We start from the raw sequence: 57,671 nt of genomic DNA, 5'->3' as shown, positions 1-57,671 counted from the left end.
TGTTGAAGATGGCATGGATGTAATCAATCTCTCGTTGGGTAACGCCGCCAACGATCCGAGTTATATTACTTCGGTTGCCCTGAACAATGCGATGTTGTCTGGTGTGACAGCAGTTGTAGCAAGTGGTAACAGTGGACCCAACCGTTATACACTCGGTTCTCCGGGTGCGTCTGCAATGGCTATTACGGTAGGTAACTCTACAGGACCTAGTCAGCTTATTACAGCTGATACTCATTTCTGGATCGGTGAGGAAGGCGAAGAGACCCTGCCTGAACAACAACCTGTGCCAGAGGTTGAAGAATCTCCTGAACTGGGGACAGCACCTGGAACAGATACACCTGAAATTTCAGAACAAGACGTACCCGCAACTGCTATTGAAGAAAGTGCAGCAGCTGTGGAAGATGCGGTTTCTGACGAAGCTGGAGTTCCGAATGTAGAAGAAGCTGCAACGGAAGAAAATACTCCATCTGTATCACCTTCTGCACCGGTTGAAGCTTCTCCTGAAGCTGCTCCTGTGGAAGAAGAGTCTGTAATTGCTCCGACTGAAGCTCCACTGGCTATTACAGAGTCGGTTTACCGTCTGGATCTGATGGGATGGAGCCTGTCAGCAGACCCTGAAACTGTTTTGACAGGAAAATATGAGCTTGAATTTGCAGCACTGGGTAAGCCAACTGATTTTGAAAGCAAGGATTTTACAGGTAAAGTGGCATTGATACAGCGTGGTGAACTTGCATTTGTAGAGAAAATCGCCAATGCAAAAGCGGCCGGAGCCGTGGCTGTTATTGTATATAACAACATTCCGGGCCCAATCGGTGTAAGTCTGGGCGATAACTTTGAACTCATTCCAACACTGAGCATGTCCAAGGAAGATGGAGATGTGATCAAGGCTGAACTGGACGCAGGCCAAGCCGTTGAAGTGAGCTTTAGTGACTTTGAACGTTCCCAAACTCCGGGCGATGAAATGAATTCATCGAGTTCACGTGGACCTGCAAAAGTAACACTGGATATCAAACCGGATATTGTTGCACCGGGTACAAGCATTCTGTCTACGATTCCTGCCTACGGCAAGGATGAGCCAGACGCAGATTACGCACAAGCTTATGATCGTAAATCAGGTACAAGTATGGCTACACCTCATGTGGCAGGTTTGATTGCGCTGTTGATTGAGAAACATCCGGACTGGACGCCATTTGATATCAAAGTTGCGCTCATGAACAATAGTAAAGTGCTGGATACAACCAAGTATGATGTATTTGATCAAGGTGCTGGCCGCATTCAGGCTGTAAACACCATCGACCCCGCTGCTCTTGTCAAAGTGCTTGATGTAACTCAATACACAGAAAGTGGCTCTGTTGTTGAAAAGGAAAATATTACTGGAAGCATCAACTATGGTAATTTCCTGAGCACAGATGAAAAGACGATTACCAAAACAATCAAAGTTGAAGCGCTGAATGGTAGTGGCGGGGATTACACCGTAAATGTGAATCCAACTCGTAATGTTGCTGGTGTATCGGTTGCGGTAGACAAAAGTTCCTTCACACTGGATGGTGAGGAAGAACTTGCAGTAACCATTACCGTCCCACGAGGGGTTACTGCCACTACAGAAGCACAAGGATACATTGAGTTCTCGAACGGAACCAATACTTTTACTGTGCCATATGTTGCTCATTTCAACGTTACGTTGAGTGGAGTTAAATATATTGAAACCGTAAAAGGCACTGAAAAAAACCCATTCCACTATCCATTGAAGGCTGATGGTACGTTGGATACCCTTAATGTAGCGATGGAATTCTATAATCCGATGACATTTGCCCTGATTGAGATTTATGATGGTCTTAATCCGGAAGGTGGATATTATCAAGATGGTTATATCGGCTCCATTTTCGGTAACTATTTTAACTTCAACGCCAATGCAAGATACAACCTTGCTTGGGACGGCTCATATGCAGATTACACAACCGATGAAGTGACTGAGATTCCGGATGGTTTATATACGGTAGACATCACTACTATTGGTACGGACGGCAAAACCTATAAGGAAGACACTTCGCCATTTTTGGTGAAAAAGACAGCTCCGGCTGTAACTGCACCAGAAGCGTTGGAGTTCAAAGAAGATGAGTCTGCTGTCCTTAATGGTAGCGTGGAAGACATGTACTTCCGTGTTGCTCCTGCGCTTGCCAGCGGATGGGACATCGCGTTTGATCCGGCAGCTTCCCTGGAAGCAACGTATGTTGTGAAAAAAGAGGATGGATCGGTTTATAAAGAAGGAGTCTTTGAAGTACAAGCTGATGGTACCTTCAGCCTTCCTTTGGAGGAAATTGAAGCAGGCGATTATGCTGTTGAACTTACAGTGAAAGACCAGCAGGGGCTTTCGGGCACAGCCAATACGGCACTGAAATTGGAAGCCGTGGAGACCGAACCTGAAACTCCGGCAACCAAGGCCCCAGGTACGCCTGTATTGTCTCACAATAACTGGGTAGGCAACGGCCTACCAGAGGGCTCATATATCGTTACAATGAACCTGTGGTGGGGCGAGAACGGAACTAGCTACAAGTTATATGAGGACGGGGTTTTGGTTGATACGCAGAAGTTGACTTACAACGCGCCTTGGGCGCAGTTTGCCCAGACGAAGATCACGGGCAAAGCCAACGGCACATATACGTACGTGGCTGAGCTGACAAACGACAAGGGAACAACGCGCAGTCAGACGATGACTGTTCAGATTACCAACGCAACGCCAGGCAAAGCGGTTCTCTCTCATGATAACTGGGATGGCGATGGCAATTATAAGGTGACTATGAACCTGTGGTGGGGAACTAACGCTACAGAGTATCGTCTCTATGAAAATGATAAGTTGATCGACACGCAAGAACTCCGTGCCGTAACACCTCTTGCACAAAGTGCTGTGACTACACTGTCCGGGAAAGCATCGGGCACGTATACGTATCGGGCAGAGTTAATTAACGCAGCTGGAGTTACCAAAACAGACACGATTAAGGTAAAAGTGAAGTAAGTTCTTCCTTATTGAAATTGATTAAATTAATGGAGGAATTGTTCTATGCATAAACGGCCTCCATCCTGATTTGCAGGATGGAGGCCGTTTTGTATTTTTAAAATTGAGTTGTATGACTAACCGATCATTCTATTTTTGCTGGCCTGAATCCCTGCGATGAGCAAAGCGATGGCCAGAGTGACCTGTATTAGCAACGGAAGCGTCCATCCTTTTGTCCAGTCATGAAGCATACCGAACAGTAGAGGTCCCACTGCCGCGAGCATATATCCGAAGGACTGGGCCATACCGGACAGGCTGGCAGCTTGTCTGGCATCTTTTGTGCGAAGGACAAAGAACATCGTTACCATTCCAAATGAAGCTCCAGCACCTATTCCTGCCAATGTGACGCCGATGGTAACGAGCGAAGCGATGCCACTTAACAATAAAGTATACCCCACAATTAAAGAAGAGCACGTTATCGCGGTTAGTACACGCTGATCTCGCGTTCGGCCGGCGAGGATTGGAACGATAAAGGTAGCCGGAACACTAACCATCTGCATCAGGGAGAGCATCCACCCTGCTGAGGTGGGGCTGAATCCTTGACCGGCGAGAATCTCAGGAAGCCAGGTAATCGTCGTATAGAATATTAGAGATTGCAGACCCATAAATAAAGTAATGAACCAAGCTAGTGCAGAGGTTCTTAGACGCACAGGTACCCCTTCGCTATGGGAGGTAACATATAACATCCGCTGACGTCCTGCGGCGATCTGGGGGAGCCACAAGAGAAGCGCCAGTATGGACAACAGGACCCACATGCCTAACGAAGCGCGCCAACCCATAGACGTGGCTCCGGCTACGGGCACACTAACACCTGAGGCGATGGCGCCAAATATGTTCATGGATACAGAGTATAATCCGGTTACGATACCTACCCGCAATGGAAAATCACGTTTGATCAAGCTTGGCAAAAGCACGTTGCTTAATGCAATGCCGCATCCCAATATTGCGGTTCCTGTATATAAGGTAAGAACGGAAGGCAACAAGCGTAAGGCCACCCCGATGGTGACGATGATAACAGCCAATAGCAGAGCAGATTCCAGTCCTGACCGTTTGGCAAGACGTGGTGCAAAAGGAGAAACTGCTGCAAATGCAAGCAAAGGTAGTGAGGTCAGAAGCCCGGCCATCGTATGACCGATACCCGTGTCGAAGCGGATCATCTCCACGACGGGACCCGTTGCCGTGATGGGTGACCTCATAGTAGCGGCGATGACGATAATGCCTGCTAATAACAGGCCAAATCTTTTGGAAGTCGAAGAATGTTCTTCCTCGGCATGAATAGACGAGTGCTGCTGTATTGAAGATGACATTGATAAAATCTCCTGTTTCCTAAGAAGTTAATATGTATGGATTGTTACAATATCCACTCCGCAAGCATAACATTCTATGTCAATATTGAGCAATGAAATGAAAAAACACCCAATGGACCTTGGGTGCCTTAACTAGCTTGTAAGCTCTAACGAATCCACGAGGTCTTATAATGGGGAAAACCGCTATTTTTAGATTCTAACAAACCTCAGCAACGTTAATCAGGCTATGAGTTGCAATTAACTGAGTTTAATACCCCGGAATGTTGAAATAAGATCTCTAAGATTCGTTAGAATTCCATAATGCTGAATTTAGGGCCAATAAAGTGTCCTATGTTCGTTAGAACATCAATACTGCCACGTGTTGCTTATAGATTGAGCAAATGCGGACGCTCCAATGCAGCGCATAGGCACGTAACGGAGCGAATGCTCCGACGAACCGATGGGGTTCTCATCCCCAGAACGCAAAAAAAAAAAACTTCCCGAAGGAAGTTTTCTTTTAATACGTCCCAGGAGGGATACTCTCCTTCCAGTCGAGACTGCGAAGTAGTGCTAACGAAGTGAATGCTCCGACGAACCGATGGGGTTCTCATCCCCTGAACGCAAAAAAAGCTTCCCGAAGGAAGCTTCTTTTTAATACGTCCCAGGAGGGATACTCTCCTTGCAGTCGAGACTGCGAAATAGTGCTAACGGAGCGAATGCTCCGACGAACCGTTGGGGTTCTCATCCCCAGAACGCAAAAAAACTTCCCGAAGGAAGTTTTCTTTTAATACGTCCCAGGAGGGATTCGAACCCCCGACCGACGCCTTAGAAGGGCGTTGCTCTATCCAGCTGAGCTACTGAGACATGAATTTTTTCAAGCAAAATTGATTTTATCATATGCATATAGGAATATCAAGCATTTTATTTTAAACTGTTTTTCGTATATGATATTTGGCGGCAGTAACGTTTTTTTCATTATATTTAAGGTTATGTTAGAATATCAGGAGAACTCAAAAATAGATCAACAATCGTTTTAATATATACATCTATTTAGGTTGATTCAAACTGGAGATTCAGGATATAGAGGAGGTGCTCCCATTAAGGAATCCACGACCCCGGAAACCGAGCATAACAACAATATTGTGCTGTTTCCTAAGACGCTGGACTATTACCAGATTCAATTGACAGTTATGCTTGAAAATGAACGGTATGGTGAAGCGATGAACTTGCTTCACTTTTTGCTGCAATGTCAGGGACAGGAAGAGCGCCACTATGATGAGTGGCGGGCCCTGCTTGAATGGCTTCAGGCTGCGTTCCCTCAATATGAAGAAACCTCGCCTGTCGTTCTTGAAGAACAAGAAGAAGAGATTAGTGAGGAAGACATGGCACGGCAGCATGCCCGAATGAAGCTTGAACAGGATGATGGCTATGCAGATAAGATGCTTCGCACAGTAATGGAAGAGCCGCTGTCTGAACAGACGATGCTGGCTTTGGAGCAGCTGGCCTATCTTGATCTACCGAAGATTGACGAGGCACTTACGAGTTGGTTAAAAGATAAGTCGCTTCACCCTCTGCTTCAATTCCGGGTGTTGCAAACCTTGCGTCGCCGAGGTGTTCAAGGTATGATCCTGTTTACGAGAGGCGAAGAGCAGGTTGAAGTCGAAATTGACACCGTGCCTCTTAGACCAGAGGAATTCCCGCTCCAAATCGTTCAGATTCTGGAACGAGTGGCAGATCAGACGGAGGTTCATGAACCTACACTCTTTTACTTTGCCCAGGAACTGTGGATACAATATGTCATGGCGGTGTATGGAACCCGTGATTATGTTTCGATGCTGGAAGAAAATGATTCCATGACAGATATATGGGCAGCAGCTCTACATATGACCGTTGCAGACAGTCTGGGTGGTTCGCATGATGAGGAAAATACCCGCTCAATGTATGCTGTGACAGGCGCGATGCGCTTTCGACTGGAGCAAGCTTATCGTTCTATGAAACAGTTTGTATCTGCCGGTTTGGATGGTTAATCGAGGCCGGAAACGTTTTCCTTAAACTGTATCAAGGGATTCCCCTTGAAAAAGAATCTAATCTTGTTTATACTAAAATGGTTATTTTGTACGTGATTGCCTACGTGAACATGTGAATTTTGGAGGGGAAAGTATACAATGAAAGCAACTTGGGAAAAGATAGAGAAGAACCTTGGGGTTCTTGAGGTTGAAGTGGATGCAGATCGTGTAACTGCAGCACTCGACAAAGCTTTTAATAAAGTGGTTAAACAAGCAAACGTACCTGGATTCCGTAAAGGTAAAGTACCACGTTCCATCTTCGAAGCACGTTTTGGTGTAGAGAGCCTTTATCAAGAAGCAATCGACATTTTGCTTCCTGAAGCTTATACAGAAGCAATCGACCAAACGGATATTTTCCCGGTTGATCGTCCTGACGTAGACGTTGAACAATTTGCTAAAGGACAAACATTCAAGTTCAAAGCGAAAGTAACTGTGAAACCTGAAGTTACTCTTGGTGAGTACAAAGGAATCGAAGTTGCTGTAGCAAAAGGTGAAGTAACTGACGCAGAAGTGACTGAAGAACTTGAGCGTCTTCAACAACGTCACGCTGAACTCGTTGTAATCGACGAAGGTTCCGCTGCTAACGGCGACGTTGCAGTAATCGACTTCGACGGTTCCGTTGATGGTGTACCTTTCGAAGGTGGACAAGCTGAGCGTTATTCCCTGGAACTGGGTTCCAACACATTCATTCCTGGATTTGAAGAACAAGTTGTGGGTCTGTCCACAGGTGACTTCAAAGACGTAGAAGTGACTTTCCCAGACAGCTACCATGCAGCAGAACTTGCTGGCAAACAAGCGGTATTCAAAGTGAAAATTCACGAAATCAAACGCAAACAGCTTCCTGCATTGGATGATGAGTTTGCTAAAGATGTTAGCGAATTCGACACACTTGAAGAGTACAAAGCTGACCTGAAAACACAATTGGAATCCCGTAAAGCTGACGAAGCCAAAGCTGCACAAGAAAATGCAGTTGTAGAAAAAGTGGCTGAGAACGCTGAAGTGGACATTCCTGCTGCAATGGTTGAGAGCGAAGTACAAAACATGATGCGTGATTTCGACAACCGTCTGCGTAACCAAGGTATGAACCTTGAAATGTTCCTGAGCTTCTCTGGCCAGACTCAAGCTGACCTGAGAGGACAAATGCAAGAAGATGCTTCCAAACGTGTTCGCAACAACCTGGTGCTTGAAGCTGTAGGTAAAGCGGAAAACATTGAAGTATCTGACGAAGAAGTGAATCAAGAACTCGAGAAAATGGCTGAATCTTATAAGCGTCCTGCTGATGAGATCCGTGGCATTCTCGAAGGTAATGGTTCCCTGGACAGCCTTCGCGATGAAGTGAAACTGCGTAAAACGATTGATGTTCTCGTTGAGAACAGCACAGTTGTTGAACCAGTTGAAGCTCCAGCTGAAGAAGTTGTTGCAGAAGCTGACGAAAAATAAGACAAGCTGTTATCAACTTGTCAGTTGAATAAACGATAAGGCACGTGAAATATTGCGTGCCTTATTTTTAAATTATGACATCCATTTTATAGAAAATGAAGTGATTATATGGATGAACACTAATTTTATTGATCCGCGTACACTTTTTACATACCTATGTACTTCATGCAAATAAAAAACGGCAAGACGGCATAGGATGGCTTCAATTTGCACATACATAGAAAACATGGTTAAATATGATCAGGCTAAAAAAGTAAACAAACAGATGTCTAACCCCTCTTGTGAAAAATGACATTGTCACAGGAAAGTGGTAGAATGAATTTGGGTTTGCTTTATAGGTGGCCTATGTCTAATTACATGTAGAAAAGAGGTTGGTCTCATGAGTCTGGTGCCAATGGTTATAGAACAAACCAATCGAGGCGAGCGGTCTTACGATATATATTCACGTTTGCTGAAAGATCGCATTATCTTTCTAACCAGTGCGATTGATGACGATGTAGCCAATCTTGTCATAGCACAGCTTTTGTTTTTGGCAGCCGACGATCCTGAGAAGGATATCAGCTTGTACATTAACTCACCTGGTGGTTCTGTCACCGCAGGGATGGGTATATACGATACGATGCAATTTATCAAGCCGGATGTGTCTACCATTTGCGTAGGGATGGCAGCAAGCATGGGCTCGTTATTGCTGACAGCCGGTGCACCTGGCAAGAGATATGCGCTGACAAACAGCGAAGTAATGATTCATCAGCCGCTTGGCGGCATTCAAGGACAGGCTGCGGATATTAAGATACACGCAGAATGGATTATTAAAACACGTCAGAAACTGAATCAAATATACGTCGATCGTACGGGTCAGCCTCTTGAGAAAATTGAGCGGGATACAGACCGTGACTTCTTCATGGGCGCTGAAGAAGCTAAGACGTACGGCATTATTGACCAGGTGCTCAGTAGACCGATCAATTCCTAAAGGGGTGGTTTCATGTTTAAATTTAACGATGAGAAAGGGCAACTGAAATGCTCTTTTTGCGGTAAATCTCAGGAGCAGGTACGCAAGCTGGTCGCTGGACCAGGCGTGTACATTTGTGATGAATGTATCGAACTTTGCACCGAAATCGTTGAGGAAGAACTCGGTCATGATGAAGAAGTAGACCTGAAAGATATTCCGAAACCAAAAGAAATTCGTAATATTCTGGATCAATATGTTATTGGACAGGAACAAGCGAAAAAATCATTGTCTGTTGCGGTGTATAATCACTACAAACGGATCAATACACAAAGTAAGATTGAAGACGTTGAATTGTCAAAGAGTAACATTTTACTGTTAGGACCAACAGGTTCTGGTAAAACGTTGCTTGCGCAAACGATGGCAAAAATCCTGAATGTTCCTTTTGCTATTGCGGATGCTACGTCATTAACAGAAGCCGGTTATGTGGGTGAGGATGTAGAGAACATCTTGCTCAAACTGATTCAAGCTGCTGACTATGATGTGGAAAAAGCAGAGCGTGGCATTATTTATATCGATGAGATTGATAAAGTAGCGCGTAAATCCGAAAACCCATCCATTACTCGTGATGTATCGGGCGAAGGTGTGCAACAGGCTCTCTTGAAAATTCTTGAAGGAACTGTGGCTTCTGTACCACCACAAGGTGGTCGTAAACATCCTCATCAAGAATTCATTCAGATCGATACAACGAACATCCTGTTCATTTGCGGCGGTGCCTTTGATGGTCTGGAGCAAATGATCAAACGCCGGATCGGTAAAAAAGTCATTGGCTTTAATACCGTTTCTGAGCAAAAAGATCTGAAACCAGGTGAATACCTGGGTATGGTATTGCCGGAAGATTTGCTGAAATTTGGTCTGATTCCGGAATTTGTAGGCCGTCTGCCAGTCATCTCCACTTTGGAGCCGCTGGATGAAGATACGCTGGTACGGATTCTTTCCGAACCAAAAAATGCGCTTACCAAACAGTACCAAAAACTGCTTGAGCTGGACAATGTGAATCTGGTCTTTGAACCAGCTGCATTGCTCGCGATTGCAAAAGAAGCAATTAAACGTAACACAGGTGCACGTGGATTACGTGCCATCATTGAAGGTATCATGCTTGAAATCATGTATGAAGTGCCTTCACGTGAAGATGTTACGAACTGTGTCATTACCGAAGAAGTTGTTGAGAAAAGAGTCGTGCCTGAACTAAGCCAATCAAAGGACGATAAGCAGGAAGAGAGCGCCTAATAAAGGCCTGAATCCCGTTGAACTCTGAAATATAGACTTGTCAGTTCTCCACTTTGGCAGAAGGCGAATTCATGTCTCTGTCAGGGTGGAGCTTTGACGTTGTGGGGAGAGAAATCACTCATGTATTTAAGACAGGATACACGTCCCGTGAAAGTGGGAAACGTAACGATCGGTGGCAGTAACGAAGTCATTATCCAAAGTATGTGTACAACCAAAACTGCAGACGTTGAGGCAACGGTTGCAGAGATTCTGCGACTGGAAGAAGCCGGCTGTCAAGTGGTACGTGTAACGGTGAATAATGAGGAAGCTGCCGCAGCCATCAAGGAAATCAAGAAACGCATTAATATACCGCTCGTAGCGGACATTCATTTCAACTATAAGCTGGCTTTACTTGCGATTGAGAACGGCATTGATAAAGTACGGATTAATCCAGGTAACATCGGTAAACGTGCGAAAGTGGAAGAAGTGGTTAAGGCTTGTAAAGACCGCGGTATTCCGATTCGAATCGGAGTAAATGCAGGGTCTTTGGAAAACCATCTCCTTGAGAAGTATGGGTATCCTACGGCAGATGCTATGGTAGAAAGTGCATTGTATCACATTGGTATTTTGGAAGAACTTGATTTCCATGATATCATCGTGTCCCTCAAAGCATCGGATGTGCCGATGGCGATTGAGGCGTATACCAAAGCAGCTCAAATCATTCCGTATCCGTTGCATCTCGGGATTACCGAAGCGGGTACACTGTTCTCGGGTACAATCAAAAGCTCCGCAGGTATGGGAGCCTTATTGTCCATGGGTATTGGTTCTACGATGCGGATCTCACTGAGTGCGGACCCGGTAGAAGAAATCAAGGTCGCTCGTGATCTGCTCAAAACATTTGGACTCATCACAAATGCAGCCACATTGATCTCCTGCCCAACGTGTGGACGTTTGGATATCGACCTGTTCTCCATTGCCAACGAAGTGGAAGAGTATATCTCCAAACTTAAGGTGCCGATTAAAGTATCGGTGTTGGGTTGTGCGGTTAATGGTCCAGGTGAGGCCAAAGAAGCGGATATCGGGATTGCCGGTGCTCGTGGAGAAGGTCTCTTGTTCCGTCACGGTAAGATGATCCGTAAAGTGCCTGAAGAAATCATGGTTGAGGAATTAAAAAAAGAGATCGACAAAATCGTCGAAGCCTACGAAGAGACAGGTGTTATTCCTGGTCGTTCGCACTGATTGATTCATATCTTGTTACAGCAAAAGCTCGCCAGTGATGGCGGGCTTTTTATTTTCTCGCATACAAATTCCGCATCGCCCGTTTACGTCGCGTTGAAAAGGCTATACTACCAAGTATTAGCATGATCTCATATGAGAATAGCGACAAAATAGGAGGATGTGAAGACATGGAATTTGGTATGGTCATCATGTTGATTCAGTTATTTTTTGGAGTGGTGATTGGTTTGTATTTCTGGAACCTGCTGCGTGGTCAGAAAACAAACCGCAGTGCCGTTGAGCGTGAATCTCGCAAGGAACTGGAGAAGCTGCGCAAGCTGCGTTCGATCTCACTCACCAAGCCGCTGTCGGAGAAGACGCGTCCAGCTACCATTAACGATATTGTTGGGCAAAAAGACGGGCTACGTGCCCTTAAAGCTGCATTATGCAGTGCGAATCCACAACATGTTATCATTTATGGCCCTCCCGGAGTCGGGAAGACAGCTGCCGCAAGGGTTGTGTTGGAAGAAGCCAAGAAGAATCCATCTTCTCCTTTCAAGCCAGACGCCAAATTCACGGAGCTGGATGCAACAACAGCCCGTTTTGATGAACGTGGTATTGCGGACCCCTTAATTGGTTCGGTTCATGATCCGATATATCAGGGAGCAGGAGCTATGGGCGTTGCTGGTATTCCCCAACCAAAACCGGGCGCTGTGACGAAAGCGCATGGAGGAATGCTTTTTATTGATGAAATTGGTGAATTACATTCGATTCAGATGAATAAGCTGTTGAAAGTGTTGGAGGATCGCAAGGTGTTTTTGGAGAGTGCGTACTATAACTCTGAAGACACGCATACTCCTGCTTATATCCACGATATTTTTCAAAATGGCCTGCCGGCCGATTTCCGCCTTGTTGGAGCAACGACACGTTCGCCTCATGAATTGCCACCAGCTTTGCGTTCCCGCTGCATGGAAGTTTATTTCCGTCCTTTGTTGCCTGAGGAGATTGGGCGAATTGCAGAGGATGCTGTTCAGAAAATAGGGTTCAGTCCATGTCCGGATGCCGTTGATGTGGTCAAGCGATATGCGACCAATGGACGTGAAGCGGTCAATATCATCCAGCTGGCTGCTGGACTTGCACTGACAGAGAAGCGTGAGACTCTTCAGGCGTCTGATGTGGAGTGGGTGGCGGGTAGCAGTCAGATTCAGCCACGCCCTGATCGGAAGGTCCCTACACAGCCGCAGGTGGGGTTTGTTAACGGCTTGGCGGTATACGGACCGAATATGGGAACCATTTTGGAGATCGAAGTGTCTGCTGTTCCGGCTCTTAAAGATCAAGGCCGGATCAACATTACTGGAGTTGTGGATGAAGAAGAGATTGGAGGCGGTTCGCGTACACTCCGGCGAAAAAGTATGGCCAAAGGCTCGGTTGAAAATGTGTTAACCGTATTAAAAGCCATGGGTATTCGTCCGAATGATTACGATTTACACGTGAATTTCCCAGGTGGGACGCCTATTGATGGTCCATCCGCTGGGATTGCGATGGCGACTGCCATTACATCAGCCATTCAGAGGCGTCCTGTGGATCATGAGACAGCGATGACTGGTGAGATTAGTATTCATGGTCGGGTTAAGCCTATTGGTGGCGTGCTGGCCAAGGTGGAGGCTGCCTTTCAGGCAGGAGCGAAGACCGTTATTATTCCTGCGGAGAACTGGCAGTCCATTTTTGAGAATCTGGATGGCTTGCGTGTTATCCCGGTAGATACGGTACAGGACGTATTCCGTGAAGTGTTCGCCTGGGTCCCGGAATCACAACAGATGGAACAAACGAAGCTTGCAGAGGAGACAGTTGCACCTGCACCGGAGATTTTTCCGCCGGCATCCGCTTCCTATTTGCGTGCGGACGTGCCTCGTCCAGGACAGGTTACAGATTCGGGAAGCTGCTAAGCGCTTCCCTTCATTGGTTTTTTATGTGAACATTTGATAGAATAATGAATGACTACAACCTGAGAGCCATTGGAGGTGCGAAAGCGATGGGACCGAGCAAAGCGAAAGGTCGTCGTTTTCCTTTACTGCCTTTAAGAGGACTTCTCGTCTACCCGAGTATGGTACTGCATCTCGATGTGGGCCGGGAGAAATCGGTCAAGGCTTTAGAAAAAGCGATGGTAGAAGAACATCTGATTCTCCTATGTTCCCAAGCCGAAGTAAATATTGAAGAACCAACACAAGAAGACATTTTCAGAATCGGAACCGTGGCCAAGGTCAGACAGATGCTGAAGCTTCCGAACGGTACGATTCGTGTACTCGTGGAAGGCTTGGAACGGGCTGAAATTATTGAATATACGGACAACGAGGAATATTATGAAGTACTGGCAAAAGAACTGCCTGAAGAGGAGAATATCCATCCGGAGACGGATGCCTTGATGCGTACCGTTCTGAACCAGTTCGAGAATTATATTAATCTGTCCAAAAAAGTGACACCAGAGACACTCGCAGCGGTGTCGGACATCGAAGAACCAGGGAGGCTGGCCGATGTCATCACGAGTCACCTATCCTTGAAGATCAAGGATAAACAGGAAATTCTGGAGACCATCGACGTTCGGGAACGTCTGGAGAAATTGCTGGATATCCTGAACAATGAGCGCGAAGTGCTGGAGCTTGAACGCAAGATCAGCCAACGTGTGAAGAAACAGATGGAGAAAACGCAGAAGGAATATTATTTGCGCGAGCAGATGAAAGCGATCCAGAAAGAACTGGGTGAAAAAGAAGGCCGTGCGGGTGAGGTCGAGGAACTTCGCACTCAGATGGAAGAACTCGGCTTGCCGGACAAGGTGAAAGAAAAGGTCGAGAAAGAAATTGATCGACTGGAGAAAATGCCTGCAAGTTCAGCCGAGGGCGGAGTCATTCGCAACTACGTGGATTGGCTGCTTGGCCTTCCTTGGAGTCAGATGACAGCGGATGATCTGGATATCCAAAAAGCCGAAGATGTGCTCAATGCAGATCATTACGGATTGGAAAAACCCAAAGAGCGTGTGCTTGAATATCTGGCTGTCCAGAAGCTCGTCAAGAAGCTCAAAGGACCAATTCTCTGTCTGGTTGGACCTCCAGGGGTCGGTAAAACATCACTTGCCCGTTCGATCGCCAGATCGCTAGGTCGGGAGTTTGTAAGAATCTCTCTTGGCGGCGTGCGGGATGAAGCCGAGATTCGTGGACACAGGCGCACCTATGTAGGCGCGATGCCTGGGCGTATCATCCAGGGGATGAAAACGGCAGGTTCACTTAATCCGGTATTCCTGCTGGACGAGATTGATAAGATGGCTTCAGACTTCCGCGGAGATCCTTCCGCAGCGTTACTTGAGGTGCTTGATCCGGAACAGAATAATACGTTTAGTGATCACTTTGTAGAATTGCCGTTTGACTTATCCAACGTTATGTTTATAACAACTGCCAACACGGTACACAATATTCCGCGTCCATTGCTGGATCGGATGGAAATGCTCAACATCCCTGGTTACACGGAGCTGGAGAAGCTGCAAATTGCGAAAAACTATTTGTTGCCCAAACAGAAGCAGGACCATGGTCTGGAAGAAGAGCAATTGGAAATCCCGGATGACGCGTTGTTGCGTGTAATTCGTGAATATACACGGGAGTCAGGTGTGCGGAATCTGGAACAGCAGATGGCTTCGTTGTGCCGGAAAGCTGCCAAGAATATCGTATCTGGTGTAGAAGGTCAGATTAACATCACATCAGATGAGATCAAAGACTACCTGGGACCTGGCAAGTTCCGTTATGGTATGGCCGAACTGGAAGATCAGATTGGTACCGTAACGGGTCTGGCGTGGACTGAAGTGGGTGGAGATACCCTTATCATTGAAGTGACTGTTGTGCCTGGAACAGGTAAATTGACTCTCACAGGTAAACTGGGGGATGTCATGAAGGAATCGGCACAAGCCGCATTCAGTTACACCCGTTCCAAAGCTACACAGCTTGGGATTGCGCCTGACTTCCATGAGAAGAACGATATTCATATCCACGTTCCGGAAGGAGCGATTCCGAAGGATGGTCCATCTGCCGGGATTACGATGGCAACAGCGTTAATCTCAGCTTTGACGAACAAACATGTGTCCAAGGATATCGCGATGACGGGTGAAATAACACTGCGCGGACGTGTGTTGCCAATTGGTGGTTTGAAAGAAAAATCACTGGCAGCCCATCGTGCCGGCTATAAAAAAATATTATTGCCTAAGGATAACGAACGGGACTTGCGTGACATTCCAGACAGCATCAAGGAAGATGTGGAGTTTGTCCCTGTCGCCCATATGGATCAGGTATTGCAGCATGCGCTTGTTGAGCAGGCAGGAATTCACCTGTAATCCACGTATCCGAAAGGTTCGTATGAAGAGTAGACCGTTCTGCGGAGGCTTCGGCGTCCGCTGGAACGGTTTTTTTGGTATGATAGAACAATCCATGGCATAATACCTTCAACAGGTGATGCATAGCAAAGGCGTTCAAGAGAGGAAAGATACAATATGAAAGTAAATCAATCTGAATTTATTATCAGTGCCGTTCGGCCTGAACAATACCCCGAGGACGGTCTGCCAGAGATTGCTTTGGCGGGACGCTCCAATGTGGGGAAATCTTCCTTGATCAACCGTTTGATCAATCGTAAAAATTTGGCTCGGACGAGCTCAACACCGGGTAAGACACAGCAACTCAACTATTATAAAATTAATCAGGATCTCTACTTCGTCGATTTCCCGGGATATGGCTACGCTAAAGTTTCCAAAGAGCAACGCTTTGCCTGGGGTAAAATGATGGAGAAATACTTGTTGGGACGCGAAGAATTGAAACTGGTTATGCAGATGGTGGATATGAGACATGAGCCATCCAAGGATGACAAGATGATGAATGAATGGCTTCGTCATAACGGATTGCCTTTGGTTGTCGTAGCAACCAAGATGGACAAGATTCCAAAAACACGCAGAGCCAAACATATCAAAGTCATCAAGGAATCATTGGGTCTTCGCTCAGGGGATTTGTTTGTACCGTTCTCATCCGAAGAGGGATTGGGGAAAGAAGAATTATGGGATATCATTACCCGCCATGCCCGCATCGATAAGTATGCACCAGTGCTGGATGCAGAGGGTGCTTCTGATGAGGAAGAAACCAACGGAATTAACGGATAACCGAGATAGTGTACCGTTTTAGTGCAGGAAAGTGAGCATGCTAAGTGAATCTTTGATCAGATCCAGATTAATCCGGTTTTTTATGGGATTTCGTGAGAATTCATCATCTGGGTCTGGAGAAAAATAACGTTAGGGTAGTGTATAATGAGCATAGGTGCATATTGCCAACAGTACTAAAATTACCGGCCATGCCGGCCTGAAGAATTTTGAGATGACTGCTACATGTGCAGGAAGACAAAACAATCGGGAAAGAATTGAGGGATTTGTATGGCTCAGCGGTTAGCCACAGAGTATGTGAAGGCCACTATGAAATTGTCAGAACCCCAGATGCATCAGTTTTTGCGCATGACAGAAGACGGCAGGCTTCATCATCGAGTTAAGGTGTTGGACAATGGTTGTCAGCAGGTTGTGCTGGGGGATGTAAGTGGAGAAGAAGTGCATTTCCCTTTTGACCGCATAGAAGGGTTTTATATCTGTGAGTTATCTTGCCGCCTGGTGAATCTGCATCTGACAAATGTTGTCCGGAAGCTCTTTGTGACTTTTAAGGGTGACGGGGTCGTTCATCGGATCTATAAAGGGTTCACCATGACGTATGTTTATGCTCAAGGCACTGTCCGTAAAATTGTGGAGAAAACCGGGGAGAACACCCGAGTGATCTATGAATACAAAAATACGTTGCTTGAATTGCAACATCTGTTCCAGGCCAGAGATGTAGAACGCGAAATCAACCGTGTGTATGCCGAGATCGATTCACTGCTGGACACTAGAAAAGATGCGACTGCTGATCAGCTCCATCAGATTGATGAGGCCCTTGCTCGTCGTCAAAAACGGTTGTTTGAGCTTGAAGCTTATTAACCTGAAAGTGTATGTTTATACACGTATATGAATGTTATGAATTCCCTTGTATCTTCCGGGCAGTGGCACTCGCCAATGTGGAGGTTTCAGGGGAATTTTTTGATGTGAGATCGAATTTCCGAATTGAAAATATTTATTTTACAATCTTCTGGAAAAGGGTTGATTTCACTCTAATTCAATGTTATTTTTAATCTCGTTGAAAACAATATAGGAACCAGGATTCACTCAGGACATTATATGTTGCGAGAGATTTTTCCCTCGGGAAGTGAATGACGTAGGTCCTAGCGGATGAAATTTTTCAAACATTTTATTCCTAGGAAGGGGGAACCGAAGGATGGAATATTCAACTTTCGGAAGACACGTTGCTGTTGATACTTGGGGTGTCGACTTTAATCTACTGAACAATGCAGAGTATCTGGAAGCCCAAATGATTGAAGCAGCGGAGGCATGCGGCGCGACAGTGATGTCCGTACAGTCCAAGCAGTTTGATCCACAGGGAGCGACCGTACTTGTACTATTGTCTGAGAGCCATCTCTCCATTCATACGTATCCTGAGAGAGGTTTTGCAGCGATTGATTGTTACACTTGTGGGGAGACCGTTGACCCACAGCTCGCCATTGACTACCTGGTATCCGTATTAAAGCCTGAAAAAACGTATGCAAAGAAGTTGGTACGTGGTTTGGGCGAATTACAAGTTGAAACACCAGAGATGAACAACCAGATTGAACGGGTTTAAATAAAAAGTATATTGCATACACAATGTTCACATATCGGGATGGACACATAACCTCCCAAACTCTAATAGTCATGGAATAATTCCATGGCTATTTGTTTTAATATCCATATCGTTATGAATATTCATAATCGGCACTTTTTAACGCATAACGGTGAACTTTGGTGAGACACTACAATAAATAACAGTGCATATGATGATGAACATGGTGATTTCATAAACATTTCATAAAAATGACCCGGTCAAGGCTATGATGTGTGATATAATTAACCATGTCAATCATAAATGGATAGACATATGCAGTAAGCACTTTGATTGGAAATTTATTAGGCAGGTGAACTTGCAATGCACATCGTTGTCGTTGGTTTGAATTATCGCACGGCGCCTGTAGAGGTTAGGGAACGATTCACATTTGCAGAAAAGGACTTATCTGAAGCGCTGCAGCAGCTCAAGCTGACCAAGAGTGTATTGGAAGGTGTAATCGTAGCCACATGTAACCGTACCGAGTTGTATGTTGTGGTGGACCGTCTTCACATGTGTGGTTATTTTATTCGAACATTCATGGAACAATGGTTTAATGTACCACGGGAAGAATTTACGCAACACTTATATATATATGAAGATGATCAAGCCATGCGCCATTTGTTCCGTGTCATCTGCGGACTAGATTCTATGGTCATTGGTGAGACTCAGATTCTTGGACAGGTGAAACAGGCTTTTCTTAAAGCGCAGGAAGAGAAATCAACAGGTACCTGGTTTAATAAGTTATTTAAACAGGCCGTTACGCTGGGGAAGCGGGCACATTCGGAGACTTCCATCGGGGAGAGCGCCGTATCTGTCAGTTATGCTGCTGTTGAACTCGGTAAGAGGATATTTGGCATGTTCACAGACAAGAAGGTGCTCATTCTGGGTGCCGGCAAGATGAGTGAACTAACCGTGAAACATCTCTATGCCAACGGGGCATCCGAGGTCATCGTGGCGAATCGTACGCTCGCAAGAGCTGAAGAATTAGCAGCCAAGTTCAGAGGTACACCTTGTACCATGGAACAGGCATTAGATCGACTTAATGAAGTTGATATTGTGATTAGTTCCACTGGAGCTGAACGTTATGTCATGGATGCAGCAGTGGTACGGGAGAGCATGAAGCGTCGTCAATCTCGTCCATTGTTCCTGATTGATATTGCGGTTCCACGCGATATTGATCCGGCGATTGGTGAATTATCCAACGTATTTCTCTATGACATTGATGATCTGGAAGGAATCGTGGAGAGCAACCTCGAGATGCGTAAGGTGGAAGCTGCCAAGATTGAGAGAATGATTGAACTTGAGATGGAAGATTATTACCATTGGCTCAAAACGTTGGGTGTTCGTCCCGTTATTCGCGCTTTGCAGGAAAAAGGTGTCTCCATTCATGAAGAAACGATGGATAGCCTGTTTAATAAACTACCTGAGCTTGATGAACATCAACGTAAAGTCATTCGTCGTTTGACCAAGAGTATTGTGAACCAAATGACGACAGATCCGATTAATCGGATTAAGGAAATGGCAGGCACGAAGCAAGGTGATGAAGCTCTGCGCATGTTTACTCAGATTTTCGCTCTGGAAGATGCAGTAGAGGTGGCCGCTGAAAAAGTGAGTCAGAGTGATGCTACGGCTCTGGCGAAACCAGCCGCTCACCTTAACGAAAACCGGCAAGACCCCGTGCCGGCTTATGCTCCGGCAGGCGTATAAGGCGGGTGGGCAGCTTGACCCTTGCTGAACAAGTCTATGAAGCTCTAATCTATATGTATGCCCTGAGCCTACTGTTCTATTTCTCGGACTGCATTCGACGCAATGCGGGGGCGAAGCGGACAGGCACAGGGTTTCTTGTCGTTGTTTGGGGATTGCAGGTAACGCATGTCATATTGCGCATGTGGACTGAAGGCCATTTCCCCATCTACACCACCTTTGATTTTTTGTTTATATTTTCATTCAGTATTGTGCTGATGTCTCTCGTCATGACTCGCATCCAGCGTTCCGAATTTGTGATTTTGTTGCTGAATGTTGTAGGTTTTTCCGTTACCGTATTAAACCGACTGTGGTTTACGGCCGGAGAGATATCACTGCATAACTGGCAAACGGTACATGGATTACTCATTATGCATATTACCTTGGCGAATCTTGGTTTTGCGGCGTTAACCGTTGCTACGGTATTTGCCTTGTTATATCTGTTCTTGCACCGTAAGTTGAAGAAAAAAAAGTGGAATGATACGATGCGACGGCTGCCAAGCCTGGAAGTGATCGGTAAGTATATGGATGGTGCTACGTTGATAGGGACACCGCTCCTTGGTGTTTCTGTGATGCTTGCCGTATTATCCATTGTGGCGGAAAGACGCTGGATTCTACTCTTGGATCTCAAAGTTATTTCGACAGGTCTTGCTATAGCCATCTATGTGGGTTACTTCGTATCCAAGAGAAGGAAACAGTTCTCTACGATTATCATGGCAAGATGGACACTGATCGGGTACGCATTTGTCATTATAAGTTTTTTATCCAATGCGTATTCAGCGTTTCATCGTTGGACGGGAGAGTGAAGGGGATGGACCGTTACACGCCGATATTTGTGAATACTTCAGGCAAGAAGTGCTGCGTGGTTGGCGGTGGACGTGTTGCCGAACGTAAAATTAAGGGGTTACTGCATGCTGAGGCACAGATTACGGTCATTAGTCCGGAGCTTACCCCCGTATTAAAACAACTGCATCATGAATCCCGAATTCAATGGATAGACCGGTCCTACCGCAATGGAGATTTGCGGGGGGCCTTTCTCGTATATGCAGCGACTGACCGTTCAGAGGTCAATTCAACTGTGGTTCGGGATGCTGAGGCTGTGGGCATATTGGTGAATGATGCAATGTCTTCGAAGCACAGCAGCTTTATTACGCCAAGCGTGGTAAGGCGTGGGAGATTAAGCATAGCGATATCCACAGCAGGAGCGGGACCGGCAGCAGCAGCTGAGATACGTGCCACACTCGAACGACAGTTCGGTGATGAGTATGAGACGTACCTTGAGTTTTTGCACCAGATGAGGACCGAGGTGAAGTCACGCGTACCTTCATCAAGTCTCAGAAGTACGTTGCTCCGGCAATTAACTGAAATGAACATATTAGAAGATATTCGTACAGGCCATTTTCGGTGGTGGACCGAAGAAGAAATCGGGGACTGGATATCCCGTAATCAGGAGGAAGTGTAGATATGCGTACAATTAAAGTTGGAAGTAGACAGAGCGCGCTTGCGCTAACCCAGACAGGCCATGTCATTCAGGATTTACGCGATATTTGTGAGCGGGAAGGATTAGCTTTTGACTTTGAAGTACATAAGATTGTTACAAAGGGAGATCTCATTCTGGATGTAACGTTGTCAAAAGTGGGAGGCAAAGGTTTGTTTGTCAAAGAGATTGAACAGGCGATGCTTGATCGTACCATTGATATGGCTGTGCATAGCATGAAGGATATGCCTTCCGAGTTACCCGAAGGATTAATCAATGGTGCTATTCCCCGCCGTGCAGATCCACGGGATGCACTGATCTCCAATGGTGGACTTACTCTGGATCAACTGCCAGAAGGAGCTAGAGTCGGAACAAGCAGTCTGCGCCGATCGAGTCAACTAAAGGCCTATCGTCCGGATTTGCAATTGGAATCGATTCGCGGCAATATTGATTCCCGTCTGCGGAAACTGGAGACCGAAGGATTCGATGCGATTATTCTGGCAGCTGCAGGATTGTACCGTATGGGCTGGGAAGACCGGATCACAGAGTACCTGACGGAAACAGCTTGCCTTCCGGCAGTGGGTCAAGGCGCGCTTGGTATCGAATGTCGTGAAGATGATGAGGAACTGTTGCACTTGCTGCAGCTGTATAACGATCCGGAGACAGCATTTCCTGTACAGGCGGAACGCCGTTTTCTCAGTGTATTGAATGGGGGCTGTCAGGTTCCAATTGGTGCTCATGCGGTATGGCTGCCTCAGGAAGATGCGGATTCCCTGAATGGTGAAAACACGTTACAATTAACAGGTATGGTCGGCACGCCGGATGGTGGACTGATTCTTAAGGAAGCTCTGATCGGCAAAGACCCGGTTCGTCTGGGTGAAGAAGTGGCTTGGAGATTGATTGAACGGGGAGCAGAGCAGATACTGGCAGAAGTTAGGGGATGAAGACATGGTGGGAAAGGTCTTTTTGGTAGGGGCAGGTCCTGGGGATGCAAAGCTGATTACGGTAAAAGGGTGGGAATCCATCGGTAAAGCCGATGCTGTAGTCTATGATCGTTTGGCAAGTCCGAGATTGTTGAAACAAATGAAATCCGGCGCAGTCAAGATTTACGTGGGCAAGCGCCCGGATCGGCATACGATGAAACAGGAAGAGATCAATCAACTGTTGGTTGATCTGGCTCTTGAAGGCAAGGTTGTGGTTCGGCTTAAGGGTGGCGATCCGACTATCTTTGGACGCGTGGGCGAAGAGGCAGGTTTGCTGTACAAAAACGGGATTCCATTTGAGATTGTGCCTGGGGTAACCGCTGCAATAAGTGTACCTGCTTATGCCGGAATTCCCGTGACACACCGTGACTATGCGTCCTCTATCTCTATTATTACGGGGCACGAGAGTCCGGACAAGCTTGATCGCAGTATCCATTGGGATAAAGTGACGAATGCAACGGGTACACTGGTATTTATGATGGGGGTTGCCAAAATTGGATATATCAGCGAACAATTGATTCGTCATGGTCGTCCAGCGCAAACACCGGTAGCTCTGATTCGTTGGGGAACACGAGCGGAACAGGATACCATTACAGGTACCCTTGAAGATATAGAAGCAAAAGTGATTGCGGCCAATTTCCAACCACCAGCTGTTATTGTGGTAGGAGATGTCGTAAATCAACGGGAACAATTGAAATGGGCAGAAGCGCTGCCACTGTTTGGCAAACGAATTCTGGTAACCCGTGCTCGCAGTCAGGCGAGTGAACTGGTGAATCGCATTGAGGAACTCGGCGGCGAACCGTATGAGTTTCCGGTCATTGAAACGGTCATGCCGTCCAGTGAATCTGCGCAGCAAAGTGTCAAAGACGCCTTCAGTGCTTTAAATACCTATGACTGGGTGTTTTTCACAAGTGTGAACGGCGTGGAGTTTTTCTTCCGCCATCTGGAACAGGAAGGCAAGGATATTCGCTCGATTCATCAAGCGAGAATTGCTGCCGTAGGACCTTCCACAGCAGACGCTTTGCGCAAACATGGCATCGTAGCTGAAGTTGTTAAAGGTCCTTTTCAGGCCGAAGGCATGCTTGAGGCATTTGAAAGCGAACTGAAGGAAGGTCAGAGAGTATTGCTTCCCCACGGTGATCTTGCACGTACATGGTTACGTGATCAGTTGAGAGAACGAGGAATTCAGGTCACCGAAGCCATCACCTACGATACGATCCTCGCTGGTGAGGATGATGACGAACTACTTAAGCTGCTTGAAGAAGGTGGAATTCATGCGGTGACCTTTACAAGTTCATCGACAGTTACCAACTTCATGAGTATGTTGAAACGTATGGGGTTGCAAGATCCACTGCCGTTATTGAAAGATGTCGAGGTTGCGTGTATTGGACCTGTTACAGCGAAGACGGCAGAAGCCGCTGGACTGAAGGTTACACTGATGGCAGAGGAAGCAACGATGGATAGCTTGATCACAGTGCTATGCGACTGGAAACGGACAGGCACCAAAGAAGGCGCTCTTCGAAATTAATACACATGTAATCATGTCAACATATGAAGCGTGCTGAATTCGATAGGATACCAGCGCGCTTCCCTTTTTGCTCTATTTAACTTTTTTCAAGGAGGTTTTACTCGTATGAGTTTTCCAATTGTACGGCATCGCCGTTTACGCCAATCCACAGGTATTCGCAATATGGTCAGAGAGACCCATCTAACCGTGGACGACTTTATTCAACCGATCTATGTGACGTATGGAGAAAATGTAAAATCTGAAATTAAATCCATGCCTGGCGTATTCCGCTTCTCGCTGGATCGTCTTCAGGAGGAAGTAACGGAAATTGCCGAGCTGGGAATTCCAGCCGTGTTATTGTTCGGTATTCCCGAGACGAAGGACAGTGTGGGTTCATCTGGCTTCGCTGAAGATGGCATTGTGCAGGAAGCGACGAGATTGATCAAATCCTGGTATCCAGAACTGCTGGTTGTTGCGGATACTTGTCTGTGTGAATTCACGGATCACGGTCACTGCGGTATGGTACACACCGTGGAGATTGACGGTCACATCTGCGGAGATGTGTTAAATGACGAATCACTTGATCTGCTCGTGCAAACGGCAGTGTCTCAAGCCAAAGCAGGAGCGGACATTATTGCACCATCCAACATGATGGATGGATTTGTACAAGCGATCCGCGCGGGGCTGGATGAGAATGGATTCAGTCACATTCCGATTATGTCTTACTCTGTTAAATACGCATCTGCATTCTATGGTCCATTCCGTGAAGCTGCGGATTCAACGCCACAATTCGGGGACCGCAAGTCGTATCAGATGGACCCGGCTAACGCGCGTGAAGCCTTGCGTGAAGCAGAGACGGATGTGCTCGAAGGAGCAGATATGTTAATGGTTAAACCTTCGCTGTCCTATCTTGATGTCATGCGTACGATTAAGGATCAATTTGATCTTCCGCTTGTTGCCTATAATGTAAGTGGCGAGTATGCCATGGTGAAGGCGGCGGCGATTCAAGGCTGGATCGATGAGAAAAAAGTCGCCATGGAAATCCTGCTCAGCATGAAACGCGCAGGTGCAGATATGATCATTACCTACTACGGGAAAGACGCTTCACGCTGGTTGGCTGAGAAATAAAATAAATTACATTAAGGAGGATATTCATGACTGCACAACAAGGTAATCGTCGCAATGATGAGCGCTCACGCAGCGCGTTTGAGGAAGCGAAGCAGTACATACCCGGGGGTGTGAACAGCCCAGTACGCGCATTCAAATCGGTGGGACTTACTCCGATCTATGCAGAACGCGGCGAAGGATCCAAAATCTACGATATTGATGGCAATGTTTTTATTGACTATGTGGGATCGTGGGGCCCACTCATTATGGGACATGCACACCCTGACGTTGTAGAAGCTTTGCGTGAGACAGCTTTGAAAGGAACAAGCTTTGGTGCACCGACTTTGCTGGAGACCGAGATGGCCAAACTGGTCTGTGAGCGTGTACCTTCTATCGATATCGTACGGATGGTTAATTCTGGTACGGAAGCAACCATGAGTGCCATTCGACTGGCACGCGGGGTAACCGGACGCAGTAAAATTCTGAAGTTTGAAGGATCATATCATGGACATGCAGACAGCTTGCTGATCAAGGCTGGCTCAGGTGTTGCAACGCTGGGTCTGCCAGATAGTCCAGGTGTACCTGAAGGTGTAGCTGTGAATACCATTACGGTACCTTATAACGATCTGGAGTCCGTGAGACTTGCTTTTGAACGTTATGGTGAAGAACTGGCCGCTGTTATTGTGGAGCCAGTAGCGGGTAACATGGGGGTTGTTCCTCCGGCTTCCGGTTTCCTTGAAGGGCTGCGCAGTTTGACCACCCAATATGGCAGCCTGCTTATTTTTGACGAAGTCATGACCGGTTTCCGCGTAGGGTTGAACTGTGCTCAGGGACGGTATGGGGTTACACCTGACCTGACTTGTCTGGGTAAAGTGATCGGTGGCGGACTCCCGGTTGGTGCTTATGGCGGTCGTCGTGATCTGATGGAACAGATTGCTCCAACAGGACCGATCTATCAAGCGGGTACACTTAGCGGGAACCCGCTGGCTATGGCAGCAGGATATACGACGCTCAAATTGTTAACACCAGAGGTCTATGACCGTCTGGAGACATTGTCTGCACGTCTGCAAGCCGGATTCGAGAAAAATGCAGCTGAGACGGGTATTGCAATAACCATTAACCGTGTGGGTTCCATGGTTTGTCCATTCTTCAGTGCTGTTCCTGTAACCAATTATGATATTGCCAAAGAAAGCAATCTGGATCAATTCCGTCGTTATTTTGCGGCCATGATTGATCAAGGTGTGAGTGTTGCTCCTTCGCAATACGAAGGCATGTTTGTCTCTGGTGTGCATACGGAGCAGGATATTGACGATACGATTGAGGCAAATCGTAAAGCTCTTCAATCGTTATGACCATCAAAAGTTGGAAACGCCGCGGGGAATGGCTTGAGCTAATGCCAGGGAAAGCCGTAACAGGCAGTTCGGACAAACAGATGGCCGCAGAGCAGTGGCTATTGTCCGAGCTTCAGTTTCCGGAGAAACTGCTTCGTCAGCTGAAAGCAAACCGAGGAATACAACTTGCAGGGGACCGGCTTCGGCTGGCCCTTTTTGCGTCCCAGCCAATCGATGTTGAGCCACGCTGGGCTGATGTAGATGTATTGTATGAGGATGATTTCTGTCTGGTTATGCACAAACCGGCAGGCATGAAACTGCATCCGGATGGAAGCCGTGCCGATCAGGCCATCACGCTGGATCATGTGGTTGCCTCCTATTATGAAATGAACGGAATACAGGCGAGCGTACGCCATGTTCATCGACTGGATGAGGATACAACCGGACCTGTCCTGTATGCCAAAAATGCTTTTGCCCTCGCCAAACTGGATGAAGCGATGCGTCGCAAAGAGATTGGCCGCCATTATGTAGCCATTGCAGGTGGACAAATCCCCCTTGAACTCCGCAAAATTGATGCTCCGATTGGCAAGGACAGACATCACAAACAGCGCAGACGTGTCTCGGAAGGTGGACAGGAAGCTGTTACTCATGTGGAGATCGTCGAAGTATGGGAACGAGCAACCCTTGTACGATTAAAGCTCGATACAGGACGAACACACCAAATTCGTGTACATCTGAGTTACGCGGGACACCCGCTTATTGGTGATGCGTTGTATGGAGGTAGAGCGGATGCCATTGGTCGGCAGGCGCTTCACGGAGAGATGCTTAAGTTTAGTCATCCTTTAACCGGAGCGATGATTGAAGTGAACGACCCTTGGCCGCCCGATTTCACACAATTGGCAGAGCGCGAGGGTACTAATACTCTATATAAGTTCGATTAACTAGTTACACGAGAACGGAGAGGACAGAAACAACCAGAAGAAGCAAAGCGTTCGCCTAAAAGCTTCTGAAAGAAAGCTGCTTCGGAAGCATAAGCTATCCCCAGGTTTTCCCTTTATAAAATGGAATGAAAAAAATCTGAGGATAACAGCGATCAGAAGGTTGTTCTGTCATTGGAGTGACCGTGTAAATAACCATGTGTTGAACATATATAGCAAGGTTTTTCAAAAGGTGGCATGCTCATCTCATTCAAGGCATATAGATGGGGTAACGAAGGATTTGGACCATGGATCAGTCCCATGAGAAGGATCATGGTGAACATATGCCGAAAGGAGGATGCCACCTTTGTTGAATCAACCTTATGGTTTGCGGTTCGATATTTATGAGCGCGTTCATTTGTCTGAGGGAGTCCCTGCGATCGAGGAATTGGAGGAGATTGAACTATACCCGCGCATCCAAGTCATAGGGCAGGATGATCATGCCACGTTACGAGGGCATCTTTTACTTACAGGTGCGTACAGAGGAGAAAATGAGGCTTCAGAGGAGCTCAAACATTTTATTCCCGTGGAGATCACAGTGCCGCTGAACCGGGTCAGATCGATTGAGGATATTTCCATCGAGATCGAAAATTTTGACGTAGATCTGTTATCCAATCGCAGTCTGAACATTACTGGCGTGTTGTCGCTGCGAGGCATCGAGGGTTTTCCTGTTGAAGAGCCACAAGTGTGGTCAGCAGATGAGTTTACAGTTGTCCACTCACCTGATGCTCAGCAATCCAACCGTTCCGATGAAGCAGAACAGACTGGTAGCGACCCCAACACATTTGCACAAGAGTATCTGCTCCAGCGGAGTGAGGAAGAGAGACTTGCGAATGCAGCAGAACTTGCATATGGTGCTCCGGAATTCGCTGATCTGTCCATAAGGGAAGAGACATTAAGGAATAGCGAAGAATGGCAGCAGGAATATGCGAATTTGTCATCGGCCGAGCCACTTCAATCTGAGGAGCAAAGTGCGGAGTACGCTAACGAAAACAGACAACCTGATGCTAACGAAGATCCCGCATCTCTGACAGCGAATGGAGATGAATTGGCATCTCATGAACAATACAGCGAACCTTCTCCGATCTCGTCATTTATGGCTGAGACCGCTGATCGGTTAGCTTCTTACCCTGAGTCGGAACCATTGTTGCCTCTGGAAGATGAGTCTTCGGGTTGGTCCGAGCCTTCCGTGGATGCATTGACTGCGAACTCGAGAAGTGCAGATCAAGCAGTCTCAGAGCCTAGAGCTCAATCCTCTAATCAGTTGGCAGCACCGGATGTACCGGACGCACCAGATGTATGGCACTTCGAATCAGCGAGATCTGTACCTCAGCAGGAGAATCAGGCAGGTGCTGATGTCCCGGGCGAATCACAGGCGGAGAACTGGCAAGGTGTATTTGCTTCGTCCGAACCAGGCAACGCTGAGGAAGACCGCCCGTCTTTTGAAGCGACAGGGGTAGACGAGTTCGTGCAGAACGAAGCATTTGTCCCTGAACCTGTGGCTGAGACGGAAGACAAGCCGGAGCTGAAGGTTGCTTTTGGCAGCAAAAAAGAATCCGCACCACGGCAAGAGGAGGGCGTAGGTATCTCTTCCTTGTTATCCTCGGGCAGAGCGGCACGCGATGCTGAAGTGGAGCGAGGCGATGAGGTTCCTGCGGGTGTGGTACAGGAAGAAACGTATCCAGCTGATGATGTGGAATGGAAGAACCTGTTCCTGGGAACGATCGTGGACCAGACCCCATTCCGCAAGGTAAAACTGTGCATCGTTCAGCGAGAAGATACACTGGATGCCATTGCAGATCGATACCAATTGAGCACGAGGGAACTTCAGTTGTATAACCGATTATCTGAACAAGTTGTGGAAGAAGGTCAGATATTGTACATCCCTTAATCCATAGTTAAAGCCTTCGTTACGACCCGTGATCCCTTTGAGGATTGCGGGTTTTTGCATGATTCGCCCTAAACCTGCATTCCAGCGCTCTTTATCCGCTGTTGTCAGGTTGACTATCGCGCACGAGCAAGGTATGATGTGTGTAGGTTTTTTGAAGAACAACGTGGAACGGGAGTAGTAGACAGTATGACCTTTCAGAGAGTGGAATTGCAACGCTGTGAGATTCCGCAGGAACCAACTGATCGAAGTCGCCCGGGAGTTGCCTGTTTGAATACAAGGGATGGATGAGAGGTATCGTCATTTATTTCTGAGGTAGGATGGGCCGGTAGCAGCCGTTATCTGCTTGAAGTGTCACGTCATGTACAGAGGGTGAAGTCTATCTTACTGTCGGCGTGAAACAAAGGTGGTACCGCGAAAGCTAACCTTTCGTCCTTTGATGGATGAAAGGTTTTTTTTGTTTTTTTTGGCGAAGATGATGAAGTAACGGAGGAATGACACATGTCTGAGGAAAAAAAATCAGCTGCAACAGAAATGCCGACCACTTATGATCCTAAGGCGGCAGAGGACAAATGGTACTCCACCTGGATGGAGCGCGGATATTTCAAAGCCGGTCAACGTAAGGATGCCGAGCCGTATACGATTGTAATTCCACCCCCAAATGTGACCGGGATGCTGCACATCGGGCATGCGCTCGACTTTACACTGCAGGATATTCTGATCCGCACCAAACGGATGCAAGGTTATGATGCACTGTGGCTTCCGGGTTCGGACCATGCAGGTATTGCTACCCAAACCAAAGTGGAGCAGAAGCTGCGTGAAGAAGGTCTGACTCGTTATGATCTGGGACGCGAGAAGTTTCTGGAGAAGGTATGGGACTGGAAAGATCAATATGCCACTACCATTCGTCAGCAATGGGGCAAAATGGGATTGTCACTTGACTACTCACGTGAACGTTTTACGTTGGATGAAGGTCTGTCCCAAGCGGTTCGCAAAGTATTTGTTCAACTGTATGAAAAAGGCCTTATTTACCGAGGCAAACGCATCATTAACTGGGACCCGGTGAATCGGACAGCTCTGTCCGACATTGAGGTTGAATATAAAGAGGTTCAGGGGCACTTGTACCATCTGCGTTACCCGCTCAAAGATGGAAGTGGTTACGTAACAGTGGCAACAACGCGTCCTGAAACGATGCTGGGGGATACAGCGGTTGCTGTTCATCCAAAGGATGAGCGCTATGCAGATATGATTGGTAAAGTACTTGTACTGCCTATCATTGGACGCGAAATTCCAATTATCGCTGATGATTATGTGGATAAAGAGTTCGGAAGTGGTGCAGTTAAAATCACGCCTGCGCATGATCCAAATGACTTTGAAGTAGGTCTTCGTCATGATCTGCCTCAGATTACGGTCATGGATGAGAGCGGCACGATGAATGCTGAGGCAGGCAAGTATCAGGGATTGGATCGTAGTGACTGCCGCAAGCAGATTGTTGCTGACTTGAAAGAGCAGGGCGTATTGATCAACATTGAGGATCACACGCATCAGGTTGGACACAGTGAACGTACCGGTGCTGTTGTTGAGCCGTATCTGTCTACACAATGGTTTGTTGAGATGAAGCCACTTGCAGAGAGAGCAATCAAGAAACAACAGAGCGGCGAAGGGGTTAATTTTGTTCCAGACCGTTTTGAGAAAACCTATCTGAACTGGATTGAGAACGTTCGTGACTGGTGTATTTCCCGTCAATTGTGGTGGGGACATCGTATTCCTGCCTGGTATGATGAGGAAACAGGTGAAATCATCGTATCTGCTGAAGATCCAACAACGCTGCCAGAGAATGCTGGACGCAAGCTCAGACAGGACGAAGATGTACTCGATACTTGGTTTAGCTCCGGCTTATGGCCATTCTCCACACTAGGCTGGCCGGAAGATACGGAAGACCTGAAACGTTATTATCCAACAAGTGTACTTGTGACAGGGTATGACATCATATATTTCTGGGTTGCACGTATGATTTTCACTGCACTGGAATTCACCGATGAGATTCCGTTCAAGGATGTGCTGATGCATGGTCTTGTTCGTGATGCAGATGGACGCAAAATGTCCAAATCACTGGGCAACGGCGTAGATCCGCTGGATGTGATTGAGAAATATGGCGCAGATGCAATGCGTTACATGATCTCAACCAGCAGCACGCCAGGTCAGGATCTCCGTTTCCGTTGGGAACGGGTAGAGCAGGCTCGTAATTTTGCCAACAAGATCTGGAATGCTTCGCGCTTTGCATTGATGAATCTGGAAGGATTCACCTATGAGGAACGTGACATCAGTGGAGAGCTTGGTACAGCGGATTATTGGATTTTGCACCGCCTGAACGAAACTTCCCGCGATATTACGCGTCTAATCGAAGCGTATGAATTTGGGGAAACGGGTCGTGTGTTGTATAACTTTATCTGGGATGACCTGTGTGACTGGTACATTGAGTTTGCTAAGCTGTCCTTCTATGGGGAAGATCCGGTTGCCAAGAAGAAAACACAATCCGTGCTTGCTTATGTGCTGGATCAGACCATGCGCCTGATTCATCCGTTTATGCCATACATCTCCGAAGAGATCTGGCAGCATCTGCCGCATGAAGGTGAGACGATTACGCTGGCATCATGGCCGGTATATGATCCTGCTCTTGAGAACCCAGAGGCTGTTGCCGAGATGAACCTGCTCATGGATACCATTCGTGCAGTTCGAAACATTCGTGCAGAAGTGAACGTGCCGATGAGCAAAAAGATCGAGTTGATGGTCAAAGCAAATAGTGCTGAGACGTCCAGCATCATTGAGCGTAACAGTCACTACATCAAACGTTTCTGTAATACATCTGAGTTCGATAGTGGGCTGGATCTAAACTCACCGGATAAGGCAATGACTGCGATCATTACGGGGGCAGAACTATACTTGCCGCTCGCAGGTCTTATTGATATCGAGCAGGAAGTGGCTCGTTTGGAGAAAGAGTTGGAGAACCTTGAGGGCGAAGTTCTCCGTGTAGAGAAAAAGCTGGCGAACGAAGGCTTTGTTGCCAAAGCTCCTGCCAAAGTTATTGAGGAAGAGCGCGCCAAGCAAGCAGATTATTCCGATAAACGGGATAAAGTGATTGCACGAATCAAGGAACTTAAAGGTTAATATATTTGGGTCGGATGGAGAGCCATTATGCCATCCGGCCGCTTTTTTCACTCAAACTCGGGACCGAAGGTGAATCAGATGACGGAATTAGACGGGACAGATGCAGCAGCTCCTTTACTTACGTATAACGAGGCCGTGGACTGGATCAATGGCCTTATTCCTTTTGGCATCCGACCTGGATTGGAACGAATCGAGAGTCTGATGTCCATGTTAGGCAATCCACACCAACGTCTCAAATTTATTCATGTCGCGGGAACGAACGGCAAAGGTTCGACTTGCGCTTTTTTGACGTCAGTGCTTCTTCAGGCTGGATATGATGTGGGTACCTTTACGTCGCCGTATATCACCAAGTTTACAAACCGTTTTCAATACAACGGTGAGGATATTCCTGAAGAAATCCTGCTTAAACTCTCGAACCGATTACATCCACTGGTCATGGAAATGGCCTCCACTCCGCTTGGATCACCCACGATGTTTGAGGTGTCCACGGCTCTGGCGCTTCTGTACTATGCAGAGGAGTGTTACCCTGACGTTGTGGTATGGGAGACGGGGCTAGGGGGAAGGATGGACGTAACGAATATTGTCGCACCTGTTGTGTCCGTCATCACCAACATTGGTATGGATCACACGGATGTGCTTGGAGATACGATTGAGCAGATTGCTGGGGAAAAAGCAGGTATAATCAAGCCGGGAGTACCCGTTGTGACTTGCGCGACTCAACCCGAAGCTGTGAAGGTGATTCAGGAGAAAGCACAGCAGCTTCAATCAAGCGTGTATTTGGCTGGAGATCAATTCTCTTATCATAGACTGGACAGCAATGAGAACGGACAATCTTTTCATTTTACAGGCCCGTTTCGTGATCTGGACGTTCGCATACGCATGCGGGGCTCACATCAATGTGACAATGCAGCGGCCGCACTTATGGTGCTTGAATTGCTTAGACAATACATGGCATTTATGCTGGATGACAACGATATTGCACTTGGACTGGAGAATGCTTTCTGGGCAGGAAGATTCGAAAAAGTCGTCGATGAACCCCGAATTGTGCTCGATGGAGCACATAATCCGGAAGGGGCAGAATCACTGGCCAAGAGCATTACGGATGTCTATCCTCACAACAAGTTAATTTTGATGATGGGTATGTTGGCAAATAAGCATCACGAAGCGTATTTGCAGCATATACTGCCACTAGTGGATACGCTGATCCTGACCGAGCCAGATTTCCGACGCAAAATGGATGCAGCTGAATTGCTGCAGATTGTCGAACGGGTACGTCCCGCCATTGCGAAGCAGGAACTGGAAATCATCGTCGAGCCCGAATGGGCAAAGGCACTTGATCTATTGAAGTCACGGACGGAAGCGGAAGATCTGGGGGTGGTCTCCGGCACACTGTACCTGATTGCGGATGTGCGGGCAGCCCTTTTGCATCAAACCGATTCTGAAAAAGGTTGGTGAAAGTTTTGTTAAATACATCGGAACACGTTCATTTTATAGGGATTGGCGGATATGGCATGAGTGCCATCGCAAGAGTTATGTTGGAAATGGGATACACCGTTACCGGATCGGATGTCGCTTCACAGGAGTTGACCGAGAAGTTGGCAGCCAAGGGAGCGAAAATATATATCGGACATACGGCAGAGCACGTCACTGGAGCAGACCTGGTTGTTTACTCTACGGCAGCGCCTGCTGATAATGTGGAACGGGTAGCAGCTGCAGAGCTGAACATTCCGATTCTGCATCGTTCCCAGATGCTTGCACGTTTGTTGAACGAACGTAAAGGTGTGGCTGTGGCTGGAGCTCACGGTAAAACAACCACCTCATCCATGATTGCACTTGTTATGGATAAATGTGATACGGACCCGACATATATCATTGGCGGAGAAATCATGAATGTGGGCACCAACGCCAAGGCAGGCCAGGGCGACTGGGTAGTCGCTGAGGCAGACGAGAGCGATGGCTCATTTTTGCAGTACCATCCATGGCTCGGTATTGTGACCAATATTGAGGCAGATCATCTGGAGAATTACAACAGTGATTTTGAGGAGCTCAAAAAAGCTTATGTGCAGTTCCTGAGCCAGATTCGTCCGGAAGGAACAGCGATTGTGTGTTCTGACGACGAGAATGTTCAAGCGATTTTGCCTGAACTCAAGTCACGGATTACAACCTATGGTATTGATCGTGCTGCGGATTATACGGCAACGGATATTGTACTGGGTGATCGCCGGATTTCCTTTACGATGAATCATCAGGGTGCTGCTATGGGCACGGTTGAGTTATCAGTGCCGGGTAAGCATAACGTTTATAATGCGATGGCTACGGTGATTACCTGTCTGGAAGCAGGCATTCCATTTGAGAAGATTGTGGCAGCTATCATCCAGTTCCACGGAGCCAAACGCAGATTCCAGGTATTGGGCGAGGCGCGTGATATGCTAATCATTGATGATTATGCTCATCATCCGACTGAGATTGAAGCTACGATTAGTGCCGCCAAAGCAACAGGCAAACGCATTATTGCGGTATTCCAGCCACAGCGTTATACGCGGACGTTCTTCCTGCTGGATGCGTTCAGTCGTGCTTTCGCGGAAGCGGATGAGGTGCTTATTACGGATATCTATTCTCCTGCGGGCGAAAAGCAGATCGAAGGGGTAACCTCAGCCAAACTGGTTGAACTGATCGTTCAAAACAGTAATGCTTCTGCACGTTACCTTCCTACAAAAGAAGAAGTTGTCGCTGACCTGCAGCATCGTCTGCAGCCAGGAGATCTTGTGATTACGATGGGTGCAGGTGATATTTGGAAAGTCGGCGATACACTTGCCAAAGGTTTGAAATAAATCAATTGAGAAATCGCCTGTCTTCGATACGAAGCAGGCGTTTTTTGCGTTATATGGAATGTATTCTCCAGTCTCTGCATATAGCTGATATAAATGGGACAAAGGAGAGGGTACGGGTGAGCAATGCTAGAATGACGTTTCGCTTCGGGGATCATGAGTCGGACAAGCCTGAAAACAAGAGGATATCCGCGTCCAGTCCATTGGTGACGTTAAGTGAAGAATTACCGCATAATCAACCGCTAACGCCTAAGCAGATGGATACAACCCCATCATGGACGCCTGAGGATATCCCCGGAGACTGGGGAGAGACGGTGCTGACAAGCTCTACTGTACCTGAACCTGACGAGCGGGTGAGCCATGATTCGAACTTGAACTTGGATGAGGCCCACTATTTTGGGAACCGTTCCGGTTACGGTTATGTTAATCACACCGAAAATCCGGAGGAAGAGCGTCGTGATCTGTCCAATACCCATGATGATCAAGGCCACGACTGGCTTGCAGATTCGGAGAACTATTCGTACAAACGCAATCGCCCTCCAAGGGGATGGAAAATGATTGGTTCTGTTACCGGGGCACTTGTTACCGGAGCACTCTTTGGCATGGTTATTCTTTCATTTTTCAATAAAGAAGGAGCCGCCAAGCCAGGTGATCTTCTTCCCGTCAATCAGGCGGTTTCCACCGTGACGGGTCAGGAGGGGGCTGCAGGTACAGAGCAACAGCTTCAGACAGCTACGAATGGCAGCACGTATTATGCACTTCAATACGGCGTATTCAGTTCTCCTGAACGAGCTGAGCAGGCCAAGCTTGAGCTGGCTCAGGCAGGTATAGCCGCAGGTTCTGATCCTGAAGATGGCAATCGTGTATATGCAGGCATTTCGGCTGATCGTGAAGAGGCCAAGCTGCTTAGCTCCAGGCTAAAAGCCCAGGGAGTTGAACTGTATGTCAAGGAGATCGTTAACCCTGAGATCAATCCGGCTATATTCGGTGGCAAGCAAGAGGATGTGCAGCTTTTCTTCACAAACAGTTCTGCACTGGTCGAACAACTGTCTACCTTGTCTATTCAACAGCTGGGACAGTCTGCTCCGGCAGCAGTCTCTACAGAAACGATGACCGCGATTCAGAATAAGCACCAGTCATGGCTGACGGGATTGAATAGTATTACACCTGGTCTGACCGCAGATGTACAACCTATTATTGGCGGAATGGAGAAATCAATGAACAGTGCAATTACGGCTATCGCAGAGTACAACAAAAACCCGGATGATGTGTACATGTGGTCCGTGCAGTCCGATCTGATGGAATATGTACTGCAGCAGAAAAAATGGCTCGAAGCGATTAAGCAGTAACATGCTCTTTCCCATAACAACGCTTGGAAATACCCATCCGGCAAGGAACTGGAAATAGTTCCCCTTGCCGGATTTGTGTTTGTATTGACGTACAAAACCCCGTATAATAATGTGGGTGTCAAAAAATGGCGAGGGAAGATTACCGATGAAAAAAAACTTCGGCATGTTATTGCTGTTTCTGCTGCTCGGCTGGATGGCCGGAGCGTGGATCGCCAAGGCACTGCAGCCTGTTAAGGCAGTAGCCTTTCTTACGAAAGCCACGACCATACGTTGGTCGCCGCAGGCTGATCTGGATATTATCAGTTATGATATTTCACTTCAATTTCAAATGAGCCTTCTGAGTCTGATCGGTATTATTGCCGCTGTGTGGCTGTATCGCAGACTGTAGGAGAATGACGAGTTATGACGAAAAAAATTAAACCAGTGACATCTATTATCGTGATCCGGACAGGATGTTGCCGTGGCATAAGGAGCCGTTCATTTTGGATAACACAGAGCAGCGCCCTATTATTCTGGCCTCCACATCGCCTCGGCGCAAAGAACTGATCGCATCACTCCACCTAGCGTTTGATGTAATACCAAGTCATGCCAATGAAGATACACCACCAGAGTGGACACCTGAACAGACGGTACAGGAGCTTGCTTTGCGCAAGGCGCTTGCCGTGTATCGCGGGCTTGAAGGCCGTGAGCAGGAAGCCATTATTGTTGGTAGTGACACTGTTGTTGTTCTGGATGGTGAGATTCTAGGCAAACCTTTAGACGAAGCGGATGCTGAACGTATGTTATCCCGGCTGCAGGGCCGCGTACATCGGGTGTTTACGGGTGTCGCTTGTATTGATGCGGGCAATGGACAGTCGTTAGTTCATTACCGCCAGACCGATGTAACGATGAAAGAGCTGACGGATGCGACCATCCGTGCCTATGTGCAGACGGGTGAGCCTTCAGATAAGGCAGGATCATATGCCATTCAGGGCATTGGTGCTTCACTGATCGACCGCATTGAAGGATGTTATTTTAATGTGGTTGGCTTGCCGCTATCCTTGCTAAGTGATATGTTGGACGGGTTCGGCGTACATGTGTTGCCACGAACATGAATGAAGCCAAATGTTGTGAAATGAAAAGAGGGAACATATGGAGTCGCCTCAATACATGATGCGCGACATCCCCCAGGAAGAACGCCCGAGAGAACGCATGATGGAATACGGGGCGGGCGCCTTAAGCCATGCTGAATTGCTGGCGATTTTACTTCGAACAGGCACAAGACAGGAATCCGCGGTGCATATGGCACAGCGGATTCTGGCCGAAGCGGGTGGCATTCGCTCCTTGATGGATTTGAGTCTGGAAGAACTGACCGCGATGAAAGGAATCGGCAATGCCAAGGCTGTGCAATTGAAAGCTGGCATTGAGTTGGGTCATCGGATTGCCAAAAGCAGACTCACGCAGTCGACTTCAATTCGTACACCCCGTGATGCAGCTGACATTCTGATGGAACAATTGCGTTACTTGCAAAAAGAACATTTTGTGTGTCTTTTTCTGAATAGCAAAAATCATATTATTGCCCAGGAAACACTCTCCATGGGCAGCCTTAACGCTTCGATTGTACATCCACGTGAAGTGTTCCGGGCTGCCATCAAATGCAGCAGCGCATCGATTGTGTGCGCACACAACCATCCGAGTGGTGATCCTACGCCCAGTCCGGAGGATATCCAAATAACCAAGAGACTGATTGAAGCAGGCGCTATTGTTGGCATTGACGTGCTTGATCATATTATTATCGGAGATGGAACGTACGTAAGTTTGAAGGAGAAGGGCTTAGTATAATATAATGGTTGGCGTTGATGTTTTCCTATGAATGTTAACGGCGTTGTCCGTAAAAGATAGGTTCACTTTACAAATGCAAAAAAACAAATGCGAATATTAGCTCCACGTTTTGCGTGGGAATGAAATTATTACGCTCTGAATCAGAATAGAGCGGCTATATGAGGCAGAAAAGGAGATTATGTTATGTTTGGTGGTTTTACGAAAGATTTGGGTATTGACTTGGGGACAGCAAATACGTTGGTTTATGTACGAGGAAAAGGAATTGTGGTGCGAGAACCTTCGGTTGTCGCTATACGGACAGATACAAATAGCATCGAGGCAGTAGGTGAAGCCGCCAAAAAAATGATTGGACGTACACCTGGTAACATTCGTGCCATTCGTCCAATGAAAGATGGCGTTATTGCCGATTTCGATACAACGGCAACAATGATCAAATATTTCATCCGTGAGGCGCAGAAACAGCGCTCCATGTTCCAGCGTCATCCAAACGTAATGGTATGTGTACCATCCGGGATCACAGCAGTAGAACAACGTGCGGTTGAAGATGCAACCAAACAGGCTGGGGCACGTGAAGCCTATACAATTGAAGAGCCTTTTGCAGCTGCAATTGGTGCAGATCTGCCTGTATGGGAACCAACGGGTAGTATGGTTGTCGATATTGGTGGCGGTACAACGGAAGTGGCTGTTATCTCTCTTGGTGGTATTGTAACGAGCCGTTCGGTTCGTGTAGCAGGTGACGAGATGGATGAATCCGTTATCCAGTACATCAAACGCCAATACAATCTCATGATCGGTGAGCGTACATCGGAGCAATTGAAGATGGACATCGGATCAGCTATGCCATTGGAACAAGTAGAAACGATGGAAATTCGTGGACGTGACCTCGTTACAGGTCTGCCGAAGACAATTACGATTACTTCCGACGAGATCAGTGAAGCGCTGGCTGATACGGTGAATGCGATTGTTGAAGCTGTAAAAGTAACGCTCGAAAAATGCCCGCCTGAACTTGCGGCCGATATCATGGATCGGGGAATCGTTCTTACAGGTGGTGGCGCGCTTCTACGCAATCTGGACAAGCTTCTGGCTGGTGAGACAGGAATGCCGGTCATTGTGGCGGAGAACCCGCTGGATTGTGTAGCGATCGGAACAGGTAAAGCGCTAGAGAATATTCATTTGTTCAAAAGCAGAAGCAGTTCGGCAGTTCGTTCCAAACGTTAATTGGTATTTGCCTAACTTGGCATAGCGACCAAGTGGCAAGATATCTTTATAGAGGACCCGGTTAACCCCGGGGATGAGCTATTACCCGCTTAACAGGGGAGGATCGGCTGATATTCTCGCAGGGACTACAGGTCTGACAGTCTCCCCGCCGGGCATGGCTCGGAAGAGAATATGGATGTTAGAGGGTGTTCGAACTGTTTAAACTGCTAGGCAACAAAAGACTTTTTGTTTTGCTGGTGGGCCTTGTTACATTTATCGCGTTAATGGGCTTTACGCTCAGTCCGCGAACCACTCTATCCTGGCCGGAGAAATTCCTGAAGGATTCAGTTGGATTTGTACAATACGTATTTTACAAGCCCGCTTCCTATGTAGCGGGCTTTTTCAAAGATGTAGCGAACATGCGTACGGTATATCAAGAGAATGAAGAGCTTCGCATCGCGATGGGTCACTATACCCGGGATCGCCTGAAGTACAATGATATGGAGCAGAAGAATCAGCAATTGGAGAAAGCACTTAATTTCACAAAGGAACAGCAGAATCGATATAATTATGGTTCCCGAATTGCACAGGTTATCAGTGCCAATTCGGATCCAAACAGCAGAACCATTAACATTGATATCGGTGAAAATGCAGGAATTAAGCCGGGGATGGCCGTTACCTCCCAGGAAGGGCTGGTCGGCGTGATCAGTCATGTCAGCTCATATACATCAACGGTTAATCTGTTAACCTCCATGGACGCGAATGATCCGACATCGAATGCCATTGCAGCAACGGCAGTAGGTAAGGAGAAAGTATTTGGTATGATTGAGAGTTATGATCCCAAGACGGGCATGCTCAAGATGACCAAGATTTCAGAGGATTCAAATATTGAAAAGGGCGATGAAATCATCTCCTCCGGGATTATCAATAACTTTCCAAAGTATATGCGGATCGGGGAAGTGAAGGAAGTTGAGAAAAGTGAATATGGTTTAACAAAAACAGCTACAATTAAGCCATATGCAAGCTTTTTGGACTGGAAAGAACTGATTATCATTATCCCGCCTGAGGTAAAAGAGTAATGGTGACGCGCAAGCAAGTCTTATTCCTGCTGCTGTTTGTGTTGTTCATTGCTGAAGGCACGATTTTGCCGCTGCTCATCCCTTCTGGCTGGCAGATGCGTATTTCTGCCAATCTGGTCTATATCGTAATTTTGTTTATCGCTGTATATCATCATCGGCACACGGCACTAGTGCTCGGTATATTTTTTGGACTATTGCATGACGTTGTATTCTACGGCGAGATGATTGGACCTTATGGATTCTCAATGGGATTATCGGCATATATGATGGGACTCATTTTTCAAGCACCGCGTGCACCACTGCCGGTTATGGTATCGGTTGTCATTTTGGGAAGTCTGCTTAATGACACCATGCTATTTTTCCTGTACAAGCTCTTCCAACTTAACCACGTGACCTTTGACTGGGCGTTGATTGAATATATGATTCCTAATTTGTTCATTCATTTTGTGTTTGCCTTGATCATTTATGTCCCGCTTCGGAAACAACTGGAGCGGATCGGCAAAAGACGGAGCAAGACAGAAGAAGCTTCCTAAATACATTTATGGAGCGCAAAGCAGGAACTTGGGGCCCCGGGCACGAAATGTAATGAGATGGGAGGGACAGGCTTATGACGGTAAAATCGAATCACGTAACGATTAAAGGCATCCGAGACGGCCTGGTTTTCCTGTTGGACGATCAATGTGAATTCGAGGAATTGCTCTATGAGCTCCGCTATAAGCTGGAACACAGCCATCAAAATATTTTGACCGGACCGATTGTTCATGTGGATATCAAGTTGGGTGCCCGCGAAGTGACAGAGGACCAGAAAGAAGCAATCCTCGATATATTGAAGCAAAAAGGGAATCTGCTTATTCGATCCATCGACTCACCTGCACTCCAACCGGAGGTTAAAGGACCGCCGCCGATTGTAACCATGTGTGGTATGGTGCGTTCAGGTCAGGTGCTTCATCATGAAGGAAATCTCCTGTTTCTTGGGGATATCAATCCGGGGGGCACAGTGACGTGTACCGGAGATATATATGTGTTGGGTTCACTCAGAGGTATGGCTCATGCCGGAATTGGCGGGGACGAGGAAGCGATCATTGCCGCTTCGGTATTTGCACCGACGCAGCTGCGGATTGCGGATATCATCAGTCGTCCTCCCGATGAATGGGAGAGCCGAGAGACCGGAATGGAATTTGCTTACTTACAGGACAATCAGATGCAGATAGACAAAATGAGCAATATCGTTCGGTTACGCCGAGATTTTAATGTGTTTAAAGGAGTGTAGCTCATGGGAGAGGCGATCGTGATCACTTCGGGTAAAGGCGGCGTGGGTAAAACAACCACCTCGGCAAACATCGGGACAGCGCTGGCGTTGCTCGGCAAAAAGGTTTGTCTGGTAGATACCGATATCGGCCTTCGTAATTTGGATGTCGTGATGGGACTCGAAAACCGTATTATTTACGATCTGTGCGACGTTGCGGACGGCCGCTGCCGTCTGAATCAGGCTTTGGTCAAAGACAAGCGTTTCGAAGAATTATACATGTTGCCTGCTGCGCAGACGAGAGACAAAAACTCAGTGTCGCCAGAACAGGTCAAGGATATTATCCTTGAATTGAAAAAAGATTTTGAATACGTCATTATTGATTGCCCAGCCGGCATAGAGCAGGGTTTCAAAAATGCGGTAGCAGGAGCAGATCAGGCCATCGTGGTCACTACACCGGAAAATGCTGCAGTGCGTGATGCGGATCGTGTCATCGGCCTGCTGGAGAGTTCACACATTCAATCACCAAAGCTGGTGGTGAATCGAATTCGTAATAATATGGTTAAATCGGGTGACATGTTAGATATCGATGGTATTTTACAAGTACTTAATATTGACCTGATTGGCATCGTGCCTGATGATGAACTGGTCATCAAAGCTGCCAATTCAGGAGAACCTACAGTCATGAATCCGGATTCACTTGCGGCGATTGCCTATCGTAACATTGCAAGACGCATTTTGGGAGATACGGTTCCATTGATGCAACTGGAGCAGAAAAAGGGAGCTTTCACCCGTTTCAAAAAGTTCTTCGGAATGGGTTAACTCATTTAAATGGACTTATTCATTATCTGATTACATGACAGCCGTGGCTCATAGCCCGGCTTTTTTTGTTACCTGCTCACAGGCTTGTTCATATTATCAACCACCTCTTCATAGGATGTAGTAAACAAGCCTCGGCGGGAGGATATTCGATGAACACGAAACTCAGAATTAAGCAGAGACGAGAAGAACGCATTCGGCGACTGATGGATGGTGCCACTGTGGAGGTCTTACAGGAGCAGAAATTAGGTTCACTGTTGGACAAGAATGAGATCATACACCGGAAACCAGTTACGCCTAGTGAGGGGATACAGGAAAGAGATCCAGAATGGATGTGGAAAAAAGAGAATGGTCATTTCGTTCCAGGGGGGCATTCGAGATTCAACCTGTTCAAGTCACTTTTCAAGCGGACGGTCATTAGCGCTCTGATATTTGGCGGAGTATGGGGTCTGTTTCAATTGGATACATCGTGGACGACATCCCCAAAAACAGTGATTGCCAATGCACTTCATCGAGATATGGATTTTGCCTCAGCAGCGGCTTGGTATGAACGGCATTTTGGAGGAACGCCTTCGTTTCTTCCGGTTCTCGGGCATACGACGGATGCTGTCAACGGTTCCGGCATACGGCAGTTACTGGGCAAACCGATCTCGGGCACAGTAGTTCAGCCATTTGCGCTGAGCATGAAGGGAATTGAGATCGTTCCGGATGCCGCAGGTGCAGAACTTATACAGGTCGCAAGTTCGGATGCTGGGCGTGTCATGGAGGTTATCGGCGATGCAGCAAGTGGATTCACAGTTGTCATCCAGCATACAGGCAATGTCACGGCAATATACGGTCGGTTGAACGAAAGTGAAGTGAACGTGAATGATTGGGTGGAAGCGGGGAATCCAGTGGGCAGTCTCAAGGCTACGGGTGGTGAACAACCGGCCACGCTCTATTTTGCGGTCAAAGAGGGTGAGGAGTACGTAGACCCAGCGGAAGTTGTTGCCCTTGATTAGGGTGTGGGGAGTCCGCATTACGTTTCATCCGTTTTTTGTAATTATCATGATGGCCTCCCTTCTGACTGGACATTTTATTGAACTTATTACGTTGTTTGCGATCGTATTCATTCATGAATGTGGACATGCTGCGGCTGCTGCCCTTCTGGGCTATCGTGTCTTGTCGATCCAGATGCTTCCTTTTGGAGGAGTAGCGGTTATCGAAGATGGAGGTACGATCACGGCCTACCGGGAAATCATCATTGCTTTGGCGGGTCCATTACAAAACATGTTGATGGTTGGCGTGGTTATGCTGTTGCAGTATGGAAATCTGGGCGACCCGGTTTTTCTCAACTATATCATTCAGGGGAACCTGCTCATTGCCCTCTTTAATCTGCTCCCTGTACTTCCTCTGGACGGAGGTAAAATTGTTCAGGCGCTTGTCAGTCTGTGGGCACCCTACTATACAACATTAATGTGGACTTACAGAATTAGCATTCTGTGTAGCGTAGGTGTTATTTTGTATTCTATCAGCCGATGGTTTACTGGAGACTACGGCCTACCGCTCAACATTCTGTTAATCGGTCTTTTTTTGTTCTATTCCAACTTAACGGATTACCGAAATGTGCCCTATCGCTTTATCCGTTTTCTCATGAATCGGGAAGGTGCTTTCGCTCGTCACGCAGCTACTGGCAGTTTGGCGCAGCCCATAATCTCATTTCCGGCGAAACCTTTGGACACTATTTTGCGTCTATTAAAGAGAGAAAGATACCATATGGTATACGTGATGAACAGACAGGGCCGAATTATGGCCGTCTTGCCTGAGCAACGAATTATCGGTTCCTATTTTCAACAAAATGGTGATAAATTGTAGTGTTCTGGTGGACCTGTTCTGAAATGGGTTAATACATGTACAATGAGAATTGTAAAGATACTGAAATGGATGTGGATGAATTGAATTGTCTTCTAGAGGTGAAGCCATGAAACAAATGATAGTACATAATGAACATAACCTCATGCAAATGGCGCTTCTGGAAGAAGGCAAAGCTGTGGAATTTACGGCAGAGCGTACACGCGAGCGTGGACTGCTGGGTTCTTTTTTCAAGGGACGGGTCGTGAATGTGTTACCAGGTATGCAGGCTGCTTTTGTGGATATTGGTCAGAAAAAGAATGCGTTTCTTTATGTGGACGATGTGTTGCATCCCCATCTGGAAAAGCAGCCCAAGGTGAAGCCTTCCATCTCGGAGTTGCTTCGTCCGGGTCAGGAAGTCATTGTTCAGGTTCTGAAAGAACCGGTAGGAGGCAAGGGAGCCCGGGTGACGACTCATTATTCACTCCCGGGCCGTTGGCTTGTCTACATGCCTGTTGCTGACTATGTAGCGGTATCCAAGAAAATTGCCCGTGAAGGGGATCGTTCCCGTCTTAAGGCACTTGGGGAGCAACTGAGGCAGGATGAAGAAGGACTTATTATTCGAACCGTATCTGGAGAAGAGCAGCATGAAGCCATTAAGTCGGACTTGGAAACACTACGCGCGCAGTGGTACCTGATTCGTGAAAAAGCGGACAGTTTGCCTTCACCAAGCCTCTTGCATCGGGATCATAGCATGGTACAGCGAATCATCAGAGATGTGTATACGCCAGGGAGTGACGAAGTCATCACTGATAGTGAAACACAAGCCCGTGAGGTAAAAGCATTGCTGGAAGAGATTAGTCCTGGTCATCAACCCAAAGTACAGGTGTATCGGGGAACAGAATCCATCTTTGCTGCCTATGGAGTGCAGGAACAGTTGAATAAGGATTTTGCCCGGAAAGTGTGGTTGCCCGGAGGCGGATACATTGTCATTGATCATACCGAAGCTCTGACTGTAGTGGATGTGAACACGGGCAAATATACGGGAGCTGGCGGTGACAGTCTGGAAGAGACCGTGACAGAGACCAACATTCAGGCAGCAGTGGAGATTGCCCGTCTAATGCGCCTGCGAGATATCGGCGGCATGATTATTGTCGACTTCATTGATATGGAGGAAGCCTCGAATCGGCATGAAGTCGCAGCAACCTTGGAGGGCGAGCTCAAGAAGGATCGGACCAAAGCGTTTGTAATGGGTTGGACCAAGCTGGGTTTGCTCGAACTTACCCGTAAGAAAGTGAGGGAAGAGAGTACGTTGCCCTATGTGGAGCCGTGTTCTTCCTGTCATGGAACGGGAAAAAGATATATTTCACCTTTGCATTGATTTTTGATATATTGCGTGATATAATCTTCAAGTATGTGTTTAGCCTATTGGTCTTGCACATGCTGTAACCGCACTGGCCGGGTATAAGAACAGTTCCGCAAGGAGGCTGTCACCTGAGAACGGGCGAGTCTGAGACATGAGGAGGTGCAAGGCAAATGTACGCAATTATTGAAACAGGCGGCAAACAGTACAAAGTCCAAGAGGGCGATGTTCTGTTCATCGAGAAATTGACTGCGAACGATGGCGAAAGCGTAACGTTCGACCGTGTCCTGGCTGTATCTAACGATCAAGGTTTGACAGCAGGTACACCATTGATTTCCGGAGCTACTGTAACGGCTAAAGTGGAGAAACATGGCAAAGGACAAAAGGTTATCGTATACAAATACAAACCTAAAAAGAACTACCATGTGAAGCAAGGTCACCGTCAACCGTACACTAAAGTAACTATCGAAACAATCAAAGCGTAAAGAAGGTGCGATAAGTGATTATCGTTCAAATCTTTCGTGATGAAGACGGGAACATCGAACGTTTTTCCATCGAAGGGCATGCTAATTTTGCCAAGCGGGGAGAAGACATCGTATGTGCCGGGGTATCCGCTGTTACAGTGGGTACGGTGAACTCAATTGAAACATTGACCGGTGTCGAAATGGATGCCAAGATGAAGAATGGCTTTTTAAGCGGTTCTTTACCTTTGTTAGAGAGAGGGGAAACCTGGTCCCAGGTACAATTGTTACTCGAATCCATGGTGGTTATGCTCTCTAATATTGCAGAGTCATACGGGAAGTATATTAAAATACAGCAATTCAAATAAGCAAAGAAGGAGGACAACCAATCATGTTGAAATTAAATCTTCAGTTATTCGCATCGAAAAAAGGTGTAGGTTCCACGAAGAACGGACGTGACAGTAATGCTCAACGTCTGGGTGTTAAACGTGCTGATGGTCAAACTGTAACTGGTGGTAGCATTCTCGTTCGCCAACGCGGAACGAAAATTCACCCAGGAACTAACGTTGGCATCGGTAAAGATGACACTTTGTTCGCGAAAATCGACGGCGTTGTAAAATTCGAACGTTGGGGACGCGATCGCAAAAAAGTAAGCATCTATCCTGTTAATGTTGCTCCTGTAGCAGCTGCAGTAGAAGCGTAATATCGGCATTCCGCCTAAGGAGCCTTCGGCATTTTTGCCGAAGGTTTTTTGTATTCAACGGTTATTCGATAATGAACTGGCAGAAAAGACATGTTATACTTGGTTACGGTGGGTGTAGACCAACCGAGTTTTGTAGAACGGGGAGAAGCCATGAAATCTTGGAAAAGAGTGCCGTGGATTGCGGCATGTTCACTTCTGATTCCTTTGGTTTTCGTTATGTTGTATCCGGCGATGATCTCAAGCGTCGTGTGCGCATTGTGGTCCGTCGCAGTATTGCTCATTTCTGTGAATGCGATGAAGAAACAGGCGGAGGCGGAACGCAGAGCCATCATACAATCCATGGAAAAGACAGCAATTGCTTCATTAAATCATCATCGACACGACTGGATGAACGACCTTCAGGTGTTATATGGATATCTTCGGCTGGGCAAACTTGATAAATCCTTGCAATGTGTGGAAAGAATAAAAGAGCGGGTTACAGAAGAAAGCCGAATCTCCAGATTAGGCATTCCTTCCCTCGTATTTTATCTTCAGTCTTTTCGCGCCAGTGGAATTGCGCTGGACTTGCATGTGGAAATAGAAGATGAGTTACAGCTTAGTGCTCTGGTCTCTCCCGAGGATGGCGAGTCACTTACCGGGGCGATTGCTGATGCAATCAGGGCCTATCAATATGGCGGCGGCCGGTCTTCTTGGGGAGAGGTTCGCAAACTGACCTTAAACTTCGGACAGGATCATGGAGATGTGGTTGTCCGACTGGATGGGGATCAAACACCCGATCCGGAAACACTGCGGCAGCTTACTGCCGTACTCAAAGGAAAAAAAGTCAGAACGGAGCAGTTTCCGTCTGAGGATACGTTTATACAATTCAGAATGCCGTGTGGAATATAGGAAGAAGGGGTTAACCAATGTTTGTAGATAAAGCGAAGATTTATGTAAAAGCCGGAGACGGAGGGGACGGAATTATTTCGTTCCGTCGTGAGAAGTATGTACCAAACGGCGGACCTGCCGGGGGCGATGGAGGCAGAGGAGCTGACATCATTTTCCGCGTGGATGAAGGTTTGCGTACCTTGATGGATTTCCGTTACCAGCGTCACTTCAAGGCCCCACGTGGTGAGAAGGGACGTAATAAAAGTCAGCATGGTGCAAACGCGGAGAACATGATTGTGCGCATTCCACCAGGAACGATCATCTTGGATGAAGACAGTGGAGAAGTACTGGCGGATATGACACGTCACGGTCAACAGGTTGTTATTGCACGTGGTGGTCGGGGCGGACGGGGGAACATTCGATTTGCCACGCCGAACAACCCAGCCCCTGAACTTGCTGAGAACGGTGAAGAAGGACAAGAGCGTTACATCGTACTCGAACTGAAAGTTATGGCAGATGTTGGTTTGGTTGGTTTCCCGAGTGTCGGTAAATCCACATTGCTTTCTGTCGTTTCGTCAGCCAAGCCAAAGATCGGTGCATACCATTTCACAACCATTACACCGAATCTGGGTGTAGTCGGTGTAGGAGAAGGCCGAAGCTTTGTTATGGCCGATTTGCCTGGACTGATTGAAGGTGCGCATGAAGGAGTCGGACTGGGACATGAGTTCTTGCGTCATGTCGAGCGTACTCGTATTATTGTTCATGTCGTAGATATGTCGGGTTCGGAAGGACGCGATCCTTTTGAAGACTGGCAGAAAATCAATGACGAATTGAAGTTGTACAATCCGCTTCTCGCCGAGAGAACACAAATTGTAGCAGCTAACAAGATGGACATGCCAGACTCTGAAGCGAACCTGGAGCAATTTTTACAGCAAGTTCGTGAAGTTCAACCTGATATTGAAGTGATGCCAATTTCATCCTTGACCCGGAAAGGGATTCAAGAACTTCTGTATCGTGCAGCTGATTTGCTGGATCAGGTTCCAGACGAGCGAGTGGTTGAAGAGGTAGCAGATGTATCTGAACGTAAAGTATATAGTCTGGACAAAAAAGAAGACGATGGTTTCAAAATTGTGCGTGAGAATGAAATGTTCGTTGTCGAAAGTGCCAAGATTGACCGCATGATGAAACGGATGCAACTGAACTCGCACGAGGCTATACTGAAACTCGCACGTACACTGCGTTATATGGGTGTGGATGCTGAGTTGCGTAAGCGCGGAGCTGTAGAAGGTACCATCGTGCGTATTGGAGACTTTGAATTCGAATTCGTGGAAGGCAGCAGTTACTACTAAGTAGCCGTCTTCCGTGGAGAGACAGATCGATATAGGAACGCAGAGAGTGGGAAGTTGACCCGCAACTCTGCGTTTTTTTGTTTTTTCCTGACATGGGAGAGGGATAAACTTGTATACTGTGAGGAACGTTTTTCAAAAAATAGGCGTGTCATGTATTGCCCTTTTGTCATAGATCCTATATAATGTCCACTATATGAATACATGAGTCTTTGAGGAGAGGACGTTCTGTGAACGAACGCTATTACTTAGTACGGGAAGATATTTTACCAGAGGCTGTGGTGAAGACCATGCAGGTAAAAGAACTACTGGCTTCTGGTGATGTTAAAACAGTGCATGAGGCGGTTGAACAGGTCGGATTAAGCCGGAGTGCATTTTACAAGTACAAGGATGGAATTCATCTGATCAACCAGCTTGAGCGCGAGAGAATTGTCACGATCTCCATTGATTTGGAGCATCAGTCGGGTATCTTGTCTCGTGTACTTGGACATGTAGCTGGTTATGGAGCCAACGTACTCACGATTAATCAGAGTATCCCGCTTCAGGGAAGAGCCAATGTGGTCATTTCAGTGGAAACAACACATCTTCATGGCGAAATTGGTGAAATGCTGGATCGAATGCAAGATATGCCTGGAGTAAGGCGTACGCGTATTGTAGGCCAGGGTTAATTAGGCTTTAACATACAGGACTGACAGACAAGAATAGACATTAGGGGGTAGATCGTTAGTGAAACCAGTAAAAGTCGGATTGTTGGGTCTGGGAACTGTCGGAACGGGAGTCGTTCGCATTGTGGAAGGGAATCAGGAGGATCTGAGCAGTCAGGTTGGATCGCCGATTGTCATCGAGAAGATCGCAGTGAAAAATACAGAGAAAGAACGTGTTATTGCTGTAGACCGTGCCAAGCTTACGGAAGATCCTTGGGAAGTCATTCGTCATCCGGATATTGATGTCATCGTTGAAGTCATGGGCGGCATTGATCAGACGAAGGAGTATATTCTTGAAGCGTTGGAACGTGGGAAACATATCGTAACAGCAAACAAAGATCTCATGGCACTGCATGGTACAGAGATTTTGGCGAAGGCACAGGAAAAACAATGTGACGTGTTCTATGAGGCGAGTGTTGCTGGAGGGATTCCGATCATTCGTACGCTGATTGAAGGTTTCTCTTCTGACCGCATTACCCGCATTATGGGGATTGTGAACGGAACAACGAACTTTATTCTGACCAAAATGAGTCAGGAAGGTGCATCCTATGAAGAAGTACTGGCTGAAGCACAAGCTCTGGGATACGCCGAATCGGATCCAACTTCCGATGTGGAGGGACTTGACGCAGCTCGCAAAATGGCGATCTTGAGTACGCTCGGTTTCCGCACCAATGTGGAGTTGAAGGATGTAACCGTTAAAGGAATATCTTCCGTAACTCGTGAAGACATTATGTATGCCAAAAGACTGGGCTATGAGATGAAGTTACTTGGTATTGCGGACCGTATTGGCGATGAGATCACGATCAGCGTTCAGCCGACTATGGTTAGACAGAATCACCCGATTGCTTCAGTCAACGGTGTGTTCAACGCAGTATATGTACACGGTGAAGCTGTAGGGGAGACGATGTTCTACGGTGCGGGTGCGGGAGAACTCCCAACGGCAACTTCGGTTGTAGCTGACATTGTGGCGGTTACCAAAAACCTTAAACTTGGCGTGAACGGTCTCAAAGCAATTGTGCCTTATAAGATTAAGCGACTACAAAGCGACGAGCAGATCGTGTCGAAAAACTTTATTTTACTACACGTAGACGACAAAGCCGGTGTATTGGCACAAATCACACAAATTTTCGCAGAATATGATGTCAGTCTGGCGTCGGTTGTTCAACAGCCGAATGAGCACAACCCGGATGCCGAGATCATTATCGTTACACATAATGCAAGTAAGGCAAGCATGGATAAAGTGTTAAAACATTTTGAATCACTCAGCGTCATTCGCCGCATTAAGAGTGTCTACCGGGTCGAAGGATAAATGTCCGTATCCTATACAGCATCTCAATTATTTCAGTTATAACGTACAAGTTAATCATATCCGGTTCAACAGGTCATCATTTCAGATTATTAAAACATAAAGGAGTTTACCCACAATGAGATATCAAGGACTTTTGCAAACGTACAGAGAGCACCTTCCAGTTAATGAAAATACACCCCTGCTTACGCTTCAGGAAGGAAATACACCGTTGATTCATGCAGAGAATCTGTCTGAGGAACTAGGATTGAATGTTTACTTCAAATACGAAGGTTTGAACCCTACGGGATCTTTCAAAGACCGCGGTATGGTTATGGCTGTTGCCAAAGCTATGGAAGAGGGCAGCCGTACGATCATGTGTGCATCCACAGGTAATACGTCAGCAGCTGCAGCTGCCTACGCCGCACGTGGTGGTCTCAATTGTATCGTACTGATTCCGAATAACAACATTGCACTGGGTAAACTGGCCCAAGCCATGATCTATGGAGCTAAGGTGATTGCGATCAATGGTAACTTTGACCGTGCACTGGAGATTGTGCGTGAGATCACAGCCAAACATCCGATCACGCTTGTAAACTCTGTGAATCCGTTCCGGATTGAAGGACAGAAGACAGCAGCGTTTGAAGTAATTGAACAACTTGGCGAAGCGCCTGACGTTCTGGCTATTCCAGTCGGCAATGCGGGGAATATCTCGGCTTATTGGAAAGGTTTCAAAGAATATAAAGAGGCAGGTAAATCCAACACGCTTCCACGTATGGTTGGTTTCGAAGCAGAAGGTGCGATGGCCATTGTGAAAGGTGAGCCGATCCTTGAACCTGAAACGGTAGCAACAGCAATTCGAATCGGTAATCCGGCGAGCTGGAAAACGGCAGTAGCTGCAGCTGAGGAATCTGGTGGACAGATCAACTATGTAACGGATGAACAAATCCTGACAGCGTATCGTACACTTGCTTCTCGTGAAGGAATTTTTGCTGAACCTGCTTCTGCGGCTTCCCTTGCCGGTGTATACAAACTGAAGAGTGAAGGGTACTTTAAAGGCGGAGAGACTGTAGTTTGTGTACTGACAGGTAATGGCCTTAAAGATCCTAATATTGCGATCAAAACAGTAGCGACTGAGCCACTTGTTGTTGAAGATACGGAAGAAGCAGTAATGGCCGCTATTGCACAACTGGAGCAGCAATCTGTATGAGTTTGCGTGAAAAGGTAACTGTAAAAATACCTGCAAGCACAGCCAATCTCGGTCCGGGGTTTGATACCCTGGGCATGGCATTGTCTTTGTATGCCTGGTTGGAAATGAAACCTGCCGAGCAGACAACATTTCATCTTCACGGCAATCATTTGACAGGCCTGCCTACGGATAAATCGAATTTGATTTACGAAGTCGCACAGATGGTATTTGATGAAGCTGGGGTATCCGTACCTGAATTGGAGATTTCCATGTATTCCGATATTCCGCTTACACGGGGACTCGGGAGCAGTGCATCAGCCATCGTTGGGGCATTGGCAGCAGCGAATGCATTAATTGGTGCTCCTTTATCCGATGCGAAGCTTCTGGATATGGCCACATCCCTTGAGAAGCATCCTGATAATGTGGGAGCATCTCTGTATGGCGGTATTATTACGGCTGCATGGAATGGTCAACAGGTAGATCATATACGTATTGAACCACACCAGGATTTGCAGGCTTTGGTTATTGTACCTGAATTCCAGCTGTCTACTTCAAAAGCAAGGAATGTGATTCCAGAGCAATTTGGCATGTCTGATGTGGTGCATAACATTAGCAGATCCTCACTGCTCGTTGCCGCTTTGGCGAGTGGACGACTGGATATGATTCAGAAGGCGATGTCAGATCGAATTCACCAACCATATCGGGCATCATTGGTGCCAGGCATGGCTGAGATATTGGAACATGCTGTTGATCATGGAGCGTTGGGAGCTGCCCTGAGCGGAGCGGGACCGACTGTATTGACTTTGGTAGATCGTCATGACACCCGAAAAGCGGAATTAGAACAATATTTGCTGGACACCATGGAGCGGGAGGGCATATCTGCTTCTGCACTGTGGCTCGATCCGGATTTGGACGGTGTAACCGTGCTGCCTGATCAAGACGAACGTCCTTTTCTGGACAGAATCAAAGGGGAAGTTAATGCATGAAACGAATTGCAGTATTACCTGAAGGATCAGTCTCTCATGAGGCAATTGATTTCCTTTTTAACGGTGAACCGTTAGATTTGCTTCACTCGAAGCTGATTTCGGATGTTTTTCGAGCAACGGATAGCGGGATTGCACAATACAGTGTAATTCCGATTGAAAATACTATTGAGGGTTCCGTTAGTCTTCATATGGACTGGCTTGTGAATGAAGTGGACATTCCGATGCAAGCAGAGTGGGTATACCCATCCATCCAGAATGTCATTGGACATGGCTCGGAATTTAAGACAGAGAGTGGCGAGTATGATTTTAGTAAAATCACCAAGATCATGTCTCATCCTGTGGCTATTCCGCAGTGTCAGAATTTTATTCGGATGCATTCGCCTGGGGCGGAGCTTGAAGGTGTGAACAGTACAGCCGAAGCTGTAGAAATTGTGAAAAAAAATCCGGGTAAGGGCTGGGTTGCGATCGGTACCAAACTTGCTGCTCAGAAGCATGGTCTGGACATTATGGCTGAACGGGTTACAGATCATGACAACAACTATACCCGTTTTGTGCTCATCGGCCATGAACCTGTGAACATTCCTCGTGAACCGGATCATGTGAAAACAAGCTTGCTGGTGACGTTACCAGAAGATGCACCGGGAGCGTTGCATCAGGTATTGTCGGCATTTGCTTGGCGGAAGCTGAATTTGACCCGTCTCGAATCTCGTCCAACGAAGAAACGATTGGGCAGTTACTATTTTTACATTGATGTCGTGGAAACGGTCGATTCGGTATTGCTTACCGCAGCCATGGCAGAGATTGAGGCGTTGAATTGTCAGGTGCGCGTTCTGGGTAGCTATCCTTGTTATACATATCCTTCGAGGTAATCGACCTTTATGCTGGTTGTGAATGTTAGAAGGTTGTCATAATTCTGGGTAGAATGAACAAGTAAGAGCTTGTCATTTGGTGTACAATGGACGGGTTAATAACGTTTCGGAGTATAGGGAATGGATATTTTATGGAGGTGCAGTCATCGGTGGCAGAACAATGGATCTATTTGGATGGTCAGTATGTGACCAAAGAGAACGCAACCGTTTCGGTATATGATCATGGATTTTTGTATGGAGACGGGATTTTCGAAGGTATTCGGATCTATAACGGAAATATTTTCAGATGTAAGGCCCACTTGGATCGTTTGTATGATTCGGCCAAATCCATCAGTTTGAACATCCCGCTGTCCATTGATGAGATGCTGGAAGTGATGGCTGAAACGGTGCGCCGCAATGATATGCGTAATGGTTATATTCGTCTTATTGTATCGCGTGGCCCTGGTAATCTGGGGTTGGACCCGTTACGTTGCCCTAAGGCATCCGTAATCATCATCGTGGAGCAATTGGCGATCTATCCAGAGGAAGCGTATCTTACTGGATTGAAAGCCGTGTCTGTATCCCAACGCCGGAATATCCCGGACGCCTTGAATCCAAAAATTAAATCATTGAACTATCTGAATAACATCCTGGTTAAAATCCAGTCTAACTATTCAGGTGCCGGAGAAGCGATTATGTTGAATTCCCAAGGTTACGTTACTGAGGGTTCAAGTGATAACATCTTCATCATCAAAAATGGTGTAGTGTACACGCCGCCTTGTTATCTCGGAGCACTTGAAGGGATTACACGTCAAGCCATTATCGATCTATGTGGCGAACTGGAGCTTGAATTAAAAGAAGTGCCATTCACCCTGCATGATGTGTATATCGCAGACGAAGTCTTTTTCACCGGGACAGCTGCAGAAGTTATTGCTGCATATGAAGTGGATGGAAGAACAATTGGCAGGGGTGTAGCAGGTCCGGTAACGCTGAGACTGCTGGAAGCATTCCGTCAGATTGTTGACAAAGATGGTTATAAAGTGTGGGAATCTTAAGTTAGAATTGCATAGCATAGGGAACAGGAAATCCTCCTTGTCCGATAAAATTCAGCATACCTGGTGTATGGGGATTTTAGCGACAGGAGGATTTTTTTTGTTTAGTTGATGTCATTAGCCCGGTTTCTGCATAGGATGTAGTAACGGTATGGGCGAATGTACTGCCCAAGTATGACGTCTAGGAGGTTAGTTCCCTGTGAAAATACACATGGTGAAAAAAGGCGACACATTATATCTGCTGTCCCAAAAATACAATGTAGCGCTGGACAAATTGATCGCGGCTAATCCACAAATCACAAATCCCGACAAGCTGGATATTGGCATGAAGGTCAAAATCCCTGCAGAGCCAGTAACACCGAAGCCGGAGGGGGTGCTTCACAGTCACAAGGTGCAGCAAGGAGATTCGTTATGGAAGTTGGCACAAGCCTGGGGAGTTCCTTTAAAAGATATGATCAATGCCAATCCACAGTTGAAAAATCCGAATGCTCTGCTGGTGGGGGAGACAGTTTATATTCCATCTATGCACGCACAAGGAAACAGCACATCTAATTCGGGTGCTAGCAACATTGCTGCTCATGAAAAGTTGTCACCTGAAGGTAAGGAATACACGGGAGTCAAAGAACCGGAACCACCGGCTCCAGTAGCGCCAACTCCCCCTGCTCCGGTAGCAGAGGTTCCTGTTCCGGTCCCGGTGCCTGCTCCACCACCAGCCAATACAGAGAAGCCGAATGTGAAGCCAGAACTGGAGGTACTGCCGCAGTTACCGGAGCTTCCTGAAGTGAAACCCGAAAAGGAAACGCACAAAAAAGAAGAGGTTAAACCTGAAGTTCATGTAAAACCGGTAGCAGAATCCAAGAAATATACAATGCCTAATCTTTCGCCTGAAATTATGCCTTTGCCTGAAATGCCTAATACAAAGTCTCCAACTGAGGTTGCACCAGCAACGAAAAAGCCTTGTGGTTGTGGTAACAAGTTGCATCATGCGCCAGCGGAACATCCTTATGTTCAAATCCCGGTTCCTGTCCAAGAGGTGTATGGTGTTCAGCAAGACATGTACACGGCAGGAGTGAGTAACAATGCGCCGTTTCCAGGGATTTCGGAAGTTAGTCCTTACAGTGGCAGTGAAATGACTAACAGTCCGTGGACTGGTGCGGAGCAGAGCTATAACCACAATAACGTCATGCCAAATCTTTCCGCAGAAATGCAAAATAACTCATTTCCGATTGCGCCAGTTGGCGAAGTGAATAGTCCATTCCCAACGTATGCAGCACCTAGTCATATGAATCATCAGCCGCCTTTCATATCTCCATACTCAATGCTTCCGTACCCTCCATGCGGATGTGGCTCACATACACATATGCCTCAGTATACTTATCCTTCTCATGGTTATCAGGATCCGGCTTGGAATATGTATGGTTCTTCGTACGGTATGCCGCCTGAAATGTCTACATCAACGATGCCAAACCAGCCTATTGAGTATGCTTATCAGAATCCGTACCCTACTCAGAACATGGTTCCACCGTCCCCGCTTGGAGCATTTGGTGAAATGTACCCTCCTCAAGGGCAAGGCAAAGGTGGTAAAAAAGGGGGGCGTGAAGACGCTAACTTAAGTCAGGTAGCAATTGAAGAGGTTGGATCAGATTCGGTAGGGAAGTCCAAGCAAGCAGGGAATAAGCCGGCAGTTGCAAAACGCAGAACAAGCAAGGCTCCTCTGAAGAATAAATCCAAGGTATCCGTGTCCGGGAAAACATCCAGAGAGGGTGCAGTTCCTTCCAACCAACGGAAATCGAATAATAAAAAACGTCGTAATCCATGGATACAAAACTAACCTAGCGGATTGCGATTGGTGAATAAGTTAGGTGCTTGTTTTATTCAGTGGGAAGCCTGCTCTGTAATAGAGAGAGGGCTTCCCACTTACCTGAGTAAACAATGAGTTGCACATAACGGAGATATAGTTGTTCAGGAAATAATAGCATTTTATTGAGAAGGTGTTGAAAACCCTTTCATAAATGTGTTAAAATATTTGTACCCTATGAGCGTAACCTAATATGATAGAACAAGATAGGGAACGGATATGATAGCTTTAGCTAATTCAAAACTATTAAAGAAAAGAAATAAAAAAAACTGTTGCATTACATTCAGCCGTATGATATATTATTTAGGTCGCCGCTGAAACACAGTGCTGACACGGGAAACACAAGAGATAATGAAATAAGTTTGGTCTTTGAAAACTGAACAACGAGTGAGTGAACATTCTGCTTGCAGAATGAACGCGAAAGTTTGAAACAAGCCTTGGCTTGGATCGGCTGGAGCACAAATGAGATTTTTAATCTCGTCAGATTCAAAATGAGCTTATCGCTCTTTTCAATACTTTATTGGAGAGTTTGATCCTGGCTCAGGACGAACGCTGGCGGCATGCCTAATACATGCAAGTCGAGCGGAG

General features: G+C 46.9%; 48 protein-coding genes, 1 tRNA gene, 1 rRNA gene and 2 other annotated features (1 of these 52 running past the window's edge). Of the genes, 48 read left to right on the top strand and 2 right to left on the bottom strand.

Going from position 1 to position 57,671, the window contains the following annotated elements; translation table 11 throughout:
• Nucleotides 1-3,013 carry the 3' portion of a S8 family serine peptidase gene (locus QVE09_RS17020; protein ID WP_315937734.1) on the top strand. It extends 947 nt beyond the left edge of the window, so the window shows 3,013 of its 3,960 coding nt (coding positions 948-3,960); the start codon falls outside the window, past its left edge; it ends in the stop codon at nt 3,011-3,013.
• Between the two features lie 116 nt (nt 3,014-3,129).
• Here the strand turns inward: QVE09_RS17020 and QVE09_RS17015 are convergent, their stop codons facing one another.
• Nucleotides 3,130-4,359 (bottom strand): CynX/NimT family MFS transporter, encoded by a 1,230-nt coding sequence (locus tag QVE09_RS17015; RefSeq protein WP_315937733.1) that lies wholly within the window; start codon nt 4,357-4,359, stop codon nt 3,130-3,132.
• A 769-nt stretch (nt 4,360-5,128) separates the two neighbouring features.
• Nucleotides 5,129-5,202: transfer RNA gene (locus tag QVE09_RS17010), tRNA-Arg, on the bottom strand.
• Nucleotides 5,203-5,435: 233 nt separating this feature from the next.
• Between QVE09_RS17010 and QVE09_RS17005 the strand changes: the two genes are divergently transcribed.
• From QVE09_RS17005 to QVE09_RS16775, 47 genes are all read left to right on the top strand, one after another.
• Nucleotides 5,436-6,365 (top strand): hypothetical protein, encoded by a 930-nt coding sequence (locus QVE09_RS17005; RefSeq protein WP_397387057.1) that lies wholly within the window; start codon nt 5,436-5,438, stop codon nt 6,363-6,365.
• Between the two features lie 138 nt (nt 6,366-6,503).
• Nucleotides 6,504-7,844: a trigger factor gene (gene tig, locus QVE09_RS17000; RefSeq protein ID WP_315937732.1), complete on the top strand. Its 1,341-nt coding sequence runs from the start codon at nt 6,504-6,506 to the stop codon at nt 7,842-7,844.
• A gap of 379 nt (nt 7,845-8,223) precedes the next feature.
• Nucleotides 8,224-8,814: an ATP-dependent Clp endopeptidase proteolytic subunit ClpP gene (gene clpP / locus QVE09_RS16995; protein WP_215075794.1), complete on the top strand. Its 591-nt coding sequence runs from the start codon at nt 8,224-8,226 to the stop codon at nt 8,812-8,814.
• Between the two features lie 12 nt (nt 8,815-8,826).
• Nucleotides 8,827-10,080, top strand: a complete 1,254-nt coding sequence (gene clpX / locus QVE09_RS16990; RefSeq protein WP_036605887.1) for an ATP-dependent protease ATP-binding subunit ClpX — start codon at nt 8,827-8,829, stop codon at nt 10,078-10,080.
• A gap of 120 nt (nt 10,081-10,200) precedes the next feature.
• Nucleotides 10,201-11,298, top strand: coding sequence for a flavodoxin-dependent (E)-4-hydroxy-3-methylbut-2-enyl-diphosphate synthase (gene ispG, locus QVE09_RS16985; RefSeq protein ID WP_017692591.1), 1,098 nt, complete (start codon nt 10,201-10,203; stop codon nt 11,296-11,298).
• A gap of 167 nt (nt 11,299-11,465) precedes the next feature.
• Nucleotides 11,466-13,220, top strand: coding sequence for an ATP-dependent protease LonB (lonB, locus tag QVE09_RS16980; RefSeq protein WP_315937731.1), 1,755 nt, complete (start codon nt 11,466-11,468; stop codon nt 13,218-13,220).
• Nucleotides 13,221-13,306: 86 nt separating this feature from the next.
• Nucleotides 13,307-15,646 carry an endopeptidase La gene (gene lon / locus QVE09_RS16975; RefSeq protein WP_315937730.1) on the top strand — a complete coding sequence of 780 codons (2,340 nt, stop codon included), beginning with the start codon at nt 13,307-13,309 and terminating at the stop codon, nt 15,644-15,646.
• Between the two features lie 156 nt (nt 15,647-15,802).
• Nucleotides 15,803-16,459: a ribosome biogenesis GTP-binding protein YihA/YsxC gene (yihA, locus tag QVE09_RS16970; protein WP_315937729.1), complete on the top strand. Its 657-nt coding sequence runs from the start codon at nt 15,803-15,805 to the stop codon at nt 16,457-16,459.
• A gap of 267 nt (nt 16,460-16,726) precedes the next feature.
• The gene (locus tag QVE09_RS16965; protein WP_315937728.1) at nt 16,727-17,314 is read left to right on the top strand and encodes a non-ribosomal peptide synthetase module; all 588 of its coding nucleotides are present in this window, start codon (nt 16,727-16,729) and stop codon (nt 17,312-17,314) included.
• Nucleotides 17,315-17,648: 334 nt separating this feature from the next.
• A complete protein-coding gene (speD, locus tag QVE09_RS16960) occupies nt 17,649-18,050 on the top strand; it encodes an adenosylmethionine decarboxylase (protein WP_315937727.1) in 402 nt (133 codons plus the stop codon).
• 342 nt (nt 18,051-18,392) lie between these two features.
• Nucleotides 18,393-19,778: a glutamyl-tRNA reductase gene (gene hemA, locus QVE09_RS16955; RefSeq protein ID WP_133387117.1), complete on the top strand. Its 1,386-nt coding sequence runs from the start codon at nt 18,393-18,395 to the stop codon at nt 19,776-19,778.
• 14 nt (nt 19,779-19,792) lie between these two features.
• A complete protein-coding gene (gene ccsA / locus QVE09_RS16950; RefSeq protein ID WP_397387056.1) occupies nt 19,793-20,620 on the top strand; it encodes a cytochrome c biogenesis protein CcsA in 828 nt (275 codons plus the stop codon).
• A 5-nt stretch (nt 20,621-20,625) separates the two neighbouring features.
• Nucleotides 20,626-21,276, top strand: a complete 651-nt coding sequence (locus QVE09_RS16945; RefSeq protein ID WP_315937726.1) for a precorrin-2 dehydrogenase/sirohydrochlorin ferrochelatase family protein — start codon at nt 20,626-20,628, stop codon at nt 21,274-21,276.
• 2 nt (nt 21,277-21,278) lie between these two features.
• Nucleotides 21,279-22,235, top strand: a complete 957-nt coding sequence (gene hemC, locus QVE09_RS16940; protein WP_091037577.1) for a hydroxymethylbilane synthase — start codon at nt 21,279-21,281, stop codon at nt 22,233-22,235.
• Nucleotides 22,236-22,239: 4 nt separating this feature from the next.
• Entirely contained in the window at nt 22,240-23,802 is a 1,563-nt protein-coding gene (gene cobA, locus QVE09_RS16935; protein ID WP_315937725.1) for a uroporphyrinogen-III C-methyltransferase, read from the top strand.
• 105 nt (nt 23,803-23,907) lie between these two features.
• Nucleotides 23,908-24,909, top strand: a complete 1,002-nt coding sequence (gene hemB, locus QVE09_RS16930; RefSeq protein ID WP_017692601.1) for a porphobilinogen synthase — start codon at nt 23,908-23,910, stop codon at nt 24,907-24,909.
• Nucleotides 24,910-24,935: 26 nt separating this feature from the next.
• Complete coding sequence (gene hemL / locus QVE09_RS16925) at nt 24,936-26,240, top strand: glutamate-1-semialdehyde 2,1-aminomutase (RefSeq protein ID WP_036605898.1); 1,305 nt, start codon at nt 24,936-24,938, stop codon at nt 26,238-26,240.
• On the top strand, nt 26,237-27,160 hold the full coding sequence (locus QVE09_RS16920; protein WP_315937724.1) for an RluA family pseudouridine synthase: 924 nt from the start codon (nt 26,237-26,239) through the stop codon (nt 27,158-27,160). The genes hemL and QVE09_RS16920 overlap by 4 nt, the downstream gene beginning before the upstream one ends.
• A gap of 334 nt (nt 27,161-27,494) precedes the next feature.
• Complete coding sequence (locus QVE09_RS16915; protein ID WP_397387051.1) at nt 27,495-29,087, top strand: LysM peptidoglycan-binding domain-containing protein; 1,593 nt, start codon at nt 27,495-27,497, stop codon at nt 29,085-29,087.
• Nucleotides 29,088-29,242: 155 nt separating this feature from the next.
• Nucleotides 29,243-29,524, top strand: a binding site (T-box leader).
• 61 nt (nt 29,525-29,585) lie between these two features.
• Nucleotides 29,586-32,252: a valine--tRNA ligase gene (locus QVE09_RS16910; RefSeq protein ID WP_315937722.1), complete on the top strand. Its 2,667-nt coding sequence runs from the start codon at nt 29,586-29,588 to the stop codon at nt 32,250-32,252.
• A 78-nt stretch (nt 32,253-32,330) separates the two neighbouring features.
• Complete coding sequence (locus QVE09_RS16905; RefSeq protein WP_315937721.1) at nt 32,331-33,707, top strand: bifunctional folylpolyglutamate synthase/dihydrofolate synthase; 1,377 nt, start codon at nt 32,331-32,333, stop codon at nt 33,705-33,707.
• A 56-nt stretch (nt 33,708-33,763) separates the two neighbouring features.
• Nucleotides 33,764-35,083: a UDP-N-acetylmuramate--L-alanine ligase gene (murC, locus tag QVE09_RS16900; RefSeq protein ID WP_253442774.1), complete on the top strand. Its 1,320-nt coding sequence runs from the start codon at nt 33,764-33,766 to the stop codon at nt 35,081-35,083.
• A 116-nt stretch (nt 35,084-35,199) separates the two neighbouring features.
• Nucleotides 35,200-36,429, top strand: coding sequence for an SPOR domain-containing protein (locus tag QVE09_RS16895; RefSeq protein WP_315937720.1), 1,230 nt, complete (start codon nt 35,200-35,202; stop codon nt 36,427-36,429).
• A gap of 145 nt (nt 36,430-36,574) precedes the next feature.
• Nucleotides 36,575-36,817, top strand: coding sequence for a DUF4321 domain-containing protein (locus tag QVE09_RS16890; protein ID WP_105410708.1), 243 nt, complete (start codon nt 36,575-36,577; stop codon nt 36,815-36,817).
• A gap of 94 nt (nt 36,818-36,911) precedes the next feature.
• A complete protein-coding gene (locus QVE09_RS16885) occupies nt 36,912-37,523 on the top strand; it encodes a Maf family protein (protein WP_315937719.1) in 612 nt (203 codons plus the stop codon).
• Between the two features lie 37 nt (nt 37,524-37,560).
• Nucleotides 37,561-38,250 (top strand): RadC family protein, encoded by a 690-nt coding sequence (radC, locus tag QVE09_RS16880; protein WP_036673540.1) that lies wholly within the window; start codon nt 37,561-37,563, stop codon nt 38,248-38,250.
• A gap of 183 nt (nt 38,251-38,433) precedes the next feature.
• Nucleotides 38,434-39,468, top strand: a complete 1,035-nt coding sequence (locus QVE09_RS16875) for a rod shape-determining protein (RefSeq protein ID WP_017692612.1) — start codon at nt 38,434-38,436, stop codon at nt 39,466-39,468.
• Between the two features lie 185 nt (nt 39,469-39,653).
• On the top strand, nt 39,654-40,526 hold the full coding sequence (gene mreC, locus QVE09_RS16870) for a rod shape-determining protein MreC (protein WP_315937718.1): 873 nt from the start codon (nt 39,654-39,656) through the stop codon (nt 40,524-40,526).
• Nucleotides 40,526-41,059, top strand: a complete 534-nt coding sequence (gene mreD, locus QVE09_RS16865) for a rod shape-determining protein MreD (RefSeq protein WP_036605906.1) — start codon at nt 40,526-40,528, stop codon at nt 41,057-41,059. The genes mreC and mreD overlap by 1 nt, the downstream gene beginning before the upstream one ends.
• Nucleotides 41,060-41,133: 74 nt before the next feature.
• Complete coding sequence (gene minC / locus QVE09_RS16860; RefSeq protein WP_017692615.1) at nt 41,134-41,796, top strand: septum site-determining protein MinC; 663 nt, start codon at nt 41,134-41,136, stop codon at nt 41,794-41,796.
• Between the two features lie 3 nt (nt 41,797-41,799).
• Nucleotides 41,800-42,594: a septum site-determining protein MinD gene (gene minD, locus QVE09_RS16855; protein WP_053783092.1), complete on the top strand. Its 795-nt coding sequence runs from the start codon at nt 41,800-41,802 to the stop codon at nt 42,592-42,594.
• A gap of 149 nt (nt 42,595-42,743) precedes the next feature.
• A complete protein-coding gene (locus QVE09_RS16850) occupies nt 42,744-43,592 on the top strand; it encodes a peptidoglycan DD-metalloendopeptidase family protein (protein WP_315937717.1) in 849 nt (282 codons plus the stop codon).
• A complete protein-coding gene (locus QVE09_RS16845; protein ID WP_315937716.1) occupies nt 43,585-44,445 on the top strand; it encodes a site-2 protease family protein in 861 nt (286 codons plus the stop codon). The genes QVE09_RS16850 and QVE09_RS16845 overlap by 8 nt, the downstream gene beginning before the upstream one ends.
• A 106-nt stretch (nt 44,446-44,551) precedes the next feature.
• On the top strand, nt 44,552-45,802 hold the full coding sequence (locus QVE09_RS16840; RefSeq protein WP_315937715.1) for an Rne/Rng family ribonuclease: 1,251 nt from the start codon (nt 44,552-44,554) through the stop codon (nt 45,800-45,802).
• A gap of 56 nt (nt 45,803-45,858) precedes the next feature.
• Nucleotides 45,859-45,943, top strand: a sequence feature (ribosomal protein L21 leader region).
• Nucleotides 45,944-45,957: 14 nt separating this feature from the next.
• On the top strand, nt 45,958-46,269 hold the full coding sequence (gene rplU, locus QVE09_RS16835) for a 50S ribosomal protein L21 (RefSeq protein WP_017692620.1): 312 nt from the start codon (nt 45,958-45,960) through the stop codon (nt 46,267-46,269).
• 14 nt (nt 46,270-46,283) lie between these two features.
• The gene (locus QVE09_RS16830) at nt 46,284-46,613 is read left to right on the top strand and encodes a ribosomal-processing cysteine protease Prp (RefSeq protein WP_036605912.1); all 330 of its coding nucleotides are present in this window, start codon (nt 46,284-46,286) and stop codon (nt 46,611-46,613) included.
• Between the two features lie 23 nt (nt 46,614-46,636).
• Nucleotides 46,637-46,948, top strand: coding sequence for a 50S ribosomal protein L27 (rpmA, locus tag QVE09_RS16825; protein WP_017692622.1), 312 nt, complete (start codon nt 46,637-46,639; stop codon nt 46,946-46,948).
• Between the two features lie 90 nt (nt 46,949-47,038).
• On the top strand, nt 47,039-47,836 hold the full coding sequence (locus QVE09_RS16820) for a Spo0B domain-containing protein (protein ID WP_235193928.1): 798 nt from the start codon (nt 47,039-47,041) through the stop codon (nt 47,834-47,836).
• Between the two features lie 17 nt (nt 47,837-47,853).
• Nucleotides 47,854-49,164, top strand: a complete 1,311-nt coding sequence (obgE, locus tag QVE09_RS16815; RefSeq protein ID WP_076216952.1) for a GTPase ObgE — start codon at nt 47,854-47,856, stop codon at nt 49,162-49,164.
• Nucleotides 49,165-49,391: 227 nt separating this feature from the next.
• On the top strand, nt 49,392-49,829 hold the full coding sequence (locus tag QVE09_RS16810) for an ACT domain-containing protein (RefSeq protein WP_017692625.1): 438 nt from the start codon (nt 49,392-49,394) through the stop codon (nt 49,827-49,829).
• 58 nt (nt 49,830-49,887) lie between these two features.
• Entirely contained in the window at nt 49,888-51,174 is a 1,287-nt protein-coding gene (locus tag QVE09_RS16805; RefSeq protein ID WP_017692626.1) for a homoserine dehydrogenase, read from the top strand.
• 115 nt (nt 51,175-51,289) lie between these two features.
• Nucleotides 51,290-52,360: a threonine synthase gene (gene thrC, locus QVE09_RS16800; protein ID WP_036605915.1), complete on the top strand. Its 1,071-nt coding sequence runs from the start codon at nt 51,290-51,292 to the stop codon at nt 52,358-52,360.
• Nucleotides 52,357-53,325, top strand: coding sequence for a homoserine kinase (thrB, locus tag QVE09_RS16795; RefSeq protein WP_315937714.1), 969 nt, complete (start codon nt 52,357-52,359; stop codon nt 53,323-53,325). The genes thrC and thrB overlap by 4 nt, the downstream gene beginning before the upstream one ends.
• The gene (pheA, locus tag QVE09_RS16790; protein ID WP_315937713.1) at nt 53,322-54,194 is read left to right on the top strand and encodes a prephenate dehydratase; all 873 of its coding nucleotides are present in this window, start codon (nt 53,322-53,324) and stop codon (nt 54,192-54,194) included. The genes thrB and pheA overlap by 4 nt, the downstream gene beginning before the upstream one ends.
• Before the next feature lie 149 nt (nt 54,195-54,343).
• A complete protein-coding gene (gene ilvE / locus QVE09_RS16785; RefSeq protein WP_315937712.1) occupies nt 54,344-55,228 on the top strand; it encodes a branched-chain-amino-acid transaminase in 885 nt (294 codons plus the stop codon).
• Between the two features lie 196 nt (nt 55,229-55,424).
• Nucleotides 55,425-57,056: a LysM peptidoglycan-binding domain-containing protein gene (locus QVE09_RS16780; protein WP_315937711.1), complete on the top strand. Its 1,632-nt coding sequence runs from the start codon at nt 55,425-55,427 to the stop codon at nt 57,054-57,056.
• 544 nt (nt 57,057-57,600) lie between these two features.
• A 16S ribosomal RNA gene (locus QVE09_RS16775) occupies nt 57,601-57,671 on the top strand; the annotation flags it as partial.

Origin of the sequence: Paenibacillus sp. ClWae2A, from assembly GCF_032452295.1 — a bacterium.
GTDB lineage: Bacteria > Bacillota > Bacilli > Paenibacillales > Paenibacillaceae > Paenibacillus.
Note: the sequence above shows the minus strand (reverse complement) of the source record. Positions and strands in the feature narration are given on the sequence as shown.

What these genes read in the sequence shown, in the direction of transcription:
- clpX (WP_036605887.1), top strand. Translation starts at nt 8,827, where the DNA reads ATGTTTAAATTTAACGATGAGAAAGGGCAACTGAAATGCTCTTTTTGC.
- radC (WP_036673540.1), top strand. Translation starts at nt 37,561, where the DNA reads ATGGAGTCGCCTCAATACATGATGCGCGACATCCCCCAGGAAGAACGC.
- hemB (WP_017692601.1), top strand. Translation starts at nt 23,908, where the DNA reads ATGAGTTTTCCAATTGTACGGCATCGCCGTTTACGCCAATCCACAGGT.
- QVE09_RS16910 (WP_315937722.1), top strand. Translation starts at nt 29,586, where the DNA reads ATGTCTGAGGAAAAAAAATCAGCTGCAACAGAAATGCCGACCACTTAT.
- tig (WP_315937732.1), top strand. Translation starts at nt 6,504, where the DNA reads ATGAAAGCAACTTGGGAAAAGATAGAGAAGAACCTTGGGGTTCTTGAG.
- minC (WP_017692615.1), top strand. Translation starts at nt 41,134, where the DNA reads ATGACGGTAAAATCGAATCACGTAACGATTAAAGGCATCCGAGACGGC.
- QVE09_RS16820 (WP_235193928.1), top strand. Translation starts at nt 47,039, where the DNA reads ATGTTATACTTGGTTACGGTGGGTGTAGACCAACCGAGTTTTGTAGAA.
- cobA (WP_315937725.1), top strand. Translation starts at nt 22,240, where the DNA reads ATGGTGGGAAAGGTCTTTTTGGTAGGGGCAGGTCCTGGGGATGCAAAG.
- QVE09_RS16920 (WP_315937724.1), top strand. Translation starts at nt 26,237, where the DNA reads ATGACCATCAAAAGTTGGAAACGCCGCGGGGAATGGCTTGAGCTAATG.
- QVE09_RS16965 (WP_315937728.1), top strand. Translation starts at nt 16,727, where the DNA reads ATGGCTCAGCGGTTAGCCACAGAGTATGTGAAGGCCACTATGAAATTG.
- QVE09_RS16905 (WP_315937721.1), top strand. Translation starts at nt 32,331, where the DNA reads ATGACGGAATTAGACGGGACAGATGCAGCAGCTCCTTTACTTACGTAT.
- lon (WP_315937730.1), top strand. Translation starts at nt 13,307, where the DNA reads ATGGGACCGAGCAAAGCGAAAGGTCGTCGTTTTCCTTTACTGCCTTTA.
- rpmA (WP_017692622.1), top strand. Translation starts at nt 46,637, where the DNA reads ATGTTGAAATTAAATCTTCAGTTATTCGCATCGAAAAAAGGTGTAGGT.
- murC (WP_253442774.1), top strand. Translation starts at nt 33,764, where the DNA reads ATGAGTGCCATCGCAAGAGTTATGTTGGAAATGGGATACACCGTTACC.
- rplU (WP_017692620.1), top strand. Translation starts at nt 45,958, where the DNA reads ATGTACGCAATTATTGAAACAGGCGGCAAACAGTACAAAGTCCAAGAG.
- hemL (WP_036605898.1), top strand. Translation starts at nt 24,936, where the DNA reads ATGACTGCACAACAAGGTAATCGTCGCAATGATGAGCGCTCACGCAGC.
- QVE09_RS16850 (WP_315937717.1), top strand. Translation starts at nt 42,744, where the DNA reads ATGAACACGAAACTCAGAATTAAGCAGAGACGAGAAGAACGCATTCGG.
- QVE09_RS16945 (WP_315937726.1), top strand. Translation starts at nt 20,626, where the DNA reads ATGGACCGTTACACGCCGATATTTGTGAATACTTCAGGCAAGAAGTGC.
- clpP (WP_215075794.1), top strand. Translation starts at nt 8,224, where the DNA reads ATGAGTCTGGTGCCAATGGTTATAGAACAAACCAATCGAGGCGAGCGG.
- hemA (WP_133387117.1), top strand. Translation starts at nt 18,393, where the DNA reads ATGCACATCGTTGTCGTTGGTTTGAATTATCGCACGGCGCCTGTAGAG.
- QVE09_RS16875 (WP_017692612.1), top strand. Translation starts at nt 38,434, where the DNA reads ATGTTTGGTGGTTTTACGAAAGATTTGGGTATTGACTTGGGGACAGCA.
- speD (WP_315937727.1), top strand. Translation starts at nt 17,649, where the DNA reads ATGGAATATTCAACTTTCGGAAGACACGTTGCTGTTGATACTTGGGGT.
- thrC (WP_036605915.1), top strand. Translation starts at nt 51,290, where the DNA reads ATGAGATATCAAGGACTTTTGCAAACGTACAGAGAGCACCTTCCAGTT.
- lonB (WP_315937731.1), top strand. Translation starts at nt 11,466, where the DNA reads ATGGAATTTGGTATGGTCATCATGTTGATTCAGTTATTTTTTGGAGTG.
- mreD (WP_036605906.1), top strand. Translation starts at nt 40,526, where the DNA reads ATGGTGACGCGCAAGCAAGTCTTATTCCTGCTGCTGTTTGTGTTGTTC.
- QVE09_RS16890 (WP_105410708.1), top strand. Translation starts at nt 36,575, where the DNA reads ATGAAAAAAAACTTCGGCATGTTATTGCTGTTTCTGCTGCTCGGCTGG.
- hemC (WP_091037577.1), top strand. Translation starts at nt 21,279, where the DNA reads ATGCGTACAATTAAAGTTGGAAGTAGACAGAGCGCGCTTGCGCTAACC.
- QVE09_RS16840 (WP_315937715.1), top strand. Translation starts at nt 44,552, where the DNA reads ATGAAACAAATGATAGTACATAATGAACATAACCTCATGCAAATGGCG.
- thrB (WP_315937714.1), top strand. Translation starts at nt 52,357, where the DNA reads ATGAGTTTGCGTGAAAAGGTAACTGTAAAAATACCTGCAAGCACAGCC.
- yihA (WP_315937729.1), top strand. Translation starts at nt 15,803, where the DNA reads ATGAAAGTAAATCAATCTGAATTTATTATCAGTGCCGTTCGGCCTGAA.
- ispG (WP_017692591.1), top strand. Translation starts at nt 10,201, where the DNA reads ATGTATTTAAGACAGGATACACGTCCCGTGAAAGTGGGAAACGTAACG.
- pheA (WP_315937713.1), top strand. Translation starts at nt 53,322, where the DNA reads ATGAAACGAATTGCAGTATTACCTGAAGGATCAGTCTCTCATGAGGCA.
- minD (WP_053783092.1), top strand. Translation starts at nt 41,800, where the DNA reads ATGGGAGAGGCGATCGTGATCACTTCGGGTAAAGGCGGCGTGGGTAAA.
- obgE (WP_076216952.1), top strand. Translation starts at nt 47,854, where the DNA reads ATGTTTGTAGATAAAGCGAAGATTTATGTAAAAGCCGGAGACGGAGGG.
- QVE09_RS16915 (WP_397387051.1), top strand. Translation starts at nt 27,495, where the DNA reads ATGCCACCTTTGTTGAATCAACCTTATGGTTTGCGGTTCGATATTTAT.
- QVE09_RS17015 (WP_315937733.1), bottom strand. Translation starts at nt 4,359, where the DNA reads ATGTCATCTTCAATACAGCAGCACTCGTCTATTCATGCCGAGGAAGAA.